This window comes from Streptomyces sp. R818 (genome assembly GCF_056172735.1).
In genome coordinates, this window is sequence record NZ_JAOCNE010000004.1 from 107,378 (window position 1) to 158,131 (window position 50,754).

The following is a 50,754-nucleotide window of genomic DNA, read 5'->3' on the forward strand; positions in this document are numbered from 1 at the left end:
GCGCACCGCGGGCACGATCGTGAACGACGAGGGTGACGGCGGCAAGCAGCTCGCCGAGTTCCTCGCGGGCCAGAAGTTCATCTGAGACCAGAAGTTCACTCAGTTTCACTCAAGGAGCACGGATTCATGGCTGAAGTTCTGGTCTACGTCGACCACGTGGACGGTGCCGTCCGCAAGCCCACCCTGGAGCTGCTGACGCTGGCCCGCCGCATCGGTGACCCGGTCGCCGTCGCGCTGGGCAATGGCGCCGGTGACACGGCTTCCGTACTGGCCGAGCACGGCGCCGTGAAGGTTCTGACCCACGAGGCCGCCGAGTACGCCGACTACCTGGTGGTGCCGAAGGTCGAGGCGCTGCAGGCCGCCGTCGCCGCGGTCTCCCCGGCCGCCGTCCTGGTGCCGTCCTCGGCGGAGGGCAAGGAGATCGCCGCGCGTCTGGCGCTGCGGATCAAGTCCGGCATCATCACCGACGCCGTCGACCTGGAGGCCGGTGACGAGGGCCCGGTGGCGACCCAGTCGGTGTTCGCCGCGTCCTACACCACCAAGTCCCGCATCTCCACCGGCACCCCGGTCATCACCGTCAAGCCCAACAGCGCCGCCGTCGAGCCGGCCGCCGCCGCCGGTGCCATCGAGGCCCTGCAGGTGTCCTTCTCCGACGCCGCGACCGGCACCAAGGTCACCGCGCGCACGCCGCGTGAGTCGACCGGGCGTCCGGACCTGACCGAGGCCGCGATCGTCGTCTCCGGCGGCCGTGGCGTCAACGGCGCGGAGAACTTCGCGCTCATCGAGGCGCTCGCCGACTCCCTCGGCGCGGCCGTCGGTGCCTCGCGCGCCGCGGTGGACGCGGGCTGGTACCCGCACTCCAACCAGGTCGGCCAGACCGGCAAGTCCGTCTCGCCGCAGCTCTACATCGCCAACGGCATCTCCGGCGCCATCCAGCACCGGGCTGGCATGCAGACCTCCAAGACCATCGTCGCGGTCAACAAGGACGCCGAGGCACCCATCTTCGACCTGGTCGACTACGGCGTCGTCGGCGACCTCTTCGACGTCGTCCCCCAGCTCACCGACGAGGTCAAGACCCGCAAGGGTTGACCTTCGCGCTCACCGCTCCTGGGCGCGTCGGCGCAGGTAGTAGCCGGCCGCGCCCAGCGAGCCCGCGACCAGCATGGTGCCGAGGACGAGCTGGGCCGTCTCGAAGCGGCCCGGCGCACCGCCGTCGCCCGCGCGCACGCCGCGCAGTTCGGCGGAGCCGTGGGCCCGGACGGTGAGAAGCTCGCGCACGACGGTGCCGTTCTCGCAGCTCACCGTGGTCGGGTACGTTCCCGGACGCGCCCCGGACGGCACCTGGAAACGGCCGGCCACAGCGCCCTCCTCGGCGCCGGTCCGCAAAGCGAAGTCACCCGCGCCGATGCTGTTGGCGTCGCCGGTCGCGCGCTCGTCCGGGCCGCACGCGGTGGTGTTCGCGGTGACGGTGGTGCCGGGCCCGACGTCGGTGGGGGCGAGTTCCAGGGCTCCCTGGTCCTCCTCCCCGGCCCAGGCGGGTCCGCAGGCCGGGAGGGCGAACGTGAGCGCCGCCGCGACGGCGACGGCGGCGGCGGGCCAGGACGTGGTGCGGCGCATGCGGGGTCCCTCGGGCGGTGTGGCCACGGACGGTGTTCCCGGCCGAGCCAACCCCCTCGGGGCACGCGCCGCCCGTCGGGGCGTCGAGGCGGGTGACGGACCGCGCACACCCGGGTGACACGGCCGGCCGGAAGTGGCGCCGGGGCATACGCGGCACGCCGCCCACAGGGTGGCGCCCACAGGGTGGGATCAGAGCCGGCCGTGCGTCCGGTGTGCCTCGACCAGTGCCGTACGGGCCGATTCGAGGCGGTGCGCCATCACCTCGGCCACGCCGTGCAGCAGGGTCATGCCCAGGGCGGGTTCCAGGTCGCACAGGCCGCGCACCGCTCCGCCGTCGAACTCGTAGGCGCGCACCGGGCTGAACGCCTCGGCGCCGAAGTCCCACTCGTAGGGCGGGAAGAGCCAGGACCAGCCGAGCAGGTCGCCCGGGCCGAGCGGGTCGACGGGCAGGGTCGTGCGGTCGGAGACCCGTACGTCGAGGGTGACCATGCCGGTCCTGATGATCCAGAACCGGTCGGCGCGGTCCCCTCGTCGAAGATGCGGGTGTCCTGGGGGAAGGAGACTTCCGTGGCCAGGGCCATCAGCCGGTCGCGATACGCACGCGGAAGCCGGTTCAGCAGTCGTGTCCGAGCCGTCATGGCGCCACACCTCCACCGTCGTGTCTCTCCAGCGTACGTACGCCGCGCTCGTTGCCGAGGGGGTCGAACTGTCGCCCGAAAAGGCTAGTTCTCTCCCCCGTCTGGCGCACCTGGACCATGTGGCGTAAGCGGAGAGCGACGCGGCGGTCACGCTTCTACGTTTCCGGCATGGCGAAAATCCTCGGCTTTGCGACGTCCGCGCTGCTCGCGGCGGTCACCGTCGGCGCGGTCGCCGGGCCCGCACCGGCCCACGCCCCCGCTCCGGCGCCGCCCGCCGTGCCGTCGCTGTCCGCGCTGTCCTGGGAGGTCATGGACGCCGACTCGGGCGAGGTGCTCGCCGCGAAGGCGCCGCACCGCCGGCTGCCGCCCGCGAGCACGCTCAAGACGCTGTTCGCGGTGGCGCTCCTGCCGAAGCTGCGCCAGGACGCCGTGCACCGGGCCACGTACACGGATCTGGCCGATGTCGCGGCGGGCAGCAGCCTGGTCGGGGTCGACGAGGGCAGGCGGTACACCGTCGCCGACCTGTGGCGCGGGGTGTTCCTCAGCTCGGGCAACGACGCCGTGCACACCCTCGCGCACATGAACGGCGGGGTGGCGCGCACGCTGGCCGAGATGCAGGACGCCGCGCGCAGGATCGGGGCCCGCGACACGCAGGTGCGTTCGCCGGACGGCTTCGACACGCCGGGGCAGTACTCGTCCGCGCACGACCTGGCGCTGATCGCCAAGGAGGGGTTCAAGAACCCCGACTTCCGGCGCTACATGGGTACCAAGTGGGCGGACTTCCCGGCGTCCGGCGGCCCGAAGGCGTTCGGCATCCAGAACACCAACCGGCTTCTCGTCGGTTCGCACGGGGTGACGCCCTACGCGGGGCTCATCGGTGTCAAGAACGGTTACACGTCGCGGGCCGGGTGCACGCTGGTGAGCGCCGCCAGCCGCGAGGGCCGCACGATCCTGGTGACGGTGATGAATCCGCAGCAGGGTCCGTTCAACGCGGTCTACGAGGAGAGCCGGACCCTGCTCGACTGGGGTTTCGCCGCCGCGCCGCTGCGTCACGCGCACGGGGCGGGGCCGCAACACACGGACGGCAAGAGCGAGTTGACGGCATCGGCGGTAGCCGCCGCCGCGCCCTCCGCGACGCCGCGGCCGTCCGACGCGGGGCCGGGGCTCACCCGGCACCTCGGCGCGGCGGGCGCGCTGCTCGTACTGTGCTGCGCGCCCTTGCTCGTCCGCATGCGTCTGCGGAGGCGGCGGAGCCTCAGCGGTGGACGTTGACCTTCACGACCGGGGAGGTGGCGCCGCCGCCGACGATGCGGAGCGAGTTCTGCCCGATCAGGCCGAGCTTGACGCGCAGGTTGTAGGCGCCGTTGCGGTTGGTGGTCATGGTGATGGGCAGCGACACCCAGCGCTTGCCCTGCATCTGCTGCAACGTCACGCGGGTGCCCGCGCGCAGGTGCTGGGTGGCGCCGTAGACCCGGAACTGCTGCCAGGCCCGTACGCTGGCGACGGTCGCCTTCGCGCTGATCGACGGGCGCGCGGTCTGGACCGCCGAGGCCGGCGGGGCGGAGACCGCCGCGGCGGCGGGGGCGGACAGCACCGCCAGGGCGGAGAGGCCGGCCGCGGACGCGTATTTCATGCGGTTCATGCGGTTCATGCGGTTCATGTGAATCAACTCGCTGTTCTCGTGCGGTGATTGCCGGAATTGCCGAAGTCGAGGGTGCCTGTTGGCGCGCACAAAACATATGCAAATCGGGAAGTCCGCCCGCGACAGCAACACGCGCACCCCGGCGAATGCCCGTCGCATTCCTCTTGAACTGTCCCTCGTTCGGCCCCACGGAATGGTCGGGACGGAACTCCGCGCCTAGCGTCGGAGGGGACCCCCATTCCCCCGGAGGACCGCATGCGCCCCCTGTTGTCCGCAGTCGTGTCGCTCGCCGTGATCGGCCTGTTCACACCCGTCGCCGTGGCGGACGAGGGAGGAGACGGCGTAGGCACGGAGCCGAACGTCACGTCCTTCGGTTTCACCGTTTCGCCGAGCACGGTCGCGCCGGGCGGCACGGTCACCCTGAGCTCCACGGAATGCGAAGTCCCCACGGTGCGCGTGACGGCGCCGATTTTCGACGACACCGAACTCAACGAGGGGCACTCCGCCACCGCGCAGGTCTATCCGGACGCGAAGCCCGGTGCCCAATACGACGTCACTTTCGACTGCGACGGCGAAAAGGGCACGACGACCCTCACCATCGCCACCGGTGACGGCCATTCCTCCACCGGCGTGGACCACGGTGTGAAGGCGGGCGTCGGCGGCGGCGCGGGCGGCACCGATCCGGCGCTCGTCGTGGGAGGCGGTGCGCTGATCGCGGGCGCGGTCGGCGTGGCCTGGTTCCACCTGCGCAGGCGCGGCAACGAACACTGACATCGAGCGTCGGCATCGGGCGCTGACACGGAACGCCGGCATCGACCGCCGAGGGTGTCGTCAGTCGTGCGGGGCCGCTCCGCTCACCCGGTGGTCCGCGTGGCTGAGGGACTCCGTCACCAGGCGGCGCAGGTGTCCGTCGGTGAGGCGGTAGTGCATGTGCCGGCCGTCCCTGCGCGCCTCGACCAGGCCCGCGAGGCGCAGTTTCGCCAGGTGCTGGCTGACCGCCGTGCGGGACGCCGTGACCCGCTCGGCCAGCGAGCCGACGTCCGACTCCTCGATCGCGAGCAGCCACAACAGGTGGAGCCGGGTGGCGTCCGACAGCAGGGCGAACACCCGCGTCGCCTCGGCGAGCCGGGCGCCGTCCGGCTCCCGCAGGTGGGCGCCCGGCGCGGCGGGGAGAGGGTCGCGGGGAGGCATGGGGCCAGCGTAGGCGACGGACTGCGGCACGGGTACGCGAGACATGTGCATGGGTGCGCACATGTGCGCGTAGTCTGAGGGGCGCCCGCTTCCCCTTCGTCCGGATGAGGCCGCCGCATGTTCGCTGTTCTGCGTCATCGCGTCTACCGCCGACTCTTCGCCGCGCAGGTCGTCTCCCTCGTCGGGACGGGGCTGGCCACAGTCGCGCTCGGGCTGCTCGCGTACGACCTGGCGGGGGCCGACGCGGGGGCCGTCCTCGGGACCGCGCTGGCGATCAAGATGACGGCGTACGTCGCGGTGGCCCCGGTCGTCGGGGCGTTCGCCGACCGGCTGCCCCGGCGGGCGCTGCTCGTGGGCGCGGATCTGGTGCGGGCCGGGGTCGCGGCGGCGCTGCCGTTCGTGGACCAGGTGGGGCAGGTGTACGCGTTGGTGTTCGTGCTGCAGTCGGCGTCGGCCGTGTTCACCCCCGCGTTCCAGGCCGTCGTCCCCGAGGTGCTGCCGGACGCCCGTGCCCATACGCGGGCGCTGTCGATGGCGCGGCTCGCGTACGACCTGGAAAGCCTGCTCAGCCCCGTGCTCGCCGCCGCGCTGCTCACCGTGGTCACGTACAACCGGCTCTTCCTCGGCACCATGGCGGGGTTCGTCGGCTCCGCCGCGCTGGTCCTCTCCGTCGCTCTGCCGCGCGCCGCGCCCGCCCCGGCCCCGTTCTCGTCCTCCTCCGGGAGGCGGCGCGTGACTGCTGGTGTCCGGCTGTTCCTGACGGTCCCCGCGCTGCGGTCGCTGCTCGCGCTGAACCTCGCCGTGGCCGCCGCGAGCGCCATGGTGACGGTCAACTCCATCGTCTACGTACGGGAGTTCCTCGGCCGGTCAGAGGCTACGGTTCCCGTGGCGCTCGGCGCCTACGGGGCCGGGTCGATGCTTGTCGCTCTCGCGCTGCCCCGGGTCCTGGACCGGGTCGACGACCGTACGGTGATGCTGCGCGGGGCGCTGCTGCTGGCCGCCCTGTTCGCGGCGCTCGGCGCGCTCACGGTGTCGGGCGGCGGGGGCTCGCGGCTGCCCGCGCTGCTGGTGCTCTGGTGCGCGTTCGGCGCCGCCGGGTCGATGGTGTCGACGCCGACCGGGCGTCTGGTGCGGCGGGCGGCGCCCGAGCGGGAGCGCACGGCGGCGTTCGCCGCGCAGTTCTCCCTGTCGCACGCGTGCTGGCTGCTCACGTATCCGCTGGCCGGGGTCGTCGGCGCGACGGCCGGGCCGGCGTGGGCGGTACTCGTCCTGGGGGCGGTGACGCTGGGCGCGGCGCTGCTGGCGGTGCGGTTGTGGCCTGCGGGCGGCGCGGGCCCGGAGCGCGGGCACGCCCGCATCAGGCTGGCCCCGGGCCGGCCGCACCTCTCGACCGGCCGCCGCTGACCACCGGCGGACCGGCATCGGGGCGCCCGACGCGAACCCCGCGGTGGGCGGGGTGAGGGATCTGGCGACCGGCGCGCGTGACGTGCTCGTCATGACGCGGCCGTTCGCCCGCGACGGCGCCCCGAAGCTCGTGCCGCGCCGCACCTGCCCGCTGACCGGGCGGGGCGGCGTCACCCGCGTCCGTACGGACCACGGGGTGTGCGTCCCAGGTGGAGGCCATCGGAGGGGCCGCCGTCAGACACGGCCTCCGGTGAGCCGGGTCAGCGGGCCCTGGTTGCTGCGCTCCGCGCGGCGGCCCGCCGCGTAGGAGGCCACGGTCAGGGCGGTCGCCCCGGCGGTGGCGCCCGCCGCGATCAGCTTGCGGTTCTTCAGGACCGTCCACGCCGTGGTGGCGACGGAGGCGACCTGTGTGGCCGCCGTCGTCACGCCCTCGCGCGCCGTGTTCAGGGCGGCGCCAGTGGTCAGGGCGGCGCGGCCGGCGGCCTGGCCCGCGCCGGTCGCGGCGCGCGCGGTGCCGGAGCCCGCCGATTCGGCGGCGCGGCCGGCCTTGGCGCCCGCGGACTCCGCCTTCGAGGCGGTGCCGGTCGCGGCCTTCGTGGCCGTCTTGGCAGCCGTCTTCGCCTTGCTCTGCGCGCCGCTCTGGGTGCTGTTGTCGTTGGCGCTGTCGTTGTCTCGTTGAGTAGCCATGGTCTGCGGTTTGCCGCAATCCGCTCGCACAAACAGACGACAGCACAAGGACTCCACGACAACTCCACGTCCCGTCAACCCTTAGTCACGGGCCAGGAGTTCGAGCGTGTCGATGACCCGGTTCGAGAAGCCCCACTCGTTGTCGTACCAGGCGACGACCTTGATGTGGCGGCCGTCGACACGGGTCAGCTCGGAGTCGAAGACGGCCGACGCGGGGTTGCCCGTGATGTCGGAGGAGACGAGCGCGTCCTCCGAGTACTCGAGAATTCCGGCCAACTGCCCCTGCGCGGCGGTCCGGTAGGCGGCGAGCACGTCCTCGCGCGTCACGTCCCGCGCGACCGTCGTGTTCAGTTCGACGATCGAGCCGACGGGGACCGGGACGCGGATCGAGTCGCCGGACAGCTTTCCGTCGAGGTTCGGCAGGACGCGGCCGATCGCCTTGGCGGCGCCCGTGGTCGTCGGCGCGATGTTGACGGCGGCGGCGCGGGCCCGGCGGGCGTCGCGGTGCGGGCCGTCCTGGAGGTTCTGCTCCTGGGTATAGGCGTGCACCGTCGTCATGAACCCGTGCTCGATGCCCGCGAGTTCGTCGAGGACGGCGGCGAGCGGGGCGAGCGCGTTGGTCGTGCAGGAGGCGTTCGAGACGACGGTGTGCAGCTCCGGGTCGTACGCGTCGGTGTTGACGCCGTAGGCGAGCGTGACGTCGGCGCCGTCGGAGGGCGCGGAGACCAGCACCTTGCGCGCGCCCGCGTCGAGGTGGGCGCGGGCGGCCTTGGCCGAGGTGAAGCGGCCGGTCGACTCCAGGACGAGGTCCACGTCCAGGTCGGCCCACGGCAGCTGGGCGGGCTCCCGCTCGGCGAGCACCTTGATGCGGTGGCCGTCGACCACGAGGGTGTCGCCGTCGACGCTCACAGGACGGCCGAGACGCCCGGCCGTCGAGTCGAAGGCGAGCAGCCGCGCGAGGGCGGCGGGCTCGGTGAGGTCGTTGACGGCGACGACCTCGAGGGTGCTGTCCCGTTCGAGCAGTGCGCGCAGCACGTTGCGTCCGATGCGGCCGAATCCGTTGACGGCGATACGCGTCATGAGGTGAGGTCCCTTCTCTCCCTGCCGTTCCTTGACCTCAAGGCTCGCGCGCGGCGGGCGCCGCTGACAGCGGCACGATCGCCATGGTCCGCAAGGATCTCGCCAGCGCCTCACTCACCCCGGGCGAAGGTACGGCGGTACTCGCTCGGGGTGGTCCCGAGGATGCGCTGGAAGTGCAGGCGCAGGTTGGCGCCGGTGCCGAGACCGACGTCGGCGGCGATCTGCTCGACGCCGCGCTGCGAGCGTTCGAGCAGTTCCCGGGCGACGTCGACGCGGGCCCGCATCACCCACTGCATGGGCGTGTAGCCGGTGTCGTCGACGAAGCGGCGCGAGAAGGTGCGCGGCGACACGGCCGCGTGGTCGGCGAGCGCCTCCAGGGTGAGCGGTTCGCCGAGCCTGCGCAGCGCCCATTCACGGGTGGCGGCGAACCGTTCGCCGAGCGGCTCGGGCACGCTGCGCGGCACGTACTGGGCCTGGCCGCCGCTGCGGTAGGGGGCCGCGACGAGGCGCCGGGCGGCATGGTTGGCGGCGGCCACACCGAGGTCGCCGCGCAGGATGTGCAGGCACAGGTCGATGCCGGAGGCCGCGCCGGCGGAGGTCAGTACGGAGCCCTCGTCGACGAAGAGCACGTTCTCGTCGACCCGCACCCGCGGGTGTTTCGCCGCGAGCGCTTTCGTGTAGTGCCAGTGCGTGGTGGCCCGGCGTCCGTCGAGCAGCCCGGTCGCGGCGAGCGTGAAGGCCCCGGTGGAGATGGCGGCGAGCCGCGCGCCCCGCTCGTGCGCGCCGCCCAGCGCGTCGACGACGGCCGCGGGAGGATCGTCCCGGTCCGGGAACCGGTACCCCGGCACGAAGACGACGTCGGCCCAGGCGAGCGCCTCCAGCCCGTGCTCCACGACGTACGAGAGTCCGTCCCCGCCGGTCACGGGGCCCCGCGCGGCCCCGCACACCCGGACCTCGTAGGGCATGCTGGCCCGCTTGGTGAACACCTGCGCCGGAATGCCGACGTCGAGCGGTTTGGCCCCTTCGCTGACGAGGACGGCGACGCGGTGGAGGCGGGGGGAGCGAGGTGCGGGCACGGGTCGAGGGTACGTGGGGGTGATCACCGGTGCGGGCGCGGCACACCCGCCAAGGACCGTGCGGCCGAGGCAGGTTGTTCGCGACGAGTGGATGTGCGCGGCCGGGTTCGCCGGTTAAGGTCAAGAGGTCACCGTCCGGCTGTGGGGGCAGCCCGGGTCCGTCGACGGTGGTGTGCGCGGGGGAGGTTCTTTCTTTCATGAGTCGTCGCTCCACCGGTGTCGTCGGCGTCTGGGCCGAGATGCAACGGCAGCAGCAGCGCCAGTCCGAGGCCGAGGCCAGGGCGCGCAGGCTGGAGGCGCAGCAGGCGCGCGCCCATCAGCGCCGGATCGCGCAGAGCCACCGCGAGTACCGGCAGGCGGAGGCCCACCGGCGTACGGAGGAGCTCGAGGCGCGGGTGTCCTCGTTGCGGGGGCTGCTCGCGGCCGGGTGCCTGGCGCCCGCGTTCCGCGCCGAGTCGCTGCTGCGCGCCGAGGACGTCGAGCCGTTCGCGCCGGGCTCTCTCGCCCATCCCGTGCCGATGCCGGACCCGCCCGCTACCAGGCGCAGAGCGGGTGGACGGCGAACCGCCGGGCGCAGGCGCAGGCCGAGGCGCAGGCACGCTACGAACAGGACCTGCGCGTCGCCCAGGCGGCCGAGGCCCGGCGCAGGCAGGATCTCGCGGCGTACCGCGGCCAGTACGACGCGTGGGCGGGGGCCCGGCGGGCCGAGGTGCGGCAGCACAACGCGGGCGTCGCGGCGGTCGTCGAGGGCGTCCGCCGCCGTGCGCCCGAGGCCGTCGTCGAGTACTTCTCGGCCGCGCTCTACTCCTCCACCGCCTGGCCGGACGGGTTCCCGCGCCGGGTCGCGGCGGCCTACGACGCGGCGGCGGGGCAGCTGGTCCTGGACTGGGAGCTGCCCGGGTACGCGGTCGTCCCGGAGGCGAAAGCGGTGCGGTACGTCGCCTCCCTCGACCAGGACAAGGAGAGCCCGCGCCCGGTGGGCCAGCGGCGGGCGCTGTACCGGGAGGTCGTCGCGCAGTGCGTGCTCCTCGCGCTGCACGACCTGTTCGCCGCCGACGGCCTCGGCGCCCTGGACTCGGTCGCGCTGAACGGGTTCGTCGACGATCACGACCCGGTGACCGGCCGTCCCGGGCAGATCGTGCTCGCGACGGTGATGGCCACGCGGGCGGCGTTCGAAGGCCTGCATCTCGCGCAGGTGGACCCGGTGAGCTGTCTGGCGGACGGACTGCGCGGTCAACTCTCGGCCCGGCCCGACCAGTTGACCGCTGTCCGGCCCGCGCGCCGGCCGGACGAGGTCGGCGCTCGGGTGGTCAGCCACGGCGGGGACGCCGAGCCCGACCTGTACACGATGGACCCGGTCGCCTTCGAGTCACTTGTCGCGGAGCTGTTCCGGGCCATGGGCATGCAGGCGGTCACCACGCAGCGGTCGAACGACGGGGGTGTGGACGTCGACGCGCTCGACCCCGCCCCGATCCGCGGCGGCAAGATCGTCGTCCAGGTGAAGCGGTACCGCAATACGGTGCCGCCCACCGCCGTGCGCGATCTGTTCGGGACCGTGCAGGACGCCGGGGCCAACAAGGGCGTCCTCGTGACGACGTCGAGGTTCGGGCCCGGCTCGCACACCTTCGCCAACGGCAAGCCGCTGGAGCTGATCTCCGGCGAGGAGCTCGTCGACCTGCTGCACCGGCACGGCCTGCGCGGCCGCCTCGGCCCGCGGGACGCCGCTCCCCCGGCCCCGCCCACGGCCGCGGCGCCGGACCCGGCACAGCTGCCCGCGGACTACAACGTCCTGGGGATGTCCTGGTCGGGGCCGGTGGCCCTGGACATCTGCGCCCTCGTCTGCAGCGGCAGCCGCGTCCTCAGCGACGACCACTTCGTCTTCTACAACAACCCCCGCACCCCGGACGGCTCGGTCCAGGAGGTGGAGCCGGCCGGGCGCGACAAGGCCGCCGTCCGGGTCTCCTTCGACAGCCTCCCGGCCGCCGCCGACCGCTTCGTCCTCGTCGCGGCCGTCGACCCGGCGGTCGACCCGCACGCCGACCTCGCCGGGTTCTCCGACGCCCGCATCCGCCTCCTCGACCCGCACCTGACCGAGCTCGGCGAACTCGATGTCTCCGACGGCCGCCCGGGCGAGACGGCCCTCGTCCTCGGCTCGTTCCGCCGTCGGCAGAGCGGCGACTGGGACTTCGTCCTGGGCGGCAAGGGCTACCCCGGCGGCCTGGAGGAGCTGTTGCGGGACTACGGGGTCGAGGTGGACTGACCAAGCGCCACCAGGGGGCCCGCCGGCGTGGGTCAGACCTCGTCCATCCGGCGCTTGTCCTGCTCGTCCCACGCGCGTGTGTCCCTCGGCTCGACGTACGGCTCCGCCTCCGGCGGATGGCCGCCCGCGACGGCCCGCTGCCGTGCGGTCTCCGCGTCGAACTCCAGGCCGAGCAGGATGGCCAGGTTGGTGACCCACAGCCAGATCAGGAAGACGATGACGCCCGCCATCGTCCCGTAGGTCTTGTTGTACGAGGCGAAGTTCGCGACGTAGAAGGCGAACGCGGCGGAGGCGACCAGCCAGACCACCAGGGCGAGCACACTGCCCGGCGTGATCCACCGGAACCCCTTGACCTTGGCGTTCGGGGTGGCCCAGTAGAGGATCGCGATCATGATCGTGACGAGGATCACCAGGACCGGCCACTTGGCGATCGACCACACCGTGAGCGCGGTGTCGCCGATGCCCAGCATGTCGCCCGCCTGCCGTGCCACACCGCCGGTGAAGACCACGATCAGGGCGCTGGCCACGGCCAGGATCATGAGGACCACGGTCACGCCCACGCGTACGGGCAGGACCTTCCAAATGGGGCGGCCCTCGGGCATGTCGTAGACGGCGTTGGCGGAGCGGATGAACGCGGCCACGTAGCCGGACGCCGACCACACCGCCAGGAGCAGGCTGATGATGGCGACGAGCGAACCCGTGCCCGCGTTGCCCTGCAACTGCTGCACCGCGTCCGTGATGATGTCCCGCACCGAGCCGGGCGCCAGCTGCCGCAGGTTGTCGAGCACCTTGTCGGTGGTGGACTTGCCCGCGATGCCCAGGAGGGAGACGAGGACGAGGAGCGCGGGGAACAGCGCGAGGACCCCGTAGTAGGTCAGCGCGGCGGCCCTGTCGGTCAGCTCGTCGTCCTTGAACTCGCGCAGGCTGCCCTTGAGCACCGCCATCCAGGACCGTTTGGGCAGGTCGGTGGGGGTGTCTGGGGCTTGCCGCTCGACCTGCTCGGACGGGCCGAAGCCCTCCGCGCCCGTGTTCGCGCCGCTGTGCTCGTCATGCTCGTCACCGAGATCAGTTCGCTTGCCCATGCACTGCGGGTAACCACTTCGCCCGCGAACACGCACGCCGTTCGGGTGACATGAAGACAGTCCGGCCGGGGCTGATCCCCGCTGGTCAGGACGATGCCGCGACGCCTCCGCCGATGGCGATGAACAGCCAGCCCGTCAGCAGCTCCCAGCGGCGGCGGACCGCGGGGCGGGCGAGCAGCGCGCGCAGTCGCGCGGCGAGCGCCACCAGGACGCACCAGTAGACGAGGCCGACGGCGATGTCCACGGTGCCGAGGAACAGGATCTGCCGGGTCGTCGAACCCCCGCCGTGCACGAACTGCGGCAGGACGCTGAGGAAGAAGAGCGCCGCCTTCGGGTTGAGCACATTGGTCAGGAAGCCCTCGGCGAAGCCGGAGCGCAGCCGACCGGAACGCCGCGGGCGGACGGTGTGGTCGGTACGGTCCGCGTCATTTGCGCGGTCTGCGCTGTCCGCGGGCCCGGCGCGCCGGGCGCCCCGTCGTGCCGTCCGTACCGCGCGCACCCCCAGATAGATCAGATAGGCCGCGCCGAGCAGCTTGATGGTCTGGAAGACGACGGCCGAGCGCGCCGCGATCACCGAGAGTCCGACGATCGCGGCGCCCATGTGCACGCACAGCCCGCTCTGCGCGCCGAGCGCCGCCGCCCGCCCCTTGGCGGAGTTCTCGGCGGCGCACCGCACGACCACGAGGAAGTCCGGCCCCGGTACGAGGTACGCCACCATGACCACGCCGAGGAAACCCAGCAGATCCACCGACATCCGGCCTCCTCAGCGTGTCAGCGTGTCAGCGGGGCAGCAGGGGCCCCAGCGGTCCGAGGTCGATGTTGAGGTCCTCGGGCTTCAGGTCGTAGCGCTCGCGCAGCTCCTCCATCCGGTCCTCGAGCAGCATCAACGTAAGGCCGATGCGGTCCTCCTGCTCCTCGGAGAGGTCCCCGGTGTCGAAGCGGCGCAGCGCCTGCCGCTCCATGAGCTGCCGCAGCAGCTCCACGATGGTCAGGACCAGTTTCATCAGGTCCCGTTCCACCGTGTCGGGCTCGATCTGGATGCGCCCGCGCGCCTTCTCCACCGGCTTGTCGGCCGGCTCGGCGGGCGCGGGGCTGTCGTCGTACGTGCTCACAGCATGTCCTCGAACGGGGAAGGTACGTTCTCGTTCACCGAGCTGATCAGTGCGTTCAGGTCGATGCGCACCAGATCGACGTCGGCGATGCGCAGCGTGACGTCGCCCGCGAGGACCACTCCCCCGGCGAGCAGCCGGTCGAGCAGGTCCACGAGGGCGACCTCGCGGCGTTCGATGACGGTCATGACGCACCCCCGATCGTGGGCTCCGCCGGGTCCTCGCGCTCCTCGGGCGGTGTGGAGAAGGAGTACGCGGCCCAGGGCCCGGTCAGTTCGACGCGCAGGCCCGGCTGCCCGTCCTTGGTCGCGTCGACGAGCTCCACGAACGCCTCCGAGTCCGAACGGGCCACGAGATAGGCGCCGTTGAGGACATTGCGCCCCGAGCTCTTGGCGAGCTCCGGGTTCTGGGGCGGGTGCACACGTGTCTCCGCGCTGCGCTCCGTGAGCCGGTCGTGCAGCTCCTGGGCGAAGGTCTCCGCCTTCCGCCAGATCTGGTCGCGGCCCTCGCGCTCGGCGCGGCGGCGGCGCAGGTAGTCGCGGCCGGAACCGGCGCCGAGCGCCTGCGCGGACATCCGCTCACGGCGGGCGGACGCGGTGTCGGCGGCGGGCGCGGCGGTCTCCTTCGGCTGGTCCTCGACGAAGACCTTCACGCCCCACTCGACCCGGTCCCGGATGCGCGCGAGCGACGTACGGAACCGCTCCTGCTCCGCCTCCAGCATGGCGCGGACGCCGCTGTCGTCGCGGAACACCGTCGCGAGGCGCAGCGGCAGCGGACTGGTCACCGAGGCGAGCGCCGCGATGACCGACTGGTGGGCGCGGGCGGTGTCCGCGAGCCAGTCGAGGTTCTCCAGGTTGCGCCGCAGCGCTGCCTCGGAGAACTCCTCGGCCGGCACATGGCTCACCACGGCGGTGAGACCGGCGTGCCCGATCAGGCGCGGCGCGGCCCCGCCGACGCCGGACAGGTCCGCCGCCAACGGGGCTCCGAGAGCGCCGCACACCGCGTAGACGTACCGCAGTTCACTCATCGCGCGGCTCCTCCTGCTCATTCATCACGCGGCTCCTTCTGACGGGAGGAGCGCGCCTCGTCCAGCGCCTCGGACGTGGAGCCGCCCTCCAGGGCGGCGATCCGCTCGCGCAGCTCGGCGTTCTCCCGCGCCAGTTCCTTGCGGCGGGCGCCGGACGACAGCGCGGGGTCGTCCTCCCACCAGTCGATGCCCATCTCTTTCGCCTTGTCGATGGAGGCGACGATCAGCCGCAGCTTGATCGTGAGCAGCTCGATGTCGAGCAGGTTGATGCGGATGTCACCCGCGATCACGATGCCCTTGTCGAGCACCCGCTCCAGGATGTCGGCCAGATTGGCCCCCGAACTCCCCCCTTGCAGGGGGGAGTCGGGGAACCTGCTTGCGGTGGTCATCAGCGGCTCCGGGCTGCTGCGGGCTCACGCCGGCCGGACTCCTCGTCGGAGTCGGGCTCCTCGTCGGTCTCCTCGTCGGCCGGCTCGTCCTCGTCGAGGTACTCGTCGTCCTCGGCGGCGTCTTCCTCGGGGACCTCGTCGGCGTACTCGGCGTCCTCCTCCGGCTCCTCCTCGGCGTACTCGGCGTCCTCGTCCGCCTCGTCGGTGTACTCGCCGTCGTCCTCGGGCTCGGGCTCCACCTCGGCGTCCTCGTCCGCGGGCTCGTCCTCGTCGAGGTACTCGTCGGCCTCGTCGGCCTCGTCGGCGTACTCGCCCTCGTCCTCCGGCTCGGCGTCCTCGTCCTCGGCCTCGTCGTCGTACGCGTCCTCGGCCTGCTCGTCCTCGCCCTGGTCGTTCTGGTCCTGCTCGTTCTGGTCCTGGTCGTCCTGGTCCTGCGAGCGTTCCTCCTCCTCCGCCGCCACCGCGTCGTCGTGGCTGCGGACGACCTCGCCGTCGCGGATCTCGCCGCGCCAGCCGTCCGTCGCCTCGCCCTTGATGGTGATGAAGCGCGCGAAGTTCTTCAGGTCGAGGCGGGCGCGGCGGCCCTGGGCCCGCCAGATGTTGCCCGTCTTCTCGAAGAGGCCCTTGGGGTAGTACTCGATGACGAGCAGCACCCGGGTGAGGTTCTCGCCCAGCTCGTGGAAGGTGATGACACCCTTCGTGGTGCCCTTGGCGCCTTCCGAGCTCCAGCTGATGCGCTGGTCGGGGACCTGTTCGGTGGTGTGCGCCTTCCAGCTGCGGCTGGACCAGAAGATCTTCATCTGCCAGTCGGAGGTCACGTCGTCCGCGCGGTTGGCGTTCTTGACGCCGCGCGCGAAGGTGGAGAACTCCTGGTACTGGGTCCACTGGTCGTAGGCGGTGCGCAGATCGACGCCGACGTCGATGCTCTCCAGGATGACGGTCGGCTTCTGCCCGCCGCCGGACTTGGACTTGCCCTTGCCGCCCTTGCCGAAGATGCCCTTCACGCCCTCGACCACGTTGTCCTTCAAGTGGCCGGCGCCGGTCTCGACGGCCGCGCGCACGGGGCCCTTGCCCTCGGCGAGCTTGCGGCCGCCGTTGAGGGCCATCTTGGCGAAGCCGGGGCTGTTGCCCTCGGCTATGTCGTTGAGCTTGCCCGTGGTCTGGCCGAGCTTGCGGCCGACCCCGGTCAGCAGGTGCGTCGCCTTGGCGGCGAGGTAGTCCTGCGCCTCGGACTTCAGGCGGTCGGCGGCCTCGCTGTGGGCGAGGTCCTTGAGCGGGTTCGTCCTGGACTGCTCAGCCATTGCTGCGGCCCCCCTTCGCGGTGGTGCGCGAGGACCGGCGGGCGGACCCGGCGGTCTTCTTCGCCGCGCCCGACGCCCCGGACGTCCCGGAACCCTTGGACGCGGCCGTCTTCTTCGCGGTCTTCTTGGCGGCGGTGGAGCGGGTCCGGGTGGACTGGTCCGCCTTGCGGCGGCCGGAGGCGCCCGACGAGCCCGAGCCCGAGGACCTGGAGGAGGCGGACTTCTTGGCCGGGGCGCGCTTGCGCGGCGCCGGACGGTGCTCGTTCTGGTCCTCGTCGCTCTGCTCGGGCGCGTCCTGCTCGTCCCGGTCGTCGCGCCGGTCCCGCTCGTCGCGGTCCTCGTCGTCCCTGTCGTCGGCGTCGTCGGCGTCCCGCGCCTCGTCACGGCCGCTGTCGTCGCCACCGCCCTGGAGGCGGTCGCGGACACCGGCCGTACTGCTGTGCAGCCGGTTGGCCAGGCCCTCCATCTGCCGCTCCAGGATGGCTCCGGTGGCGGCCTTGCCGACGCCCCGGAAGTCGTCGCGCAGCTGTCCGCCGAGCTCCTGGAACTGGGGGTTCTTGTCCAACTGGGTGCGGACCAGGTCCATGACCGCCTTGGGACTGAGCTGCAGCTTCTTGCCGGCGACCATGGTGCCGACGGCGAAGGCCAGCTTCATCTTCTTGGTACGCCCGAGGACGTACCCGGCGCCTACCGCGAGGCCGACTGCTGTTCGGTTCATGGTGTGTGTCCGTTCCTGCACGTAAGGCACGTAAGGCTCAACGCGCTGAGAGGTGACGTCGGCGGTGTTCCGGCGTCACGCGCCTGTCTGTCTGTTCCGGCTGGCCTCGAGCCGGTCGAGGAGTTCGTCCTCCATCCGGTCGAAGGTCTCCTCATCGATCTCGCCCGCCTCCAACTGCTTTTCGAGGGCGGCCAGTTGGGCCTGGATGGCCGAAGGGTCGTAGTACTCGCTCTCCGCCTGCGCCACCACCTGGTCGAGGACCCACATGGAGCCCCGTACGGGTGCGAGCGGCAGCAGGAGCACCTCGCTCAGCAGCCCCATGGGGGTCTCACCCCGAGGTGACGGAGGTGGCGGGCGTCTCCTCCACGAAGCTGTAGGGGGGCAGCGGCCCGTTGACCCGGAAGACCAGGTGCGGGGAGGACTGCCGGATCTCCTCGATGGCGCCGAGGAGGCGCTCGGAGGAGCCGCGGTCCACGAGGAAGGAGAGGTTGGTGATCCAGCCGGTGGACTCGGGGCCCTCGCTGACGGCGTCCGCCTGCGGTTCGAGGGTCGCGCGGACCAGCGCGCCGTCGTGCGCCTCACGCGCCTGCACGGCCTTCGCGACGGCCTCGCCGAGCTGGAGCTTGTCCTCGTGGCTGCCGCCGCCGGCGTCGCGGTTGCGCAGGGCCAGGGCGCGCACGTCGTCGTTCTCCGCCATGACGGTGCGCAGCACGGCCTCTTCCTCGTGCTGGACCTTGACGTTGTACTCGACGCGGTCGCGCAGCGCGGAGAGCCGCTCCTGGTAGTGCGAGACCCGCTCCTCCAGGGCCGTGGCGACCGCCGCGTCGTCCTCGGCGACGCTGCCGAAGCGCATGGGCAGGACGGTGCCGCCGCCGCCCGCCTCGGACAGGACGTTCTGGTGGGCGAGCAGGTCGCGCCGCTTGGGCCGGAGGTTGTCGGGCGCGTCGCTGACGATCGCGGCCAGGCCGCCGCCCTTGACGATGCGGACGGTCAGCGCCGGGGATCCGATGCCCTCCATGCCCTCGGGCAGGCTCGGGTGGTCGGCGTCGGCGATGCCGTAGACGTACGTGCTCACTCCTGCTCCTCCTTACGACGGCTCGTCGAGCTGCGGCGGCGCGGGGTCTTGCTCTCCTCGCGGGCCTGCGAGAACGCGTCGGATATGGTCTCGGCGGCGCCCGAGAGCGCGCCCTTGGACTTGCCGCGGGCGCCGGACTCCATCGTGTCGCCGATGATGTCGGTGAGGCCCGACGGCTTCTTGCTGCCGGTCTCCAGGTCGAGGCGGTTGCAGGCCTCGGCGAAGCGCAGATACGTGTCCACGCTGGCGACCACGACCCGGATGTCGATCTTCAGGATCTCGATGCCGACCAGCGAGACGCGGACGAACGCGTCGATCACCAGGCCGCGGTCGAGAACCAGCTCGAGGACGTCGTAGAGACCACTGGTCCCGCCGCCCCCGCCGCCCTGTTGCGTCGTTGCGACTGTCATGTGCTTTCCTCCCTGTCGTTCGCTTTGCGCGCGCTTCCCGGGCTGCCCGCGCCGGTCAGCGGCGGTCGTCGGAGCGGCCGCGCTCGTAGCGCCTGATGCGCCGGTAGCCGGTGAGGATCCCCTCGTGGTCCAGGGCGACCTCGTAACTGGCCAGCAGGCTCATCGTGTCCGGCACCCTGGACAGCTCCAGGACCTCGACCTCGAGCACCCACCCGTCGTCGGTGGCGCGGAACGAGGAGACCGAGTCGACCTCTTTGCCGGTCAGCTCCGTCAGCTGTTCACGCGCCTCGCGCAGCGCCTCGGTGGGCCGCAGTCGCTTGGGGCGCTGCGGGCGCTCGGGGGCGGCGCGCTTGCGCGTCCGCGTCCCGGTACCGGAGCCGCTCGTCTTCTTGGCGGGTGCCCTGGAAGTGTCGTCGGACGCGTCGTCCGCGGCCTTCGATGTGTCCGAAGCTTTTGATGTGTTCGATGTATTCGATGTGTTGGTCATAGCGATCTCCACCCCGCGTGCCCGCGAATCCCTGGCCAAACCTTCACAGTTCGCTCGATTTTTCTGGACCGTTCACCGGGTGCGTTCCGCGTCCCCGGCCTCGGCGACCGAATGCCCCACAACCACGGTGTTACGACTCACAGTTGCGTGACGGGCTTTCAACTCGGGCCCCGCGCTGCCCACTTGGTGCGCGGATTGCGCACAACGATCATGGAATGCACCGGTCGGGGCACACGTCGCTCAAGAATTCGGCGACGACACGCAGGAGGCCCCCGTGCCGATACGGACCACCAGGAGCACCGCGGCCCACACCCAGGCCGCCCCGGCCCGGCTCTCCGGACCCCTCGTCGCGCTCGCGCTCGTCGGCGCCTTCGTCTGCGCCGTCGTCCTGCTCTTCCTGCGGTTCGCCGCCTGGGCCGGCGCGCACCCGCTCGCCGCCACGCTCCTGGCCCTGCTCGCCGTCCCCGTCCTCTACATCCTGTTCCGCGCCATGCCGCGCACCCGCGAGCTGCGCCGCGCCGCACGCGCGGGCGCGGCCCAGGCCGACCGCGAGCTGGCGGAGACGGCACTGACCGCGGACCTCGCGGCGGCCCCCGCACCGGACCGGGACACCGTCCGGCTGCGCACCGACCAGGCCGCCGCGCCCGTGCAGGACGGCCTCACCGCCGTACTGCCGGAGCCCGCGCCGGACTTCACGGCGCTCGACCCCTACGAGTTCGAGGCGGCCGTGGCGGCGCTGTGCGAGCGGGACGGCTGCACGGAGGTGCAGGTCGTCGGTGGCGCGGGCGATCTCGGCGCCGATGTCCTCGCCACCGCGCCCGACGGCCGCCGCGTCGTCGTGCAGTGCAAGCAGTACGGGCCGACGAACAAGGTCGGCTCCCAGGACCTCCAGCGCTTCGGCGGCACCTGCTGGTCCGTGCACGGGGCGCAGCTCGCGGTGGTGGTGACGACCAGTGAGTTCACCGGGCCCGCCCTGGAGTACGCCGACGGGTGCGGCATCCGCTGCGTCGACGGCGCGGAGCTGACCGCCTGGGCGGACGGTTCGGGACCCACGCCCTGGGGTCCGACGCCGGTGTGGACGGGCCCCGAGCAGGCCGGACAGGCGGAGCAGGTCTGAATCGCGCCGCGGCGGACATCCGGACCCCATGCCAGAACAGCGGAGTTCCCTGCCGGAACAGCGGAGCGAGAACGACCAGCCGGAAACCTTCGGCCCCTCCCCCGAGGTGGAGGAGGCCGCCCCCGACAAGCCCACCGACCTGTCCGGGCACGCCTGGGGCCAGGTGCTGCGGCACAGCCTGCGCGAGTTCCAGAAGGAGGAGCTGACGGACCGGGCCGCGGGCCTGACGTACTACGCCGTTCTCTCCCTCTTCCCCGCTCTGCTCGTCCTGGTGGCGCTGCTCGGCGTGGTCGGCGAGTCGGCCACGCAGAAGGTGCTCGACAACGTGGAGAAGCTGGCGCCCGGAGCCGCGCGCGAGATCCTCACCAACGCCGTCGAGCAGTTGCAGGGGCGCGCGGGCACCGGCTCGGTCATGGCCGTCGTCGGCATCCTGCTCGCCGTCTGGTCCGCCTCCGGTTACGTGGGGGCGTTCATGCGGACAGCCAACCAGATCTACCACGTGCCCGAGGGGCGCCCGCTGTGGAAGCTGCTGCCGCTGCGCCTCGGCATCACCCTGGCGCTGATGCTGCTCGCCACGCTCAGCGCGCTCGTCGTCGTCTTCACCGGTGGCATCGCGCGCCGCGTCGGCTCCGTGTTCGGGGTCGGGGACACCGCGCTCACGGTGTGGTCCATCGCCAAGTGGCCGCTGCTCGCGCTCCTGCTGGTCCTGATGATCGCCCTGCTGTACTGGGCGGCGCCCAACGTGAAGGGGCGCGGCTGGCTCTGGGTCACCCCGGGCGGCTTCCTCGCCCTGTTCGTGTGGCTGGTGGCCTCGGCGGGCTTCACGCTGTACGCGGCCGGGTTCGCCTCTTACAACAAGACCTACGGCACCATGGCCGGCGTCATCGTCTTCCTCGTCTGGCTGTGGCTGTCCAGTCTGGCGATCCTGCTCGGGCTCGAGTTCGACGCGGAGATCGCACGTCAGCGGGCCATCAGCGGCGGACACTCCAGCGACGAGGAGCTGTTCGTCGAGCCCCGGGACACCAGCGCCTGGGACGAGGACGACGTGCAGCAGGTGCAACCGCCCGTGTCCCGCCCCGATCAGGGGGTAACCGCTCCGTAGTCATCGTCAGAACCCGACTCTCATCGTCAGAACGACCGTCATCGTAGGAACCCGACCGTCTTCGGAGGCGTCATGGCCGGCATCCTGAACCGGATCAAGGAGTACAGCCGCACCCCGCAGGGGCAGCGGACCATCGCGTCGGCGCGGCGCGCGGCGGCCGACCCGCGCAAGCGGGAGCAGGCCCGGCGGCTGCTCGGCAAGCTGCGTCGCCGCTGACCCGGCGAACGTGATCAAAAAGTTGCGCTGCTCACAGGAGTGAGCGGCGTCGGCGGGCGGATCGGGGGCACTCGGGTGCCGCCGCACAGGGCGGCAGACCCCGAGCCGATTTGCGAGGAACGCAGATGACGACCCGTAGCCCGCACCGATCCCTCGTCGGCCGGACCGCCCTCGTACCCGCGCCGCCCGAGTTCGACGCGGACGCCGGGGCCGAGCTCGAAGCCGCCTGCTGCTCCGTCTGGTTCGTGTCGCGCAGCACGGAACACGAGGTCACCTGTGTGACGCAGGCCGCGCGAGTCGGCGCGGCCTGAACAGGCATGTCCGGGCGGATCGCGGGCAGTTGAAGTCCGTCGACCCCACCGGACAACAGAACAGGGAGCGTTTCGTGCTGAATCCCGATCCGATGTTCATCCGGACCCTTCTGAGCCGCTACGCCGATGTGCAGTTGCGCTTCTCGGAGCGTCCGACGCAGGAACTGCAGTGGCAGCTCGACGACGTCACCTACACGCTCTGCGTCAGCACCGGGACTCGGACGGTCCACGAGGCGCTCATGGCGGCGGACGCCGTTCTGGAGCGTGCGGCCGCGGCGCGCACCGGCGACGAGTCACAGGCGGCCTGAGCCACCGGGTGCAGCGGGCAGCCGCAGCTCGGCGGTGATCGTCTTGCCGGTCTCCCCCACGTCCACCGTGACCCGCGAGCTGAGCCGCTGCACCACCAGCCAGCCGAACCCGCCCGGTGTCCTGGCGGCCGAGGGTGTGCGCCGGGGCACCTGCACGCTGTGGTCGCTCACGCTCATCCAGAGGGCGTCACCGCGCAGGCCGGCCTCGAACGCCGTCGTGCCGCCCGCGTGCCGGATCGCGTTGGAGGTCAGCTCGGTGGCGACCAGGAGCGCGTCGTCGTGCAGCCGTCGCGCCCGCTCCAGCGGGAGGCCGCAGCAGACCTCGAGCAGGACCCAGCTGACCTCCGCCCGTGCCTGCGCACACGTCGTGCGCTCGGGGGCGGGTGTCCCGGGAGCACTCATCAAGACGTGGTCCTCTCTCTGTACACGTGCAAACAACGCACTGCGTCACTGTCTCGGTTCCACTGGCTTCCGCTCCATTCCGCTTGCCCAGCGCCGCTATCCGCACACCCGCGCGGTCGGGCCACTCCCACGGGTCGCGTTCACACCCGTGAAAACCCGTCCGACCTGGCACTTTCCGCAGGACACGGGTATCGAAGAACACAGCCGTCCCGTTCCTGAGAGGCCCGGGCATATGACAAGGTCGGGTCATGGTCAGTAACAGCGAGAGCATCGAACTCACCCTGCGGGAGCGGGTGGCCGTCGTCACGTTGCGCCATGACATCGACCTCGAGGACGTGGACGACGTCACCGAGGTCTTCCGGCGCGCGGGTACCGATCCCCTGACCGCGGCGACCCTGCTCGACCTGAGCGAGCTCGACTTCGCCGACAGCACCCTGCTCAACCTGATCCTGCGCGCGAAGGCCGACCACGACGAGGCGCACCGGCCCTTCGTCCCGGTGGTCGCCGAGGGCAGCGCCGTGGAGCGGCTTTTCGACATCACGGGCGTCGCCGACGTCCTCGGGTCGGCCGGCTCGTACGAGGAGGCGCTGCGGCGCATCAAGACGCTCACCGCTTGATCGTCCTACGGACGGGTAACAGAGCGGCATGTCCACCGAAATCGCCACTCCCCCGAGCGGCTACGTGCAGCCCTCCGTCGACGTCCGCGCCCTCACCGCACTCCTCGACGGCGAGTACGCCGAGATCCGCGATCTGGTCCGCGCCAACCTGGTGACGTACGCCTCCGTGCTCGACGAGGCCGAGACGCTCGACATCGACGCCTACCGCGAACGCGTCCGCGAGGTCGTCGTCGAGATGGCGGCCACGGGCCAGACCGGCATGGGTTTCCCGGCGGAGTACGGGGGCGGTGGCTCGATCGGTGCCTCGATCGCCGCGTTCGAGACGCTGGCGTTCGGCGATCTCTCGGTCCTGGTCAAGGTGGGGGTGCAGTTCGGCCTGTTCGGCGGCGCCCTCCTGCAGCTGGGCACGGAGCGCCACCACGACGCCTACCTGCCCGACCTGATCACCGGGAAGCTGATGGGCTGCTTCGCGATGACGGAGACCGGCCACGGCTCCAACGTCCAGGCGCTCGCCACCACCGCGACGTACGACCCCGCGACCCAGGAGTTCGTCCTGACCACCCCGGACGACGGGGCGCGCAAGGACTACATCGGCAACGCCGCCCGCCACGCCGAACTCGCGGTCGTCTTCGCCCAGCTGGAGGTGGCCGGCGAGGCCCACGGCGTGCACGCCTTCGTCGTCCCCGTCCGGGCCGGCGGCGAGCCCGCGCCCGGCGTCCGCATCGAGGACGACGGCCGCAAGATGGGCCTGAACGGCGTCGACAACGGCCGCATCCGGTTCGACGGCGTACGGGTGCCGCGCGAGGCCCTGCTCAACCGGTTCGCCGACGTCACGCCCGACGGCGTCTACGAGAGCAGCATCGAGAACCCGGGCCGCCGCTTCTTCACCATGCTGGGCACGCTCGTCCAGGGGCGGGTCAGCGTGGGCGGCGGCGCCATCAACGCGGCGAAGGTCGCGCTGGCCATCGCCGTGAAGTACGCCGAGCGGCGCCGCCAGTTCAAGGCCGCCTCCGGCGAGGAGGAGCAGGTCCTGCTCGACTACGGGCTGCACCAGCGCCGCCTGCTGCCGCTCCTCGCCCGCACCTACGCGCTGCACTTCGCGCAGGACGTCGTCCGCACGCAGCTGCACGACGTGTTCTCCGGCCGCACCGACGACGAGCGGAGCAGGCGGGAGCTGGAGTCGCGGGCGGCCGGGACCAAGGCGCTCGGCACCTGGCACGCGACCCGGACCATCCAGGAGTGCCGCGAGGCCTGCGGCGGCGCGGGGTACCTCGCCGTCAACCGGTTCGCCGCGCTCAAGGCCGACAGCGACATCTTCACGACGTTCGAGGGCGACAACCACGTCCTGCTCCAGCTCGTCGCCAAGGGCCTGCTCACCGGGTACGCGCACGAGTTCGGGGACATGGACCAGCGGGAGATGGTCCGCTACGTCACCGGCCTCGCCGTCGAGACGGTCATCGAGAAGACCTCGGCGCACAAGCTCCTCGAACGCGTACGTGACCTGCTCCCGGGCGGCGACCAGTGGGACCAGGAGGCGGGGCTGCTCGACTCGGAGTACCACCTCGCCATGCTGCGCTTCCGCGAGGAGCACATGCTCGCGGGCGCGGCCCGCCGCCTCAAGCGCGGCATGGCCGGCGAGGCGAGCCCCGGCACGGTCTTCTCCCAGGTGCAGGACCACGTCATCGCGGTGGCCCACGCCCACGTGGAGCGGCTGGTCCTGGAGGCGTTCGTGGAGAAGGTCTCCTCTCTCCCCGACGGCGGCAACAAGGTGGCGCTCGGCCTCCTGTGCGACCTCTTCGCCCTGACGACGATCGAGTCGGACCGGGCCTGGTTCATGGAGCACGGCCGCCTGACCGGCCAGCGCTCCAAGGCCATCACCCGCGAGATCAACGACCTGTGCCGCAAGCTCCGCCCCCTCGCCGCCGACCTGGTCGACGCGTGGGGCATCCCGCCGGAGATGCTCCGCGCACCGGATCTGGTGGGGAGCCAGGACGGGGCGAGCTAGTCCAGAGCTAGTCCAGGTAGTGCGCCCGGCCCTCCGCGTCCATCCCGACCGCCCCCTCCCCTTCCGGGATCAGGCAGAACTCGTTGCCCTCGGGGTCGGCCATCACCAGGAAGCCGGCCTCGTCGTACTCATGGAGGCGGCGGCCGCCCAGGGCCTCGATGCGGGACTGCTCCGCGACTGGGTCGGCGCAGGTCAGGTCGATGTGGAGGCGGTTCTTGCCCGGCTCGGGGGCGGCGCCTCGCTGGATGCCGACGCCCAGGCCGTCCTCGCGGCCCAGCCACACGTAGGGGCCGGTGCGGCCCACCACGGGCCGGCCGAGCACCTCGGACCAGAAGGCGGCGAGCCGCTCGGGGTCGGCGGCGTCGATGATCAGGCAGTCGATCGTCGGGCGGGCCACGGTGGTCAGCCCGCCCCGGGCAGGGAGACCGCGAGGACGCCGTCCTCCTCGATCCGCGTCTCGAAGCTCGGCTGCGGCGCGGTCGCGGGACCGCGCTCCGCCGCACCGTCGGAGAGGCGGAAGACGCTGCCGTGCCAGGGGCAGGTCACGCAGCCCTCGGCGACCTCCCCGTCGGACAGCGGGCCCGACAGGTGGCTGCAGCGGTCGGCGAGGACGTCGACCGTGCCGTCCTCGGCGCGCACCACGAGCAGCGGCACCTCGCCGAGCATCCAGCGCGCCGGTTTGCCGGGGGTGAGTTCGGCGACGGGGCGCAGGCGGTGCCAGCCCGGCTCGATCAGATGCGGCACCGGCTCCGCCTTGTTGGCGCCCGCTCCCTGCCGGTAGGCGAGGTGGCCGCCGATGAAGCCGCCGACGCCCGCGCAGGTCAGCCCGGCCAGGCCGAGCGCCCGGCCGCGCAGGGGGTGGCGTCCGCGGGCGAGGAACGAGGCCCCGTACAGCGTGACGGCGGTGGCGTTGGCGGCGGCGTGGATCAGCCCGGTGCGCATCTGCTGCTCGTGCTGCTCGGCCCAGTCCGCCCAGCCGGCCAGCGCGGCGGGCAGCGCCGCCACGGTGCCGAGGCCGACGAGGAGCCGGGCCGGGCGGCGGGCGCCGGGCACGTAGTCGAGGACGGCGGACGACAGCCAGGCGCCCATCGGCACCTGCACCATCAGCGGGTGGAGCGGATGGCCCATCGGGCGGCCGTGCAGCACGTCCCGGAGCCCGCCGAGCGGCAGCGCCCGTACGGCCTTCTGCACGGGCGTGACGACGCGGTCGAGCGACTCGGCGTTCTCGACCTTGTCGAGGGCGTCGAGAGCGGAGCGGAGCAGGCGCGGCACGCGCACGCTCAGGGGCACGGTCGGCGTCCGGGCGCCGGGGGCAGTGGTCATGGCTGGCGATTCTCCCGTCGGGTGCGCGTCAAACGTCGCAGGGCGTCGGCGGTGGGCGGCGGGTGTACCGCAACGGCCCACACACGAGGGAGGGCGTGACCGGTGACCGGTCACGCCCTCCCTTCGAGCAGGGCCCGCCGTGCGGGCGCCGCGTGCGGCGTCACGCCGACTTCGCGGCCTCCTTCTCGCTGGTGGCCCCAGCCGTGGTGAGCGTGCCGCCCGCCGTCTCCAGGTGCGCGCGCACGAACCACTGGAACTGCTCCAGGTCGCGCAGCTGCTCGATCAGCAGGTCCTCGGTGGCGGGGTCGATCTCCCCCACCGTCTTGATCGCCTTGCGCAGGTCCTCGACGAGGCCCGTGTAGACGAGGTCGAGGGCGCCGAGGTGGGCGATGGCGTCGGCGCGGCCGACGCTGTAGTCCTCCCACTTGCGGGCGGCGACGAGGGCGCCGGGCGTGCCCTGGGCGACGCCGCCGAGGGCGGCGAGGCGCTCGGCCACGTCGTCGGCCATGTCACGGACGCGGTCGACCTGCGGGTCGAGCATCTCGTGCACGGCGATGAAGTGCGGGCCGACCACGTTCCAGTGGACGTGCTTCAGCGTCAGGTGCAGGTCGTTCAGGCTGTGCAGCCGCTCCTGGAGCACCTCGATGACCGAGGCTGCGTCCTGCACCGTGATGCCAGGGACGGTGTAGCGGGGGGTGGTGGTCTTGGAAGTCAACGTCCAGCCTCCTGTCTCATACCAATTTGTGGTGTTTCGGTACCCCGTTTTACCGGGTTAACCCCACGATCTCGGCGAACCGCCCCCGGTCCGCTCACAGACCGGGGGCGAATGGGCCTGAACAGCCGGGGCCGTCAGTCGTTCGTCAGCAGGCCTGCGCGCAGCTTGGCGAGCACGCGCGAGATCAGCCGGGAGACGTGCATCTGGGAGTAGCCCAGGGCGTCCGCGATCTGCTGCTGGGTCTGCTCCTCGACGAAGCGCAGGTGGATGATCGTGCGCTCACGGTCGTCGAGGTCCGCGATCAGCGGTGCCAGCGAGTGGAAGTTCTCGACGAGCTCGAAGCGGTCCTCGTCGAAGCCGATGAAGTCGGCCAGCATCGTGTCGGACTCGTCGTCCTTGCCGCTCACGGCGGCGTCCAGGGACACGCTGTTGTAGCCGTTGGACGCCATCTGGGCCTGCGCGACCTCGGACGGCTCCAGCTGCATCAGCTCGGCCAGCTCCGCCGTGGAGGGGGAACGGCCGAGGCGCGTACGCAGCTCCTCGGTGGCCCGGGACAGTTCGAGCCGGGCCTCCTGGAGGCGGCGCGGCACGTGCACGGCCCACGAGGTGTCACGGAAGAATCGTTTGATCTCGCCGGTGATGTACGGCACCGCGAACGAGGTGAACTCCACCTCGCGGGTCAGCTCGAACCGGTCGATCGCCTTGATCAGGCCGATGGTGCCGACCTGGACGATGTCCTCCATCTCCTGCTGCCCGCGGTGGCGGAAACGCGAGGCCGCGTACCGCACGAGGGACAGGTTCATCTCGATGAGGCAGTTGCGCACATAGCTGTACTCGTGCGTGCCCTCCTCCAGCTCGGCGAGCCGGTCGAAGAACTTTCTGCCGACCTCACGCGCGTCCTTGGGCGCGAGCGACGCCGGGTCCGCATAGGCGCGTGCGACCAGTGCCTCCTCGGCCGCCGAGGCCGGTGCCAGGCTCTGGTCCTGCGCCGTCACGGTGATCATGTGTCCGCCCCTTCTCGTGTGTGTCGCCGGCCGCAGGTGCGGAACCGGCACACCTCTCTTCGCTGCACACGCATATTTCTACTCATGTGCCGGCGAATCCTTGCGGACCCCCGGAGGTGTCTGGTGGGTGTGTCAGTGGTTTCCGTGCGCACTGGCCGAGGCGCCGCCGAACAGACGCGCGACGGCCCGGAAGGGAAGCGTGACGACGGTGGCGATGGCGCCCCCGATCGAGCGCAGTACATCAGCGATGGCCTTGAACATGACGGTCCTCTCTCTCCCAGTGCCGGGCCCGGACGCCGCACAGGGAACCCGTGCCGTCCGGACGGTCACTGCACTGGGTGTCCTGACCGCGGCTTCTCAAACACGTGGGCCTCAGCGCACACGCACATTGCTTCCCGCACATACGGGCCCCGCGCACGATGCGGCCACCCGCGGCCGGACTTAGGGTGGCCCCAGATTGGTGGCCCGGCCATCGGGTACTGGGCGGCAGCGGCCCCATCCCCCTTGAAACCTGGGAGTGACCTCCATGCCCGCATCCCTGCACGGCCTGTCCGCCGTGGTCACCGGCGGCTCACGCGGCCTCGGCCTACTCATCGCCGACGAGCTGCTGCGGCGCGGCTGCACCGTCACGCTCGCGGCCCGCGACGCGGCCGAGCTGAAGCGCGCCGCCGAGCTGCTCCAGAAGCGGCGGCCCGGCGCCGCCGTGCGGACCACCGTGACCGACGTACGCGACCGGGAGAGCGTCGCCGACCTGTTCCGGGACGCGGCGGAGGCCTGCAGAGGCGTGGACGTGGCCGTCGCCAACGCGGGCATCATCCAGGTCGCCCCGGCGGAGGCCGTCGGCAAGGCCGGCTTCGACAACGCGATGAGCACCATCTTCGAGGGCGCCCTGCACACCAGCCTCGAAGCACTCCCCCACCTCCGCGAGAGCCGGGCGGGCGGCCGGCTCGCCCTGATCGGCTCGGTGGGCGGCCTGCTCGCCGTGCCGCACCTGCTGCCCTACTCCTGCGCGAAGGCGGCCGTCGGGGCGCTGGCCGAGGGGCTGCACGTGGAGGCCGCGCGGGACGGTGTCTCGGTGACCGCCGTGCACCCCGGTCTCATGCGTACGGGCTCCCACCTGCACGCCGTCTTCGGCGGTGACCGGCGGCGCGAGTTCGCCTGGTTCTCCGCCCTGGCGGGCACCCCGGTCGTCTCGATGGACGCGCGGCGCGCCGCCGACCGCATCGTCACGGCCGTCGAGCGGCGCCGCGTCCGTCTCGTGCTCACCCCGGCGGCGATCGCCGCCGACAAGGTGCACGGGCTCGCCCCGGCGCTCACCGCGCGGGTCAGCCACGTGGTCAGCTCGTTCCTGCCGTCGGCGGACGGCGAGCCCGAACTGCGCCCCGGGATCGACGTCGAGCCGCCTGCCCCGCGCACGTTCGGCGAGCGGCTGCGCGCCCTGGGCAGCGCCCTGAACGACCGGGCGGCGCGCGCGAACAACGAGCGGCACCGGACCGCGCAGGAACGGTTGCAGTCGTAACGCGCGAGCCGCCGCCGACCCACCGGCCGCACCCCGCACCTCTCCACAACCGACACACCTACCGGCACACGTATCGCCACGTCCTCCGAAGGAGCCACCATGACGCGCGACCGCGAGCAGCACGACACCACCCGCCCCGCCCAGACCGCGACGGACGAGGTCCTGAAGGAGTTCGAGAACGCGGAGACCGACCCGCTGCGGGACGACAAGGAGGCCCCGCGCCGCGGCGAGGGCGCCGACGCCACGTCGCCCAACGTCGACGCGCAGGAGGACGTGGAGGGCGAGTGACGGGCGGGCCCGGGGCACCCGCGCCCTGTGGCCCCTGTGCGCTCCCGTGCCTGCGTGAAGCACACGTGCATGAATTGTGCGTGAGGGGACACTCGGGGAACGAGTTGCTTTAACAAAAAGGAGCCTCTCGGAAATGATCACTCCGCACCCGCAGATCCTGCGTTCGCTGCTGTCCCGTTACGCGACGGCACGCGTCCAGCTGGTCGAGAACGACACCCTCGCGAACCGGCGCCTCCTCGAGGACGTCGCCTACACGCTGTGCGTCACCACCGGTACCCGCGAGATCGAGGACGCTCTCGCCACGGCCGAACGCTTCCTGACCGTCGAGCCGGCCGACGCCGCGGTCGCCGGTACGGCGGCCGGCCAGGAGCAGGCCGATCAGACGCTGGTCGCCTGAGCCCGGGCGACCGACGACGGGCCCGCAGGGCCCGGCCCGGCCGACCCCGCCTCCCTGATCAGCTTTTTCTGAGTGGCAAGGAACAGCACATCCATGACGGACAGCACGTTGACGCCCGCGACGGGCCACGTCGGCGGACCGGACGACGAAGTCCGGGACGGTGTCGCGCCGGACGAGGCGAGGCGGCAGAGCGCCGCCGGGTTCGCCTCGGTGGTCGACCTCCTCGACCGGGGAAAGCTGGAGTTCCCGCTCCCCGGTTCGGGGCGCACGGCCGAACGGCTCGCCGCCCTGCAGTCCGTCGCCGAGGACGATCTCTGTCTGGCGCGACTGGTCGAGGGGCACGTGGACGCCCTCGCCATCCTCTCCGAACTCGACGGCCCCACCCCCCGGCCCGGCCAGCGCTGGGGTGTGTGGGCCGCCGAGCCCCCCGGCACCACCCTCGAAGCCGTGCCCTCCGCGGACGGCTGGGTCCTCGACGGGCTCAAGCCGTACTGCTCGGGCGCGCGCAGCTGTACCCACGCGCTGGTCACGGCGCGGACCCCGGAAGGCCGGCGGCTCTTCGCCGTCACCGTCGACCCCGCGAGCTGCGTCCCCGTACCGGGCACGTGGCAGGCCGTGGGCATGGCGGGCAGTGACACGCCCGACGTCCGCTTCCACCAGGTGCCGGCCGTCGCCGTCGGGGACGTCGAGTCCTACGTGCGGCGGCCCGGCTTCGAGCACGGCGGGATCGGCGTCGCCGCCTGCTGGTACGGCGGCGCGGTCGCCGTCGCCCGCGCCCTGCGCGACGCCGCCGCCCGGCGGCCCGAACCGCACACCGACGCCCATCTCGGCGCCGTCGACGTCCAGTTGCACGCGGCGGGCGCGGTGCTGCGCCAGGCCGCGGCGGAGATCGACGCCGACCCCCTCGACAGCGGCGGCGGAGCCCGTCTGCGGACCATGCGGGTGCGCGCCTTCGTGGAGTCCGTCTGCGCCGACGTCCTGACCCGGGTCGGCCGGGCCACCGGCGCGGGCCCCCTCTGCCACGACCTGCGCCACGCGCGCGCCGTGGCCGATCTGACCGTCTACGTGCGCCAGCACCACGGCGAGCGCGACCTCGCGGCACTCGGCGCCGCCCTCGCGCGCCCCGAGGAGTCCGCGTGACACGCCCCGCGATATCCGACAACCCTGTCCACACGTCCGGCGGTCGGGAGGACGGGCCCGCGAACGCGATCCAGGCACCCGGCACCGACGAGGCGCACTGGCGCGCGTGGGACGGATGGGACGCGATGGAGCCCGCGCGCCTGCCGGAGAGCGGGCGCGTCGTGGTGGTGGCCGCCCACCCGGACGACGAGGTGCTCGGCTTCGGCGGCGCGATGGCCCTGCTCGCCGGGCGCGGCGTGCGGCTGACCGTCGTCTCCGTCACCGACGGCGAGGGCTCGCACCCCGGCAGCCGCGTCGTCACCCCCGACTCCCTGGCCCGGCTCCGCGCCGACGAACTGCGCGCCGCGCTGACCGAACTCGGCGCGGGACAGGCCGAGATCGTCCGCCTGCGCGTACCGGACACCGGCGTCGCCGACCACGAGGAACAGCTCGCCGGACACCTCGCCCGACTCCTGCGCGGCGCCGACATGGTCGTCGCGCCCTGGACCGGCGACGTGCACGGCGACCACGAGGCGGCGGGCCGCGCCGCCCGCACGGCCGCCCGGCGCACGGGCACGCCCTGCTCCCTGTACCCGGTCTGGATGTGGCACTGGGCCCGGCCGGACGACCCCCGGGTGCCGTGGCACTCCGCCCGCCGCATCGAACTGCCCGCACACGTACGGGAGTTGAAGCGGGCGGCGATCGACCGGTTCACCACCCAGATCCATCCGCTCGGACCGGGACCCGAGGACGCGGCGGTGCTGCCGCCCGAGGAGCTGGCCCACCATCTGCGCCCCACGGAGGTCCTGTTCCAGTGAGCACCCCGCCCTCGTACTTCGAGGAGATGTACCGCGGCGCGGCCGACCCCTGGCACCTCGCCGAGCGCTGGTACGAGCGGCGCAAGTACGACCTCACGCTCGCCGCGCTGCCCCGCCCGCGCTACCGCCGCGCCTTCGAACCGGCCTGTTCGGTCGGCGAGTTGACGGTACGGCTGGCCGGGCGCTGCGACACGCTTCTGGCCTGCGACCGGGTGCGCTCCGCGGTCGACACGGCGGCCCGCCGCACCGCGGAGCTGCCGCACGTCGAGGTCCGCCACCTCACGCTCCCCGCCCAGTGGCCCACCGGCACCTTCGACCTCGTCGTCCTGTCCGAGCTGCTCTACTACTTCGACCGCGCCGAACTCGACGTCGTGCTCCAGCGCGCCGTCGAGGCCCTCGAACCCGGCGGCACCCTCGTCACCGTCCACTGGAACCACCCGGTCGCCGAGCACCTCTACGCGGGCGACGAACTCGCCGGCATCCTCGGCGCGATCCCGGAGCTGGCGCTCGCCTCCGACCACCGCGAACCCGACTTCGTCCTGCAGACCTTCGGGCGCCGCGCGGCCGACGGCACACCGCCGCCCACCCCCGCCGCCGCGGAAGGCCTGGTGTGAGGCCGCGTGCCCTCGCCGTCCTCGTCCCCGCCCACAACGAGGAGGCGCTGCTCCCCGGCGCCCTGGACGCGATCCGCGCCGCCGCGCGCCACCCCGCGCTGCGGCGGGTGCGGGTGCTCACGGTCGTCACCGCGGACACCTGCTCGGACGGCACGGTCGCGGCGGCGCTCCGCGCGGGCGCCCAGACGGTGCGGATCGCGAGCGGCAACGTAGGGGTGGCGCGTGCGGTGGCCGCCGAACGCGCCCTGGAGATCCTGAACGGCCCGGCAGGCGTGTGGTTCGCCTCGACCGACGCGGACAGCGCCGTGCCGCCCCGCTGGCTCGCGTTCCAGTACGCGCGCGCCGTCGAGGGCTGGGACGCGGTCGTCGGCACCGTCGACGTCAAGAGGTGGCCGCAGCCCGTGCCCGGACTCGCGGCCCGGCACCAGCTGGAGTACACGGCGACCCGGCCTGCGCGCGGCCCCTGGCACCACCCGCACGTGCACGGCGCGAACCTCGGGGTCTCCGCCGACGCGTACACCGCCGTCGGCGGCTTTCCGCCCCTGCCGGTGAGCGAGGACCACGCCCTCGTCGACGCGCTCGACGCCACCGGGCACCGGGTGCTGCGCACCGCCGACTGCCCGGTCGCCACGTCGGGCCGCCTGACCCCGCGCGCCCGCGGCGGCTTCGGCGACCACCTCGCCGGGCTGGCCCTGGAGGACAGCGCGCCGCGCTGACGGCTACGGTCGCATGCGCGACTACGCACGCGACGACGGCTACGGCTACGGCTACGGCTACGGGCACCACTCGAACATGAGGATCGTCGCGTCGTCGCGCAGCCGCTCCTGGGCCTCCAGGAGCGAGTGGATGAGGCGGCGCAGCGTCTCCGCGGGCGGCTCGCCCGAGGCCGCCGCCCGGATGACGTAGTCGGCGAACTTGTCGAGACCGAGCTGGGTGCCGTCGCCCGCGCGCGCCTCGGTCACCCCGTCGGTGTACATGAGCACCCGGTCGCCCGGTTCGAGCGAGGTCTCGTGCACGTGGCGCGGTACGGACGCGAGGACTGCGGGGAGCCCCATCGGCGGCTCGGGGTCGCGGTCGAGGGCGTGCGCGACGAGGCGCCGGTCGCGGATGAGCAGCGGCGGCGGATGCCCGCAGTTGACCCAGGACAGCCGTCCGGTGGTGAGGTCGAGCCGGGCGAAGATCGAGGTGCAGAACTTGTCGGGGAGCCACCGGGACAGCGCGGCGTCGACCGAGGCGACGAGGTCGTGCAGATCGGCCCCGACGCGCCGGGCGTTGCGGGCGGCGGCGAGCGCGACCACCGCGACAAGGCCCGACGCCAGATCGTGGCCCACGGCGTCGAGGACGCCGACGTGCAGCGCGGTGTCGGTCAGATCGTGCTCGAAGGCGTCGCCGCCCAGTTCGTAGGCCGGTTCGAGGACCGCGGTGGACAGGGCGCGGGTGCAGCCGATCGTGCGCGGCGGCAGGTAGGCGCGGAGCATCTCCGCGGGCAGCGTCATGGCGTCGATGCGCGCCGTGCGGACGAAGGAGTCCTCGTAGGCCCGCTTCGACGTGATCATCAGCGCGCACAGCGCCGCGAGCGTCCTGCCGCGGCGCAGCGCCTCCGGGTCGAGCGCGGGCGCGGCCACCTCGAGGACGCCGAGCCGTTCCGCCCCGTCCACGAGGGGCAGCCACGCCACCATGCCGCCGTGGTGGTGCTCGTCCACGCGCAGCGACTGGGTGCGGTAGCTCCAGCCCGCGAGGGAGCCGTCGATCGGCAGGGCGGGCACCGTCGCGTTGAGCGGGGTGAGCCGGCGCTGCTGCAGGTCGGCCAGGTAGACCACCGCGTTGGCGAGCCCCAGCGCCCTGGCGCTGCCGGCCACGGAAGTCGCCAGATCCAGCGGCAGGTTGGCGGGGTCGGCGAGGAACTCGCCGAGGGCGCCGTCCGCCGACTCAGGGATCACGCCCCGCTCCTCTCCACCGCACCGCCGCGCGGGCGTCGCCGCCGCTCCTGGGGCATGTCAGTCTCACACTCTTCGGCACGGCCCGCCTGCGCGCACACACGTGTGACCCGAATGGCTGTACGCGCACACGTCTTGACACCTGTCTCCGTGTGGCTCTCCCGAGATGCGGCGCGCGTCACGGTGACAACACTGGTGGTCATGGCAGAGCAACGTTCAGCACGGGCCGCGGCCTCCTCGACGGCGACCCGCAAGAGAGCCGCGCCCGCGAAGGGCCCGCGCACGCCGCCCGCACGGCCTGCCGGACCCTCCAGGAGCTGATCGGCCACCGCACCGAGGGCGTCTCGGCGGTGCAGCGCTCCGACGACGGCGGCTGGTACGTGGTCGTGGACGTCCTCGAAGTGGCCCGCATCCCGGACACCACGAGCCTGCTCGCCTCCTACGAGGTGCTGCTCGACGCGGACGGCGAACTCCAGGAGTACCGCCGGGTCAGGCGGTACCGGCGGGGCGCCGCCGACGAGTGACACCCCTGCGCACGCCACCCCGTTGACGGAAGGACCCCGATGACGAGCACGACCTATGCCGACGAGACCGTCCCCTGCCCGCCGCGCGCCGGCACGCTCTACGACGTCCTGGAACTCATCCTCGACCGGGGCATGGTGATCGACGTCTTCGTGCGGGTCTCCCTGGTCGGGATCGAGATCCTCAAGGTCGACGCCCGCATAGTCGTGGCGAGTGTGGACACGTATCTCCGCTTCGCGGAGGCGTGCAACCGCCTCGACCTCGAACGCGACTCGGGCTCCACCACCGTCCCCGAACTCATCGGAGGCGGCGCCGCGAAGAAGATCGGCAAGCGCAAGGTACGCAACGCGGCCGAGTCCGTCGGCGACACGGTCCGCAAGGTGGTCGGCGGCGGCGACCACGACGACGACTCAGACGACACCGATGACACCGGTGACGACCACGAGGACCGTCCGAGAAAGCGCCGCTCCCCCACGCGTAGCGGTAGCGGTAGCGGTAGCGGCACCAGGTCCCGCACCGGCACGGCCCGACGACGCAGGGCGGAAGCATGACGAAGCGTGGCGGGATGAACGGCCGGGCCGAAACCACCGGGCAGGCCGACGCAGCCGCCCGTGTGGGTACGGATGACGCCGGTGGGTCCCTGTACGTCTATGCGGTCGTCCCCGCTGGGACTCCGCTGCCCGACGGGGCCGTCGGAGTGGGTGATCCGCCCGCCGCGCCCCGTACCCTTCGCTCGGGCGCGCTCGACGCCGTCGTCAGTGTCGCCCCCGCCCGGCTCCGCGCCCGGCGCCGTGACCTGATGGCCCACCAGAACCTGCTGACGGCGCTCGCCGAGACCGGCCCGGTCCTGCCCATGCGCTTCGGCGCCGTCGCCCCGGACGCGGACGCCCTCCGCGAACAGCTCGGCGCCGCCGAGGCCGAGCACCTGGCCACCCTCGAACGCCTCGCCGGCCACGTGGAGATCAACGTCAAGGCGCTGCCCGCCGACGACGCCCTCGCCGCGCTCGTCGCCGGTGAGCCGGCCGTACGACGGCTGCGCGACGCGGCCCGCCGACGCCCCGGCTACGAGGCCAACGTGCGCCTGGGCGAAGCCGTCGCCGCCGCCCTGGCCCGCCGCGCGGCCGACGCCGGACGGCAGGCGCTGCACGGCCTCGCCTCGATGGCCCGCGCGGTAACCACCGGCCCCGACGTACCCGGCTGCGCGCTCAACGTGTCGTTCCTCGTGGCCCGTGCGGACACCGAGCGGTTCCGCGCCGCCGCCGAACGGTTCGCCGCCGCCCACCGCGAGCACGTCGAACTCCGCCTCGCCGGACCGCTCCCCTGCTACAGCTTCGTCGGCACCGGGACCTGACGATGGGGCTGATCTCCGGGGTGCTGCTCCTCCCCCTCGCCCCGGCGCGCGGCGTCGTCTGGGTCGCCGAACGGCTCAGGGACGCCGCCGAGCGCGAACTGTACGACCCCGGGGTGATCCGCGCCCAGCTCGCCCTGCTCAACCAGGAGCTGGACGACGGGTTCATCTCCCTCTCCGAGTTCGAGAGGCGCGAGGAGCGGCTGCTCGACCGGCTGTACGCCGCCCAGACCCGTCCCTCCACGCCGACAAACAGAAGGTGACAACGCATGGACGACCAGAGCAAAGTGGCGCTCGCGACCGCCGTCGTGGGCGGGTACGTACTGGGCCGGACCAAGAAGGGCCGGCTGGCTCTGACCGTCGCGACCTACCTCGCGGGACGCCGGTTCGCCCTCGACCCCCGCCAACTGGCCGCCCAGGGCCTGCGCAAGCTGAGCGAGACGCCCCAGTTCGCGGAGCTCCAGGACCAGCTCAGGGGCGAGGTCCTCGGCGCGGGCCGCCAGGCCCTGACCGCCGCCGCGAACCGCGGCATGAACTCCCTCGCGGACGCGATCGGCGACCGGACGGCCCGGCTGACCGGAGCGTCGGGGCCCGAGGACGCCGAAGACGACGAGAACGCCGAGGACGACGACTACGAGGACTCGGACGACTACGACGAGGACGGGGACGAGGGGTACGGCCGGCGGGCCGACTCCGACGAGGACGAAGACGAGTACGACGAGGACAGCGAGGACAGCGAGGACAGCGAGGACGAGGACCAGGACGAAGACGACTTCGACGAGGCCGAGGACGCGTACGACGACGAGGACGGCCCCCGAGGGGAGGACGACGAGGAGGAGCCGGAGGACGAAGGCGAAGACGAAGGCGAAGACGACGACCAGGACGAGGAGGAGGACGAGGAGGACGAGGACGAGCCCGAGGAGGCCGCCCCCGCTCCGCGCCCCCGCCACAAGAGGCCCCCCACCGGCCCCGCCAAGCGCACCGGAACGTCCCACCGCGACGCCCCCTCGAAGCGCACGCCCTCCGCGCCCAGGAAGTCCCCCGCGAAGAGGCCCGCCCGCGCCGAGAGGTCGGCGAAGAAGGCCGCCCCGGCGAAGAAGACAGGATCGGCGAGGAAGTCGGCGCCCGCCAAGAAGTCGGCGCCCGCGAAAAAGTCGGCCCCGGCTAAGAAATCACCGCCAGCCAAAAAGGCGCCACCAGCCAAGAAGGCACCACCGGCGAAGAAGTCGGCCCCAGCCGAGAAGTCCGCCCCGGCGAAGAAAGCCGCCACGAAGAAGTCCCCGCCGGCCAAGAAGTCGGCCCCCGCCAGGAAGACCGCCCCGGCGAAGAAGTCGGCCCCCGCGAAGAAGTCCCCGCCCGACAAATCCGCGGCCAAGAAGACCAGCCCCACGAAAAAGTCCGCACCGGCCAAAAAGTCCACACCGGCGAAGAAGTCGGCCCCGGCCAGCAAGACCGCCGCCAACAAAACCGCGGCCAAGAAGTCCGCCCCGGCGAAGAAATCGGCCCCGGCGAAGAAGTCGGCCACCAAGAAATCCGCCGCGAAGAAGTCGGCGTCAGCCACCCGCGCACCCTCCAAGCGCGCCGATCGGCGGAGGTAACCCGTCATGGCACAGAACGACAGGGACGAGTCCGGCGCGAACGAGGAGCCGGGGCTCGGACGGCTCAAGGACGAGCTGACGAAGTTCGCCGGTGCGCAGGTCCAGCACCTGACCGAGAAGGCGGGCGACAAACTCAGCGGTCTGACCGACAAGTTGAGCGACGCGGCCGACAACCCGGGCTCGCTGACCTCCATCGGCTCCCGTGTCCTCCAGGGCGAATCGCCGGTCAAGGCGTTCGTCTCGGACAAGGCGAAGGGCGCCAAGGACGCGGTCGTGGACAAGGCGAAACAGGCCTTCGGAGGCGGCGGGGGCGGGGGCGGGGGCGGCGGCCGCAAGTCCGGCGACTCCAAGTCCATGAACATCATCGAGGTCCTGGACGTGGGCGTGCCGCTGCGCACCGCCTACAACGCCTGGACGGAGTACGACCAGTTCAGCGACTTCACCAAGGGCGTCCGCTCCGTCTCGAAGAGCGACGAGACGGAGAGCGACTGGAAGGTCAAGATCGGCCCCTCCTCGCGCAGCTTCAAGGCCACGGTGCAGGAGCAGATCCCGGACGACCGGATCGTCTGGACCTCCGAGGGCGCGAAGGGCAGCACGCGCGGCGCGGTCAGCTTCCACGAACTGGCTCCGACGCTGACGCGGATCGTCCTGGTCGTCGAGTACTACCCGTCCGGCTTCTTCGAGAAGACGGGCAACCTGTGGCGTGCCCAGGGCCGTCGTATGCGCCTGGACTTCAAGCACTTCCAGCGCTACGTCACGCTCACCGAGGAGGAGCCGGAGGGCTGGCGCGGCGAGATCCGGGACGGCGAGGTCGTCCTCTCCCACGAGGACGCCGTCGAACAGGAAGAACAGGAAGAGCAGGACCAGGACCAGGAGAACGACGACAACCAGGACGACGACGAGGGCTACGAGGACGAGCCCGAAGAGGACGAAGAGAACGAGAACGAGGACGAGGACGACCAGGCCGAGAACGACGAAGACGACGAAGACGACGAGGTGGACGAAGACGACGAGGACGAGGACGGCGACCAGGACGACGACGAATGGGAGGACCCGCCCAAGCGCCCGAGCCGCAAGCGCCGGACAGGAGCCTCCAGGTGACCGACCTCGACCACCGGCACGACATGTCCCCGGTGCCCGGCCCCCCGAGCACCAACCTCGCCGACATCCTGGAGCGCGTGCTCGACAAGGGCATCGTCATCGCCGGGGACATCAAGATCGACCTCCTCGACATCGAGCTGCTCACCATCCGGCTCCGCCTCTTCGTCGCCTCCGTCGACACCGCGAAGAAGGCGGGCATCGACTGGTGGGAGACGGACCCGGCGCTGAGCTCACGCGCGGCCCGCGACGCGTTGCAGGACGAGAACCGTGAACTGCGCGCGCGGCTGGAGGCACTGGAGGACAGAGAAGAGGAGCACACCCGCACATGACCGGCCCCACACCCGCCGACGCCACCTACGTCTTCGCCGTGTGCCGCCCCACCAGAGCCGTCCGCACGGCCGACCACTCCGCCCTCGCGGGCATGCCCGGCGGCGGTCCGGTGCGGCTGCTGACGTCCGGCGCGCTGACGGCCGTGGTCCAGTCGGTGCCGGCCGCCGACTTCACCGACGAGGTGTGGCAGGTACGCCTCTCCGACCGCGCGGAGCTGGAACGGTACGCGCGGGCCCACCACGAGGTGGTCTCCGCGGTGGCCGCGCACGGCGCGACGGTGCCGTTGCCGCTCGCCACGCTCTACACCGACGACGAGCGGGCCCGCGCCGTCCTCGACGACGAGGGCGCGCGGTTCCATCGGGCGCTGAAGCGCGTGGCCCACCACACGGAGTGGGGTGTGAAGGTGTTCAGGCCCGCGCCGTCACCGGAGCAGCGGGCCCCGGCCGGTGTCGCGGCCGCCCCCTCCGGTCCCCCGGTGCCCGGCGCCGGTCTCGCCTACCTGCGGCGCAAGCGTGGTCTGCACGAGCGGCGGGAGCGCGGCAGGGAGGAGGCGCTGGAGGTCGCGGAGTCGGTCGACGCGGAGCTGCGTTCGCTCGCGGCCGCGTCCCGCAGGCTCCGTACGCACGGTGCGGAGCTGGTGGGCGAGCGGCGCGTGCACGTACTCAACGCCACGTACCTCGTCGCGGAGGACCGGGCGGACGAACTCCGGCGCAGGGTCGGGCAGTTGCGGGAGCGGACCGGCGCGCAGATCGAACTGTCGGGGCCCTGGGTCCCGTACTCCTTCGTCGGCGAGGTGTGAACAGCATGGACAGCGTGAACAGCGTCAGCGGCATGGAACGAGCCGTGGTTCCGTGGGACACCCCCGAGCCGTTGAGCGGTCCCATCGGAGTACCTCTTGTCGACCTGCTCGACCGGGTCCTCGCGACCGGCGTCGTCGTCAGCGGGGACCTCGTCATCGCCATCGCGGACGTGCCGCTCGTACGGCTCTCGCTGCACGCGCTGCTGTCGTCGGTGAGCGAGCGCGTCCCGGCGCCGTGGGCGGACGGGGGCCCGCTGTGACGGACGGCGCGCGGGTCGACCTCGACTCCGAGAAGGTGGGCCGGGACCTCGTGGCGCTGGTGCTCACCGTGGTCGAGCTGTTGCGGCAGTTGATGGAACGGCAGGCCATCCGCCGCGTCGAGCAGGGCGATCTCAGCGACGAGAAGGCCGACGAGATCGGTACGACGCTGATGCTGCTCGACCAGCGTATGGGGGAGCTGTGCGAGCAGCACGGGCTGCGCCCGGAGGACCTGAACCTGGACCTGGGGCCACTCGGCTCCCTCCTCCCCCGCGACTGACCGACCCGCGACCGACCGGCCCCCGCGACTGAGCGTCACTCGAATGGCAGCCTGCGCCACCTGGGCGCACAGTGAGGAAGGGGATCTCACGGGCGGGCTCCTCCGTCCGTGCCGGCGACTCACTGTGAGGCGGCCATGTCCGACATCGGAACCGGAACCCCCAGCGCGACGACAGCGGGCGCGCATCGTAAGAGCGGTCAGAGCAGCGGCACGCGCGGGACGACGACCATCGCCGACAGTGTGGTGGCCACCATCGCCGGGATAGCGATCCGGGAGACGGAGGGTGTCCGCTCCGTCGGCAAGGGCGCGTCCAAGGCACTGGGTGCGGTCTCGAACCGGATGCCCGGCTCCTCCTCGTCCCCCGGCCGTTCGGTCAAGGCGGAGGTGGACGAGGAGGAGGTGTCGATCTCGGTGGACGTCGAGGTCGAGTACGGCATGCCGATCCACGAACTGGCGAAGGACATCCGAAGCCGTGCCGTCGAGGCGGTCGAGACGATGACCGGGCTCGATGTGACCGAGATCGACATCAACGTCTTCGACGTGCATGTACCGGACGACGACGATGGCGACGACGACGCTGGCAGTGGGGGCGGCAGCGGCGCCGGTGCACGTCTGCGCTGATGCCGGGCGGTCAGGCGGCCGCCTGGCCGCTCGCGTGGGCGCGGACCTGGGCGCAGCTGCGGTTGATGAGCCGGGAGACGTGCATCTGGGAGATGCCGACCCTCTCGGCTATGCCCGCCTGGGTCATGTCCTCGAAGTAGCGCAGGTAGAGGATGGTGCGTTCGCGTTCGGGCAGGGCCCGCAGACCCTCCTTGGCGGCCTCGCGGTCGGTGATGACGTCGAAGCGGCTCTCCGTGTGGCCCAGGGTGTCGGCGAGGCTGAGTCCGTCGCCGTCGCCCGCGGCTCCGGTGGCCTCGGCGTCGAGCGAGAGGGAGCGGTAGCTCTCCAGGGCCTCCATGCCGTCGCGGACCTCGTCGAGGGTGAGGCCGGCCTGTGCGGCGATCTCCTCCATGCCCGCTTCACCGGCGTGGCCCGGTTGGTCCATGACCTCGCGGCGTGCGACGCGGACCTTGTTGCGCAGGTCCTGGACGCGGCGCGGGACGCGGACGTCCCAGGTGTGGTCGCGGAAGTGGCGGCGCAGTTCGCCGGTGATGGTGGGGACCGCGTAGGACTCGAAGGCGCCGCGGCCTGGCTCGTAGCGGTCGACGGCCTTGACCAGCCCCATGGCGGCGACCTGCTTGAGGTCGTCCATGTTCTCGCCCCGGTTGCGGAACTTCATGGCGAGCCGGTGCGCCATGGGCAGCCACGCCTCCACCAACTCCTGGAGGAGGAGGTCGCGTTCGGGTCCGTCGGGAGCGGTGGCGAGGCGGTGGAAGGCCTCGGCGGTCTCGGGCGCGTCATCGTGCGGGCGGCATACGGCCATGTGGATGTCCTCCTATCGCTGCTTCCGGCTCAAGTGACCGTGAGGAGCAGCGGGTGGGACCGGCATCCGGGCACAGCGCCCCTCACAGAGGCCTGTGGTCCCAAGCACTCACGCCCACTTGCCCGAGGCTCCTGGACGCAAACAAGGCCGGTGGCCATCGATTTCCGGAGGGCTGAGATCATGGCCGGCATGGACATCCTCCACAGGAACAATGTCACCGTGACCGGGAACCCGGAGGGGCCCGCCGTGGTCCTCGCGCACGGCTTCGGGTGCGACCAGAACATGTGGCGGCTGACCGTGCCCGCCCTGGAGCGCGACTGTCGTGTGGTCCTGTTCGACTACGTCGGCGCGGGCCGCTCGGACCTGTCGGCGTTCTCGGAGGAGCGCTACTCCTCCCTCGACGGGTACGCGCGTGACGCGGTGGAGGTGTGCGAGCGGCTCGGCCTGCGCGACGCGGTGTTCGTCGGCCACTCGGTCAGCTCGATGATCGGTGTGCTGGCGGCGAAGCGCGCCCCCGAGCGGATCGGCGCGCTCGTGATGGTCGCCCCGTCCCCGCGCTACATCGACGACGAGGGGTACCGGGGCGGGTTCAGCGAGGGCGACATCGAGGAGCTCCTGGAGTCCCTGGAGGCGAACTACCTGGGCTGGTCGGCGGCGATGGCGCCGCTCATCATGGCCAACCCGGACCGTCCCGAGCTGGGCGAGGAGCTGAGGAACAGCTTCTGCGCCACCGATCCGGAGATGGCGCGGGTCTTCGCGCGGACCACGTTCCTCTCGGACGCCCGGGACGACCTGAAGGACGTCCACGTGCCGACGCTGATCCTGGACTGCACCCAGGACGCCATCGCCCCGCGCGAGGTCGGCGCCTACGTGCACGAGGCGATCCCGGGTTCGCGGCTCGTCACGCTCGACGCGACCGGGCACTGTCCGCACCTCTCCGCGCCGGAGGCCACCAACGCGGCGCTCACCTCGTTCCTCGGGGAGCTGCGATGATGTGCCGCACCGGCTCGGGCGCCGAGGGACCGGACAACGGGACGGCCGCGGCGGTCAACTTCGCGGCGCTCCTGGAGGACAGCCCGGAAGAGCTGTACGACCACGCGCCGTGCGGCTACCTCTCCACGCTGATGGACGGCACCGTCGTCAAGCTCAACGACACCCTGCTGAACTGGCTCGGGCTGGACCGGGAGTCGGTGGTGGGGCGGCGGCGCTTCGCGGACCTGCTCACGGTGGGCGGCAGGATGTACCACGAGACGCACTTCGCGCCGCTGCTGAAGATGCAGGGCGAGATCAGCGGAGTCGCCCTCGAGCTGCGGCGGGCCGACGGTTCGCGGCTGTCGGTGCTGGTCTCCGCGGTGGTCAAGTACGGCTCGACGGGCACGCCGCTCCTGACCCGTCTCACCGTCTTCGACGCGACCGACCGCCGCGCCTACGAGACGGAGCTGCTGCGCGCCCGCAGGGCCGCCGAGGAGTCCACGCGGCAGGCCCGCGCCGACCGCGCCCGCCTGCAGCAGGCCCTCGCCGTCCTCCAGCAGTCGCTGCTGCCCGCTTCGCTGCCGGAGATCCCGGGGATGGAAGCGGCCGCGTACTACCACACGGCCTCCCCCGACCGGCTCGGCGGCGACTTCTACGACGTCTTCCCACTCGACGGTGAGCGCTTCGCGTTCTTCCTCGGCGACGTGTGCGGCAAGGGCCCCGAGGCGGCCGCGGTCACCTCGCTGACCCGGTACACGCTGCGCGCGGCCGCGATGCACGACGCCGAACCGGTGGCCGCGCTGAGCACGCTCAACCAGGTCCTCTACGACCGGTACTCGGGGGTCGACCCGCGGTTCTGCACCGCGATCCTCGGCATCCTCGAACCCGGCCCGGAGCCCGGCCACGTCACGGTGCGGCTCGCCTCGGGCGGTCATCCGCCGGCACTCGTCCTGCGCTCCACCGGCACCGCCGACCATCTGCCCACCCCGGGCGGCCTGCTCGTGGGCGCCCTGCCCTCCCCCCGGTTCGCGACCGCCACCACGACCCTCGCCCCGGGCGACACCCTGCTGCTCTACACCGACGGCGTGCTCGAGGCCCGGACCGGACCCGACCGCTCGTCCCTCTTCGGCGACGACGCCCTGCGCGCCTTCGCCGCCGAGCACGCGGGCCCCGCCGAGTCCGTCATCGCCGCGCTGAGCGGTCTGCTGAGCGGACTCGGCGAAGGGCTCGACGACGACACCGCCCTGCTCGCCCTGGGCGTGCCCCGCACCGCCGCGACCACGAAGGGCACGCCATGAGCCCACTGAAGATCAACGTCAGAGAAAGTCCCACGGGGTCCGTGGTCGAGGTCGTCGGCGACCTCGACCACGACAGCTCCCCGACGCTGCGGACCTACCTGCCCACCGTCGCCCTGCGACCGGGTTCGCTGCTCGTCCTGGACCTCTCCGGGATGCCGTTCTGCGACTCCAGCGGCATCAGCGCCCTGATCGCCGCGCGCAACCACGCCGAGGCGGCGGGCGCGGACATCGCGCTCGCCGCCGTCCCGGCCAACACGCTGCGCATTCTGCGCATCGTCGGCCTCGACCAGGTCTTCGCGCTGCACCCGGACAGCGCGAGCGCGACCCGCGCCGTCTCCTGAGGTCTCTTCCAGGCTTCTGAGGTCTCTTTCAGGAGTACGGGGAGAAGGGGCTCGGGTCGACCGCGAACATCCCGTCGAACGGGCTGTTCAGCTGGTGGATGAGGAGCACGGTGAAGGTGATGAGCGCGGACAGGCCCATCACCATCACGACATGGCTGAAGCTGCGCTTCACCCCGAACATGAACATGAACGCGATGGTGAGGACGCCGCCGACGATCAGGCCGAGCCAGATCACCGGTGACAGCTCGTCGCCCGCGTCGGACTCCCGGCCGCGGCGCGCCTCGCTGAGCGTGCTGAGCTGCGCCAGCGTCTCCTGCCCCGTGGCCTGCTGGGCCGGGGTGGCGTCCGCGGGGACCTGACCGGTCGCCCGCACCTCGTTCAGGATGCGCCAGCCGGTCGTGCCGAGCGGGGCCTGCTTCGCCATCGCGGGCCACTCGTCCTCGCTGACGTGCCGCATGTACGTGTCGATCTCGCCGCGCATCCGGTCGGCCTGCGCGGCGGGCAGCCCCGCGGCGAGCAGATGGATCTGGTGCGCCGCGCTCGCCTCGGTGGCGGTGTGGTCCTCGGCGCTGGAGTGCATGTCCCAGACGGAGACCAGGGCGAGCCCGAGGACGAGCGCGTACAGGACGCCGACCATCATCGAGATGTACTCGGCGACGTCCTCGCGGGGTTCGTCGTCGGGGCCGATCGGCTGGAAGCGGTGTTTGACCAGGACGACCACCCCGGCGAGCAGGGCGACGCCCAGGACGATGGCGAGGGTTTCGATCATCGGTGGGTCCCGGTTCGTGGGGGCGCGGTCAGAGTCTACGGGAGCCGAAGACGGCGGCCGCGATGGCTGCGGGCAGCAGGATGAGGAAGAGGGCGGTGAGGACGCCCAGGTCGGTGGGGGTGTGGTCCTCGCGCATGAAGCGGCCGAGCAGTGAGCGCTGCGACGGCGTCGCGCTCGGGACGTCCCTGGGGACCTGGTTCGGCTGGTCGGCCTGCGGCGGCTCCGCGGGCGGTTTCACGGGCGGTTCGGCGTGGGGCTTGGCAGGCGGTTTCGCGGGCGGCTCGGCGGCGGGCGGTTGCGCGGGCCGGTCTCCGGGCGGCGGCATCGCGCCCGGGGGCCGTCCCGCCGCGTCCGGCGCGACGGCTCCGGGGGGCATCCCGCCGGGCACCGTCCCCGGCGCCGTCCCGGGCACGCCCGGAGCGAGGCCCGGCGCGGCGAATCCCCGCCCGGCCGTGCCCGGTTGTGCCGCGCCCGGTTGCGCTACGCCCGGCGCCTCGCCGCCCGGTGGCACCTCCGGGGCGAGCGGCAGGGACGGCAGTCCGCCCCCGGGCTGCGTGCCGGGCGGCCCGAGGACCGGCCCCGTGCCCTGAGGCGCGGGCTTCCCCGGCGCGGGCTTGGGCGGCGCGGGTTTCGGGGGCCGGGGCTTCGCGGGAGCCGCCGGGGCGCGGAGCGTGAAGCGGGCCGCCGCGCGGGCCGTGAGGAGCGGGGCCGGGACCGGTTCGCCGCGCGGGCCGAGCGTGCGGATGCGGTCGCTGCCGTCGGCCCGGCCCCGGCTCTCGTACGTGCCGGGCGCGCGCCGCACCACGGCGGTGCAGGTCGCCCTGGACCCGGCGGCGAGGTGGGCGACGACGGGCGACCCGCCGGGGCAGACGATCCGGTCGGGCGCGAGCACGGGGTCGGTGAGCCGGACGCCGTGGACGGTGCGGTTGCCGGTGTTGGTGACGGTGTAGCGGACCTCGGCCTGCCGCGGCCCGGTGACGCGCGCCGTCTCGGTCAGGGTCAGGGCGGCGCCGACCCCGGCGTAGCCGGAACGTGCGCTCGCCTGCACGAGGGCGCGCAGATTGGCCTGGCCCGCCGCCCGTACGTCGCCGGTCCAGGTCCCGGGGCGCGCTCTCCCGGTGGCCGTGCAGCGCGCCGAGCGCAGGCCGACGAGCAGTGGCACCCGGCCCGTGGCGCCGGGGCAGTGGATGGCGACGCCCGGCAGCGCGGGGTCCCACAGGCGTACGTCGTGCAGGTCGGCGCCGCCCCGGTTGACCAGGCGGTACGACTTGACGACGGTGTCGCCGACGCGGATCCCGGGGCGCAGGGCGCCGACGCCGGGCCGGGTGTTCACGGTGACGGTGAGGGCGAGCCCGCGCGTCCCGGCGCCGTCGGCGGCGGACGGCCCGGCGGACCAGCAGCTCCCGGCAAGGAGGAGACCGGCGAGCAGCCACCGCGCCGCCCGCCGCCTCGCACACTCCGCTCCGATGATCACACCGGCCATGCTGTGCACGGATCGCGGTGACCACCCGGGCCCGGCGCGCGTACACGCTCGGTGATTCACCCGAGCAGCGGCAGCGGCCCTGCCGACCGCTCCCGCGCCGGTTCTACTTCTTGCAGGTGACGGACCAGGCGCCGCGCGCCCCGCGCGGTCCCGCCGGAAGACACCGGAACACACCGGAACGCCCCGGAACGCCCCGGAACGCACCTGAACTCATCGGAACGAGGTGGCGGGATGACGGCCGGAACCGTCGACACGGTGGGCGCACGGCAGCCCGTACGACAGCAGCAGCCGACGGAGACCGACGCGGAGCTGCTCCTCGCGGCCTCGGTGCTGCTCGCGGACGCCGCGCTCGCGGCCCGGCGGACCGGCGCGGAGCTGACCGCCGCCGCCGGGAGCTGGCGCGTCGGACTGCAGGCGGTGCGCCGCCCCGCGTGGGCGTTCGGCACCGCGCTCTCGGCGCTGCGCGCCCTGACGAACCCGGGTGGGCTCGGCATCGCCGCCAACGGCGGCATGGTCGGCGAGACGATCCGCTCACTCGGCGCCGTGGCGCGCCGCAGGCCCGCCGCCGTGGCGATGGCGGTGGACGCGTTCGCGCTGCGCATCGAAGCGGCCGCCCGTGAGCACCCGAACCTGGCGGCGCCGCTCGCCAAGCGGCTCACCGACGCCGTCGTCGCGGGCCGCAGGGTCGAAGTGGTGCGCGCCGCGCGGGACTTGGTGGAGCTGCTCGGCGTCACCCGCACGCTCACCACGATCAGCCCCGTGATCATGGAGCTGCTCGCGCTCGGGGGGCTGCTCGACGAGAACCCGACCAACGACAGCTTCGCGTGGGTGACCCTGGCGGGCGGCGTGCCCACCACCGACCCGCTGTTCGGGCTGCCCGCCGGGCTGATCAGGCACCTCAACCCGGGCGCGGGCCGCGCCGAGCGCACCGAGCCCGACGCGATGCTCGGCCGCGTCCTCGCGCGCTCCGCCAACGACATCGTGCGCTACATCGACGACATCTCCGCCCTCGGCAACCACGGGCTCGCGCTGCTGCGCCGTGTCGCCTGCGCGGACGGCACGGAGCGCCACGTCGTCCTACTCCCGGGCACCAGCTTCGGCCGCCTGAGCAACTCCACGCCGCAGGACCTCGTCGGCGCGTTCGACGCGCTGCTCCGCACCGACACCACGTACAGCAGGTCGGCGAAGCAGATGCTGCTGCGGGCGGGCGTGCCCGAGGGCGCGGAGCTGATGATCGTCGGGCACAGCCTCGGCGGCATCACCGCCATGAACCTCGCCTCGGACCTCGACTTCGTCTCCCGGTACCGGCTCACGCACGTGGTCACGGTCGGCTCCCCCATCGACACCAAGCGGCCCGCCGACCCCACGACCCGGGTGATCAGCCTCGTCAACCAGCACGACGTGATCCCGGGCCTCGACGGGCGCGGTCCCGCCTCCGCCAACGACATCCCCGAGAGCTGGGTCGAGCTGTCCTGGCTGGACGAGGCGTACGACTACCCGCTCTCGCACGCCCCGCAGGCGTACGCCGACACGCTGCGCAGCGGCGAGGTCCCGCACCGCGCCCGGGTCAACGAGCTGATCACCCGCTACGACGGCGAGATCGTCGCCAACCAGCCCTATCTGCTGCGCGACAAGTGACGCGGGACCGCACCGCCACGCGAGACCGCACCGCCACGCAGGCCCCCACCGCCACGCAGGACCGCACGTCCACGCAGGACCGCACCGCCACGCAAGACCGCACCTCTACGAAAGAGACCGGCGCATGACCGCCACGGAAACGACGACGACCGCCCCTCGCCCGCCCGCCTCGGCCTGGCCCCTGGAGAACGCGCTGATCAGCGCCGCGCTGGCGGCCCAGCGTGTCTCCTGGATCGACGCCCCGGCGCGCGCCCTCGGCCTCAAGCCGTTCACAAGGCAGCAGCTCACCCGGCAGGCCCTGGCGGCGCTGCGGCGCACCAAGTCGAGCCGTCCGACCCGGCTGCGCACCGCGTTCGGCACCTTCCTGATGCCGCTCACCGCCGACGACGCCACCAGTCTGGTGAGCCGGTCCGACGAGGCGGGGGCTCGCGGCACCGTCACCGCGCTGACCGCCGAGGGCCGCCGCCTGCGGCTCACCCCGCACACCACGCTGCCCGTCACCCTCAGCGCGCTGCACGCCCAGGTGCGTACGGCGGCCGAGGAGACGGCCGGCGCCCTCTACGCGGCGCGCCGCTCCGACGGCGGCCTCGACCGCGCCGACTGGCGCACCCTCACCGCACGCCTCGCCCGGCAGCTCGTCCTCGGTGCGGAAGGCGCGGAGGACGCACTGGTCAGCGGCATCCTCGACGCCGCCGCACAGGCCGGGGACAGCACCGAGTACGCCGCGCGTGTCGCCGCCCTGCGCCGCCGGCTCGAACCGTACGTGCACGGGGAGCACCCGGGGCCGCTCGCCACGGGCCTCGCCGACGACGCCCGGGACGCGGTGGTCGAGCACGCCCTGGAGGTCTGCACCCGGGCGCTGGCCGACACGGCGGCACAGGCCCTCGCGCTGCTGACGGTGGAGCCCGAACCGGCCGCGGGCGACCGCGCGGAGCGTGCGGTGGGCGAGGCGCTGCGCCGGTATCCGCCGCTGGCCGCCACGCTGCACGAGGTGACCGCGCCGTTCACCTGGCGCGGCCTTGCCGTGGACGCGGGCACCGATCTGCTGTGCGCGACCGCCTGGCTGCGGGACCTCGACGAGACGCACGGCCACGGCGGCGACCCGTCGACGTCGCTGTGCGCGGCGCCCGCCCCCTGCGCGGCGGCCGAACTCGGCGCGCTCGCCGCCACCGAACTCGTCCGTGCCCTGACCCGGCACGCCCAACCGGTCGTCCTCGCCCCGCGCCTCGACGGCGCCGCGCTCCCGGCCGACCTGCCCGCCGCGTCGCTGCGCCTCGCGCTCGCGGACGCCGAGCACACCCCGGGTGCCGCCGAGGACCGCCCGACGGCCGACGGGTACGCGCCGCCCGCCGCCGGGCAGAGCCCGGCCCGCTACGCCGCGCTCCTCACGGCCGGTGCGCGCGGCCTGGAGCAGCACGCGCGCAAGCTCGCCGAGTGCGCGGGCCTGGACGGCTGGAACCACGACGCGTTCGGCGAGCGCTGCCGGATGACGCTGCTCGCCCATGCCGAGCGGTGCGCGCGGGCGGCGGGCGACGCGCGCCGTGCCGCCGACTGGCTGGCCAACTGACCTTTCCGGACGTTCACCAGAA

General features: G+C 72.6%; 63 protein-coding genes and 2 pseudogenes (1 of these 65 running past the window's edge). 36 read left to right on the top strand and 29 right to left on the bottom strand.

Annotated elements, in window-relative coordinates; translation table 11 throughout:
- Together N5I75_RS13355 and N5I75_RS13360 are read left to right on the top strand one after the other, a co-directional pair.
- On the top strand, positions 1–85 hold the final stretch of the coding sequence (locus N5I75_RS13355; RefSeq protein WP_476677187.1) for an electron transfer flavoprotein subunit beta/FixA family protein. The gene continues 704 nt to the left of window position 1, outside the view; only the last 85 of its 789 coding nucleotides appear in the window; the start codon falls outside the window, past its left edge; it ends in the stop codon at positions 83–85.
- A gap of 41 nt (positions 86–126) precedes the next feature.
- Positions 127–1,089: an electron transfer flavoprotein subunit alpha/FixB family protein gene (locus N5I75_RS13360; RefSeq protein WP_476677189.1), complete on the top strand. Its 963-nt coding sequence runs from the start codon at positions 127–129 to the stop codon at positions 1,087–1,089.
- 9 nt (positions 1,090–1,098) lie between these two features.
- On the opposite strand, the gene N5I75_RS13365 is transcribed toward N5I75_RS13360, so the two are convergent.
- Together N5I75_RS13365 and N5I75_RS13370 are read right to left on the bottom strand one after the other, a co-directional pair.
- A complete protein-coding gene (locus N5I75_RS13365; RefSeq protein WP_476677191.1) occupies positions 1,099–1,617 on the bottom strand; it encodes a hypothetical protein in 519 nt (172 codons plus the stop codon).
- Positions 1,618–1,806: 189 nt separating this feature from the next.
- Positions 1,807–2,255 (bottom strand): annotated as a pseudogene (locus tag N5I75_RS13370) (cyclic nucleotide-binding domain-containing protein).
- A gap of 168 nt (positions 2,256–2,423) precedes the next feature.
- Here N5I75_RS13370 and N5I75_RS13375 point away from each other — a divergent pair.
- On the top strand, positions 2,424–3,527 hold the full coding sequence (locus tag N5I75_RS13375; RefSeq protein WP_476677193.1) for a D-alanyl-D-alanine carboxypeptidase family protein: 1,104 nt from the start codon (positions 2,424–2,426) through the stop codon (positions 3,525–3,527).
- Here N5I75_RS13375 and N5I75_RS13380 read toward each other — a convergent pair.
- Complete coding sequence (locus N5I75_RS13380; protein WP_476677195.1) at positions 3,511–3,906, bottom strand: hypothetical protein; 396 nt, start codon at positions 3,904–3,906, stop codon at positions 3,511–3,513. The two genes, N5I75_RS13375 and N5I75_RS13380, sit on opposite strands and share 17 nt — an antisense overlap.
- Positions 3,907–4,176: 270 nt before the next feature.
- Here N5I75_RS13380 and N5I75_RS13385 point away from each other — a divergent pair, with 270 nt between their 5' ends.
- Positions 4,177–4,668, top strand: coding sequence for a hypothetical protein (locus tag N5I75_RS13385; RefSeq protein WP_476677196.1), 492 nt, complete (start codon positions 4,177–4,179; stop codon positions 4,666–4,668).
- 60 nt (positions 4,669–4,728) lie between these two features.
- On the opposite strand, the gene N5I75_RS13390 is transcribed toward N5I75_RS13385, so the two are convergent.
- The gene (locus tag N5I75_RS13390; RefSeq protein WP_476677198.1) at positions 4,729–5,088 is read right to left on the bottom strand and encodes an ArsR/SmtB family transcription factor; all 360 of its coding nucleotides are present in this window, start codon (positions 5,086–5,088) and stop codon (positions 4,729–4,731) included.
- 117 nt (positions 5,089–5,205) lie between these two features.
- On the opposite strand from N5I75_RS13390, the gene N5I75_RS13395 reads away from it, so the two are divergent.
- Positions 5,206–6,492 (top strand): MFS transporter, encoded by a 1,287-nt coding sequence (locus N5I75_RS13395; RefSeq protein WP_476677200.1) that lies wholly within the window; start codon positions 5,206–5,208, stop codon positions 6,490–6,492.
- A gap of 234 nt (positions 6,493–6,726) precedes the next feature.
- Here N5I75_RS13395 and N5I75_RS13400 read toward each other — a convergent pair whose 3' ends face one another.
- The 3 genes from N5I75_RS13400 to N5I75_RS13410 all read right to left on the bottom strand — a co-directional run bounded on the left by N5I75_RS13400 (position 6,727) and on the right by N5I75_RS13410 (position 9,335).
- Positions 6,727–7,179, bottom strand: a complete 453-nt coding sequence (locus N5I75_RS13400) for a hypothetical protein (RefSeq protein WP_476677201.1) — start codon at positions 7,177–7,179, stop codon at positions 6,727–6,729.
- An 81-nt stretch (positions 7,180–7,260) separates the two neighbouring features.
- Positions 7,261–8,259 carry a type I glyceraldehyde-3-phosphate dehydrogenase gene (gene gap, locus N5I75_RS13405; protein WP_476677203.1) on the bottom strand — a complete coding sequence of 333 codons (999 nt, stop codon included), beginning with the start codon at positions 8,257–8,259 and terminating at the stop codon, positions 7,261–7,263.
- 110 nt (positions 8,260–8,369) lie between these two features.
- Complete coding sequence (locus N5I75_RS13410; RefSeq protein ID WP_476677204.1) at positions 8,370–9,335, bottom strand: GlxA family transcriptional regulator; 966 nt, start codon at positions 9,333–9,335, stop codon at positions 8,370–8,372.
- Between the two features lie 197 nt (positions 9,336–9,532).
- On the opposite strand from N5I75_RS13410, the pseudogene N5I75_RS13415 reads away from it, so the two are divergent.
- Positions 9,533–11,595, top strand: a pseudogene (locus tag N5I75_RS13415) (restriction endonuclease).
- Between the two features lie 32 nt (positions 11,596–11,627).
- On the opposite strand, the gene N5I75_RS13420 reads toward N5I75_RS13415, so the two are convergent.
- The 12 genes from N5I75_RS13420 to N5I75_RS13475 all read right to left on the bottom strand — a co-directional run bounded on the left by N5I75_RS13420 (position 11,628) and on the right by N5I75_RS13475 (position 19,193).
- The gene (locus N5I75_RS13420) at positions 11,628–12,677 is read right to left on the bottom strand and encodes a YihY/virulence factor BrkB family protein (protein WP_476677206.1); all 1,050 of its coding nucleotides are present in this window, start codon (positions 12,675–12,677) and stop codon (positions 11,628–11,630) included.
- An 85-nt stretch (positions 12,678–12,762) separates the two neighbouring features.
- A complete protein-coding gene (locus tag N5I75_RS13425; protein ID WP_476677208.1) occupies positions 12,763–13,431 on the bottom strand; it encodes a LysE family translocator in 669 nt (222 codons plus the stop codon).
- 25 nt (positions 13,432–13,456) lie between these two features.
- Entirely contained in the window at positions 13,457–13,738 is a 282-nt protein-coding gene (locus N5I75_RS13430; RefSeq protein ID WP_476677878.1) for a gas vesicle protein K, read from the bottom strand.
- A 47-nt stretch (positions 13,739–13,785) separates the two neighbouring features.
- Positions 13,786–13,974, bottom strand: a complete 189-nt coding sequence (locus tag N5I75_RS13435; protein ID WP_324768917.1) for a gas vesicle protein — start codon at positions 13,972–13,974, stop codon at positions 13,786–13,788.
- On the bottom strand, positions 13,971–14,813 hold the full coding sequence (locus N5I75_RS13440; protein WP_476677211.1) for a GvpL/GvpF family gas vesicle protein: 843 nt from the start codon (positions 14,811–14,813) through the stop codon (positions 13,971–13,973). Before N5I75_RS13440 ends, N5I75_RS13435 begins: the two co-directional genes overlap by 4 nt.
- 17 nt (positions 14,814–14,830) lie before the next feature.
- Positions 14,831–15,202 (bottom strand): gas vesicle protein, encoded by a 372-nt coding sequence (locus tag N5I75_RS13445; protein WP_476677213.1) that lies wholly within the window; start codon positions 15,200–15,202, stop codon positions 14,831–14,833.
- Positions 15,202–16,503, bottom strand: a complete 1,302-nt coding sequence (locus tag N5I75_RS13450) for an SRPBCC family protein (RefSeq protein ID WP_476677214.1) — start codon at positions 16,501–16,503, stop codon at positions 15,202–15,204. The genes N5I75_RS13445 and N5I75_RS13450 overlap by 1 nt, the downstream gene beginning before the upstream one ends.
- Positions 16,496–17,221: a DNA primase gene (locus N5I75_RS13455; protein WP_476677216.1), complete on the bottom strand. Its 726-nt coding sequence runs from the start codon at positions 17,219–17,221 to the stop codon at positions 16,496–16,498. The genes N5I75_RS13450 and N5I75_RS13455 overlap by 8 nt, the downstream gene beginning before the upstream one ends.
- 75 nt (positions 17,222–17,296) lie before the next feature.
- A complete protein-coding gene (locus N5I75_RS13460) occupies positions 17,297–17,542 on the bottom strand; it encodes a gas vesicle protein GvpG (protein WP_476677218.1) in 246 nt (81 codons plus the stop codon).
- A gap of 7 nt (positions 17,543–17,549) precedes the next feature.
- Positions 17,550–18,296, bottom strand: coding sequence for a GvpL/GvpF family gas vesicle protein (locus N5I75_RS13465; RefSeq protein WP_476677220.1), 747 nt, complete (start codon positions 18,294–18,296; stop codon positions 17,550–17,552).
- A complete protein-coding gene (locus tag N5I75_RS13470) occupies positions 18,293–18,706 on the bottom strand; it encodes a gas vesicle structural protein GvpA (protein WP_476677222.1) in 414 nt (137 codons plus the stop codon). Before N5I75_RS13470 ends, N5I75_RS13465 begins: the two co-directional genes overlap by 4 nt.
- 55 nt (positions 18,707–18,761) lie before the next feature.
- The gene (locus tag N5I75_RS13475) at positions 18,762–19,193 is read right to left on the bottom strand and encodes a gas vesicle protein GvpO (protein WP_476677224.1); all 432 of its coding nucleotides are present in this window, start codon (positions 19,191–19,193) and stop codon (positions 18,762–18,764) included.
- Between the two features lie 274 nt (positions 19,194–19,467).
- On the opposite strand from N5I75_RS13475, the gene N5I75_RS13480 reads away from it, so the two are divergent.
- From N5I75_RS13480 to N5I75_RS13500, 5 genes are all read left to right on the top strand, one after another.
- Positions 19,468–20,310 carry a restriction endonuclease gene (locus N5I75_RS13480; protein ID WP_476677226.1) on the top strand — a complete coding sequence of 281 codons (843 nt, stop codon included), beginning with the start codon at positions 19,468–19,470 and terminating at the stop codon, positions 20,308–20,310.
- Positions 20,311–20,338: 28 nt separating this feature from the next.
- Positions 20,339–21,412 carry a YihY/virulence factor BrkB family protein gene (locus N5I75_RS13485; RefSeq protein WP_476677228.1) on the top strand — a complete coding sequence of 358 codons (1,074 nt, stop codon included), beginning with the start codon at positions 20,339–20,341 and terminating at the stop codon, positions 21,410–21,412.
- Between the two features lie 72 nt (positions 21,413–21,484).
- A complete protein-coding gene (locus N5I75_RS13490; RefSeq protein ID WP_476677230.1) occupies positions 21,485–21,628 on the top strand; it encodes a hypothetical protein in 144 nt (47 codons plus the stop codon).
- 125 nt (positions 21,629–21,753) lie between these two features.
- Positions 21,754–21,939, top strand: a complete 186-nt coding sequence (locus N5I75_RS13495; protein WP_476677231.1) for a hypothetical protein — start codon at positions 21,754–21,756, stop codon at positions 21,937–21,939.
- A 74-nt stretch (positions 21,940–22,013) separates the two neighbouring features.
- The gene (locus N5I75_RS13500; protein ID WP_476677233.1) at positions 22,014–22,247 is read left to right on the top strand and encodes a DUF5133 domain-containing protein; all 234 of its coding nucleotides are present in this window, start codon (positions 22,014–22,016) and stop codon (positions 22,245–22,247) included.
- Here the strand turns inward: N5I75_RS13500 and N5I75_RS13505 are convergent.
- Complete coding sequence (locus N5I75_RS13505) at positions 22,233–22,649, bottom strand: ATP-binding protein (RefSeq protein ID WP_476677235.1); 417 nt, start codon at positions 22,647–22,649, stop codon at positions 22,233–22,235. The two genes, N5I75_RS13500 and N5I75_RS13505, sit on opposite strands and share 15 nt — an antisense overlap.
- A gap of 248 nt (positions 22,650–22,897) precedes the next feature.
- Here N5I75_RS13505 and N5I75_RS13510 point away from each other — a divergent pair, with 248 nt between their 5' ends.
- Positions 22,898–23,266, top strand: coding sequence for an STAS domain-containing protein (locus tag N5I75_RS13510; protein WP_476677236.1), 369 nt, complete (start codon positions 22,898–22,900; stop codon positions 23,264–23,266).
- A 28-nt stretch (positions 23,267–23,294) separates the two neighbouring features.
- Positions 23,295–25,271, top strand: coding sequence for an acyl-CoA dehydrogenase family protein (locus N5I75_RS13515; protein WP_476677238.1), 1,977 nt, complete (start codon positions 23,295–23,297; stop codon positions 25,269–25,271).
- Between the two features lie 7 nt (positions 25,272–25,278).
- On the opposite strand, the gene N5I75_RS13520 is transcribed toward N5I75_RS13515, so the two are convergent.
- The 5 genes from N5I75_RS13520 to N5I75_RS13540 form a co-directional block, all read right to left on the bottom strand.
- Positions 25,279–25,668 carry a VOC family protein gene (locus tag N5I75_RS13520; RefSeq protein WP_476677240.1) on the bottom strand — a complete coding sequence of 130 codons (390 nt, stop codon included), beginning with the start codon at positions 25,666–25,668 and terminating at the stop codon, positions 25,279–25,281.
- A 5-nt stretch (positions 25,669–25,673) separates the two neighbouring features.
- On the bottom strand, positions 25,674–26,594 hold the full coding sequence (locus N5I75_RS13525; protein WP_476677242.1) for a Rieske (2Fe-2S) protein: 921 nt from the start codon (positions 26,592–26,594) through the stop codon (positions 25,674–25,676).
- A 160-nt stretch (positions 26,595–26,754) separates the two neighbouring features.
- Complete coding sequence (gene dps, locus N5I75_RS13530) at positions 26,755–27,309, bottom strand: DNA starvation/stationary phase protection protein Dps (protein ID WP_476677244.1); 555 nt, start codon at positions 27,307–27,309, stop codon at positions 26,755–26,757.
- Positions 27,310–27,443: 134 nt separating this feature from the next.
- The gene (locus N5I75_RS13535; protein ID WP_476677246.1) at positions 27,444–28,313 is read right to left on the bottom strand and encodes a SigB/SigF/SigG family RNA polymerase sigma factor; all 870 of its coding nucleotides are present in this window, start codon (positions 28,311–28,313) and stop codon (positions 27,444–27,446) included.
- 132 nt (positions 28,314–28,445) lie between these two features.
- The gene (locus tag N5I75_RS13540; RefSeq protein ID WP_356490774.1) at positions 28,446–28,574 is read right to left on the bottom strand and encodes an LPFR motif small protein; all 129 of its coding nucleotides are present in this window, start codon (positions 28,572–28,574) and stop codon (positions 28,446–28,448) included.
- Between the two features lie 265 nt (positions 28,575–28,839).
- Between N5I75_RS13540 and N5I75_RS13545 the strand changes: the two genes are divergently transcribed.
- From N5I75_RS13545 to N5I75_RS13575, 7 genes are all read left to right on the top strand, one after another.
- Entirely contained in the window at positions 28,840–29,832 is a 993-nt protein-coding gene (locus N5I75_RS13545; protein WP_476677250.1) for an SDR family NAD(P)-dependent oxidoreductase, read from the top strand.
- Between the two features lie 99 nt (positions 29,833–29,931).
- Positions 29,932–30,120 (top strand): hypothetical protein, encoded by a 189-nt coding sequence (locus tag N5I75_RS13550; RefSeq protein WP_476677252.1) that lies wholly within the window; start codon positions 29,932–29,934, stop codon positions 30,118–30,120.
- A 133-nt stretch (positions 30,121–30,253) separates the two neighbouring features.
- Positions 30,254–30,517 carry a DUF5133 domain-containing protein gene (locus N5I75_RS13555; RefSeq protein WP_361078795.1) on the top strand — a complete coding sequence of 88 codons (264 nt, stop codon included), beginning with the start codon at positions 30,254–30,256 and terminating at the stop codon, positions 30,515–30,517.
- Positions 30,518–30,610: 93 nt separating this feature from the next.
- On the top strand, positions 30,611–31,657 hold the full coding sequence (locus N5I75_RS13560) for an acyl-CoA dehydrogenase family protein (protein WP_476677254.1): 1,047 nt from the start codon (positions 30,611–30,613) through the stop codon (positions 31,655–31,657).
- Positions 31,654–32,454, top strand: coding sequence for a PIG-L deacetylase family protein (locus N5I75_RS13565; RefSeq protein ID WP_476677256.1), 801 nt, complete (start codon positions 31,654–31,656; stop codon positions 32,452–32,454). The genes N5I75_RS13560 and N5I75_RS13565 overlap by 4 nt, the downstream gene beginning before the upstream one ends.
- A complete protein-coding gene (locus N5I75_RS13570; protein ID WP_476677258.1) occupies positions 32,451–33,068 on the top strand; it encodes a class I SAM-dependent methyltransferase in 618 nt (205 codons plus the stop codon). Before N5I75_RS13565 ends, N5I75_RS13570 begins: the two co-directional genes overlap by 4 nt.
- Positions 33,065–33,784: a glycosyltransferase family 2 protein gene (locus tag N5I75_RS13575; RefSeq protein ID WP_476677259.1), complete on the top strand. Its 720-nt coding sequence runs from the start codon at positions 33,065–33,067 to the stop codon at positions 33,782–33,784. Before N5I75_RS13570 ends, N5I75_RS13575 begins: the two co-directional genes overlap by 4 nt.
- 57 nt (positions 33,785–33,841) lie before the next feature.
- Here N5I75_RS13575 and N5I75_RS13580 read toward each other — a convergent pair whose 3' ends face one another.
- Positions 33,842–35,008: a PP2C family protein-serine/threonine phosphatase gene (locus N5I75_RS13580; protein ID WP_476677261.1), complete on the bottom strand. Its 1,167-nt coding sequence runs from the start codon at positions 35,006–35,008 to the stop codon at positions 33,842–33,844.
- Between the two features lie 149 nt (positions 35,009–35,157).
- On the opposite strand from N5I75_RS13580, the gene N5I75_RS13585 reads away from it, so the two are divergent.
- From N5I75_RS13585 to N5I75_RS13635, 11 genes are all read left to right on the top strand, one after another.
- Positions 35,158–35,529 (top strand): gas vesicle protein GvpO, encoded by a 372-nt coding sequence (locus N5I75_RS13585; protein WP_476677263.1) that lies wholly within the window; start codon positions 35,158–35,160, stop codon positions 35,527–35,529.
- Between the two features lie 39 nt (positions 35,530–35,568).
- A complete protein-coding gene (gvpJ, locus tag N5I75_RS13590) occupies positions 35,569–36,078 on the top strand; it encodes a gas vesicle protein GvpJ (protein ID WP_476677265.1) in 510 nt (169 codons plus the stop codon).
- Positions 36,075–36,878 (top strand): GvpL/GvpF family gas vesicle protein, encoded by an 804-nt coding sequence (locus N5I75_RS13595; RefSeq protein WP_476677267.1) that lies wholly within the window; start codon positions 36,075–36,077, stop codon positions 36,876–36,878. Before gvpJ ends, N5I75_RS13595 begins: the two co-directional genes overlap by 4 nt.
- Positions 36,879–36,880: 2 nt before the next feature.
- Positions 36,881–37,138, top strand: coding sequence for a gas vesicle protein GvpG (locus N5I75_RS13600; protein ID WP_476677269.1), 258 nt, complete (start codon positions 36,881–36,883; stop codon positions 37,136–37,138).
- A 6-nt stretch (positions 37,139–37,144) separates the two neighbouring features.
- Entirely contained in the window at positions 37,145–38,473 is a 1,329-nt protein-coding gene (locus N5I75_RS13605; protein ID WP_476677271.1) for a histone protein, read from the top strand.
- A 6-nt stretch (positions 38,474–38,479) separates the two neighbouring features.
- Positions 38,480–39,574, top strand: a complete 1,095-nt coding sequence (locus N5I75_RS13610) for an SRPBCC family protein (protein ID WP_476677273.1) — start codon at positions 38,480–38,482, stop codon at positions 39,572–39,574.
- Positions 39,571–39,903 carry a gas vesicle protein gene (locus tag N5I75_RS13615; protein WP_476677275.1) on the top strand — a complete coding sequence of 111 codons (333 nt, stop codon included), beginning with the start codon at positions 39,571–39,573 and terminating at the stop codon, positions 39,901–39,903. Before N5I75_RS13610 ends, N5I75_RS13615 begins: the two co-directional genes overlap by 4 nt.
- On the top strand, positions 39,900–40,703 hold the full coding sequence (locus N5I75_RS13620; protein ID WP_476677276.1) for a GvpL/GvpF family gas vesicle protein: 804 nt from the start codon (positions 39,900–39,902) through the stop codon (positions 40,701–40,703). Before N5I75_RS13615 ends, N5I75_RS13620 begins: the two co-directional genes overlap by 4 nt.
- 32 nt (positions 40,704–40,735) lie before the next feature.
- A complete protein-coding gene (locus N5I75_RS13625; protein WP_476677880.1) occupies positions 40,736–40,963 on the top strand; it encodes a gas vesicle protein in 228 nt (75 codons plus the stop codon).
- Entirely contained in the window at positions 40,960–41,241 is a 282-nt protein-coding gene (locus tag N5I75_RS13630; RefSeq protein ID WP_476677278.1) for a gas vesicle protein K, read from the top strand. Before N5I75_RS13625 ends, N5I75_RS13630 begins: the two co-directional genes overlap by 4 nt.
- Positions 41,242–41,376: 135 nt before the next feature.
- On the top strand, positions 41,377–41,862 hold the full coding sequence (locus N5I75_RS13635; RefSeq protein ID WP_476677280.1) for an Asp23/Gls24 family envelope stress response protein: 486 nt from the start codon (positions 41,377–41,379) through the stop codon (positions 41,860–41,862).
- A gap of 10 nt (positions 41,863–41,872) precedes the next feature.
- Here the strand turns inward: N5I75_RS13635 and N5I75_RS13640 are convergent, their stop codons facing one another.
- A complete protein-coding gene (locus N5I75_RS13640; protein ID WP_476677282.1) occupies positions 41,873–42,664 on the bottom strand; it encodes a SigB/SigF/SigG family RNA polymerase sigma factor in 792 nt (263 codons plus the stop codon).
- Positions 42,665–42,853: 189 nt separating this feature from the next.
- Here N5I75_RS13640 and N5I75_RS13645 point away from each other — a divergent pair, with 189 nt between their 5' ends.
- The 3 genes from N5I75_RS13645 to N5I75_RS13655 are packed head-to-tail and all read left to right on the top strand — an operon-like array spanning position 42,854 to position 45,275.
- Positions 42,854–43,657 carry an alpha/beta fold hydrolase gene (locus tag N5I75_RS13645; RefSeq protein ID WP_476677284.1) on the top strand — a complete coding sequence of 268 codons (804 nt, stop codon included), beginning with the start codon at positions 42,854–42,856 and terminating at the stop codon, positions 43,655–43,657.
- The gene (locus N5I75_RS13650) at positions 43,657–44,934 is read left to right on the top strand and encodes a PP2C family protein-serine/threonine phosphatase (RefSeq protein ID WP_476677882.1); all 1,278 of its coding nucleotides are present in this window, start codon (positions 43,657–43,659) and stop codon (positions 44,932–44,934) included. The genes N5I75_RS13645 and N5I75_RS13650 overlap by 1 nt, the downstream gene beginning before the upstream one ends.
- Entirely contained in the window at positions 44,931–45,275 is a 345-nt protein-coding gene (locus N5I75_RS13655; protein ID WP_476677286.1) for an STAS domain-containing protein, read from the top strand. The genes N5I75_RS13650 and N5I75_RS13655 overlap by 4 nt, the downstream gene beginning before the upstream one ends.
- 28 nt (positions 45,276–45,303) lie before the next feature.
- Here the strand turns inward: N5I75_RS13655 and N5I75_RS13660 are convergent, their stop codons facing one another.
- Both N5I75_RS13660 and N5I75_RS13665 read right to left on the bottom strand, forming a co-directional pair.
- Positions 45,304–46,044 carry a bestrophin-like domain gene (locus N5I75_RS13660; protein ID WP_476677288.1) on the bottom strand — a complete coding sequence of 247 codons (741 nt, stop codon included), beginning with the start codon at positions 46,042–46,044 and terminating at the stop codon, positions 45,304–45,306.
- Between the two features lie 28 nt (positions 46,045–46,072).
- Positions 46,073–47,518, bottom strand: a complete 1,446-nt coding sequence (locus N5I75_RS13665) for a hypothetical protein (RefSeq protein WP_476677289.1) — start codon at positions 47,516–47,518, stop codon at positions 46,073–46,075.
- A gap of 240 nt (positions 47,519–47,758) precedes the next feature.
- On the opposite strand from N5I75_RS13665, the gene N5I75_RS13670 reads away from it, so the two are divergent.
- On the top strand, positions 47,759–49,165 hold the full coding sequence (locus N5I75_RS13670; protein ID WP_476677291.1) for a lipase family protein: 1,407 nt from the start codon (positions 47,759–47,761) through the stop codon (positions 49,163–49,165).
- A gap of 124 nt (positions 49,166–49,289) precedes the next feature.
- Positions 49,290–50,732, top strand: a complete 1,443-nt coding sequence (locus tag N5I75_RS13675) for a hypothetical protein (protein WP_476677293.1) — start codon at positions 49,290–49,292, stop codon at positions 50,730–50,732.
- Positions 50,733–50,754 lie beyond the last annotated feature (22 nt).

What these genes read in the sequence shown, in the direction of transcription:
- N5I75_RS13660 (WP_476677288.1), bottom strand. Translation starts at nt 46,044, where the DNA reads ATGATCGAAACCCTCGCCATCGTCCTGGGCGTCGCCCTGCTCGCCGGG.
- N5I75_RS13670 (WP_476677291.1), top strand. Translation starts at nt 47,759, where the DNA reads ATGACGGCCGGAACCGTCGACACGGTGGGCGCACGGCAGCCCGTACGA.
- N5I75_RS13450 (WP_476677214.1), bottom strand. Translation starts at nt 16,503, where the DNA reads ATGGCTGAGCAGTCCAGGACGAACCCGCTCAAGGACCTCGCCCACAGC.
- N5I75_RS13395 (WP_476677200.1), top strand. Translation starts at nt 5,206, where the DNA reads ATGTTCGCTGTTCTGCGTCATCGCGTCTACCGCCGACTCTTCGCCGCG.
- N5I75_RS13460 (WP_476677218.1), bottom strand. Translation starts at nt 17,542, where the DNA reads ATGGGGCTGCTGAGCGAGGTGCTCCTGCTGCCGCTCGCACCCGTACGG.
- N5I75_RS13495 (WP_476677231.1), top strand. Translation starts at nt 21,754, where the DNA reads ATGACGACCCGTAGCCCGCACCGATCCCTCGTCGGCCGGACCGCCCTC.
- N5I75_RS13560 (WP_476677254.1), top strand. Translation starts at nt 30,611, where the DNA reads ATGACGGACAGCACGTTGACGCCCGCGACGGGCCACGTCGGCGGACCG.
- N5I75_RS13545 (WP_476677250.1), top strand. Translation starts at nt 28,840, where the DNA reads ATGCCCGCATCCCTGCACGGCCTGTCCGCCGTGGTCACCGGCGGCTCA.
- N5I75_RS13365 (WP_476677191.1), bottom strand. Translation starts at nt 1,617, where the DNA reads ATGCGCCGCACCACGTCCTGGCCCGCCGCCGCCGTCGCCGTCGCGGCG.
- N5I75_RS13455 (WP_476677216.1), bottom strand. Translation starts at nt 17,221, where the DNA reads ATGAACCGAACAGCAGTCGGCCTCGCGGTAGGCGCCGGGTACGTCCTC.
- N5I75_RS13595 (WP_476677267.1), top strand. Translation starts at nt 36,075, where the DNA reads ATGACGAAGCGTGGCGGGATGAACGGCCGGGCCGAAACCACCGGGCAG.
- N5I75_RS13535 (WP_476677246.1), bottom strand. Translation starts at nt 28,313, where the DNA reads ATGATCACCGTGACGGCGCAGGACCAGAGCCTGGCACCGGCCTCGGCG.
- N5I75_RS13510 (WP_476677236.1), top strand. Translation starts at nt 22,898, where the DNA reads ATGGTCAGTAACAGCGAGAGCATCGAACTCACCCTGCGGGAGCGGGTG.
- N5I75_RS13635 (WP_476677280.1), top strand. Translation starts at nt 41,377, where the DNA reads ATGTCCGACATCGGAACCGGAACCCCCAGCGCGACGACAGCGGGCGCG.
- N5I75_RS13390 (WP_476677198.1), bottom strand. Translation starts at nt 5,088, where the DNA reads ATGCCTCCCCGCGACCCTCTCCCCGCCGCGCCGGGCGCCCACCTGCGG.
- N5I75_RS13555 (WP_361078795.1), top strand. Translation starts at nt 30,254, where the DNA reads ATGATCACTCCGCACCCGCAGATCCTGCGTTCGCTGCTGTCCCGTTAC.
- N5I75_RS13625 (WP_476677880.1), top strand. Translation starts at nt 40,736, where the DNA reads ATGGAACGAGCCGTGGTTCCGTGGGACACCCCCGAGCCGTTGAGCGGT.
- N5I75_RS13420 (WP_476677206.1), bottom strand. Translation starts at nt 12,677, where the DNA reads ATGGGCAAGCGAACTGATCTCGGTGACGAGCATGACGAGCACAGCGGC.
- N5I75_RS13675 (WP_476677293.1), top strand. Translation starts at nt 49,290, where the DNA reads ATGACCGCCACGGAAACGACGACGACCGCCCCTCGCCCGCCCGCCTCG.
- N5I75_RS13600 (WP_476677269.1), top strand. Translation starts at nt 36,881, where the DNA reads ATGGGGCTGATCTCCGGGGTGCTGCTCCTCCCCCTCGCCCCGGCGCGC.
- N5I75_RS13475 (WP_476677224.1), bottom strand. Translation starts at nt 19,193, where the DNA reads ATGACCAACACATCGAATACATCGAACACATCAAAAGCTTCGGACACA.
- N5I75_RS13380 (WP_476677195.1), bottom strand. Translation starts at nt 3,906, where the DNA reads ATGAACCGCATGAACCGCATGAAATACGCGTCCGCGGCCGGCCTCTCC.
- N5I75_RS13490 (WP_476677230.1), top strand. Translation starts at nt 21,485, where the DNA reads ATGGCCGGCATCCTGAACCGGATCAAGGAGTACAGCCGCACCCCGCAG.
- N5I75_RS13620 (WP_476677276.1), top strand. Translation starts at nt 39,900, where the DNA reads ATGACCGGCCCCACACCCGCCGACGCCACCTACGTCTTCGCCGTGTGC.
- N5I75_RS13650 (WP_476677882.1), top strand. Translation starts at nt 43,657, where the DNA reads ATGTGCCGCACCGGCTCGGGCGCCGAGGGACCGGACAACGGGACGGCC.
- N5I75_RS13425 (WP_476677208.1), bottom strand. Translation starts at nt 13,431, where the DNA reads ATGTCGGTGGATCTGCTGGGTTTCCTCGGCGTGGTCATGGTGGCGTAC.
- N5I75_RS13440 (WP_476677211.1), bottom strand. Translation starts at nt 14,813, where the DNA reads ATGAGTGAACTGCGGTACGTCTACGCGGTGTGCGGCGCTCTCGGAGCC.
- N5I75_RS13540 (WP_356490774.1), bottom strand. Translation starts at nt 28,574, where the DNA reads ATGTTCAAGGCCATCGCTGATGTACTGCGCTCGATCGGGGGCGCCATC.
- N5I75_RS13470 (WP_476677222.1), bottom strand. Translation starts at nt 18,706, where the DNA reads ATGACAGTCGCAACGACGCAACAGGGCGGCGGGGGCGGCGGGACCAGT.
- N5I75_RS13400 (WP_476677201.1), bottom strand. Translation starts at nt 7,179, where the DNA reads ATGGCTACTCAACGAGACAACGACAGCGCCAACGACAACAGCACCCAG.
- N5I75_RS13645 (WP_476677284.1), top strand. Translation starts at nt 42,854, where the DNA reads ATGGACATCCTCCACAGGAACAATGTCACCGTGACCGGGAACCCGGAG.
- N5I75_RS13515 (WP_476677238.1), top strand. Translation starts at nt 23,295, where the DNA reads ATGTCCACCGAAATCGCCACTCCCCCGAGCGGCTACGTGCAGCCCTCC.
- N5I75_RS13485 (WP_476677228.1), top strand. Translation starts at nt 20,339, where the DNA reads ATGCCAGAACAGCGGAGTTCCCTGCCGGAACAGCGGAGCGAGAACGAC.
- N5I75_RS13435 (WP_324768917.1), bottom strand. Translation starts at nt 13,974, where the DNA reads ATGACCGTCATCGAACGCCGCGAGGTCGCCCTCGTGGACCTGCTCGAC.
- gap (WP_476677203.1), bottom strand. Translation starts at nt 8,259, where the DNA reads ATGACGCGTATCGCCGTCAACGGATTCGGCCGCATCGGACGCAACGTG.
- N5I75_RS13655 (WP_476677286.1), top strand. Translation starts at nt 44,931, where the DNA reads ATGAGCCCACTGAAGATCAACGTCAGAGAAAGTCCCACGGGGTCCGTG.
- N5I75_RS13375 (WP_476677193.1), top strand. Translation starts at nt 2,424, where the DNA reads ATGGCGAAAATCCTCGGCTTTGCGACGTCCGCGCTGCTCGCGGCGGTC.
- N5I75_RS13360 (WP_476677189.1), top strand. Translation starts at nt 127, where the DNA reads ATGGCTGAAGTTCTGGTCTACGTCGACCACGTGGACGGTGCCGTCCGC.
- gvpJ (WP_476677265.1), top strand. Translation starts at nt 35,569, where the DNA reads ATGACGAGCACGACCTATGCCGACGAGACCGTCCCCTGCCCGCCGCGC.
- N5I75_RS13610 (WP_476677273.1), top strand. Translation starts at nt 38,480, where the DNA reads ATGGCACAGAACGACAGGGACGAGTCCGGCGCGAACGAGGAGCCGGGG.
- N5I75_RS13550 (WP_476677252.1), top strand. Translation starts at nt 29,932, where the DNA reads ATGACGCGCGACCGCGAGCAGCACGACACCACCCGCCCCGCCCAGACC.
- N5I75_RS13605 (WP_476677271.1), top strand. Translation starts at nt 37,145, where the DNA reads ATGGACGACCAGAGCAAAGTGGCGCTCGCGACCGCCGTCGTGGGCGGG.
- N5I75_RS13640 (WP_476677282.1), bottom strand. Translation starts at nt 42,664, where the DNA reads ATGGCCGTATGCCGCCCGCACGATGACGCGCCCGAGACCGCCGAGGCC.
- N5I75_RS13445 (WP_476677213.1), bottom strand. Translation starts at nt 15,202, where the DNA reads ATGACCACCGCAAGCAGGTTCCCCGACTCCCCCCTGCAAGGGGGGAGT.
- N5I75_RS13505 (WP_476677235.1), bottom strand. Translation starts at nt 22,649, where the DNA reads ATGAGTGCTCCCGGGACACCCGCCCCCGAGCGCACGACGTGTGCGCAG.
- N5I75_RS13525 (WP_476677242.1), bottom strand. Translation starts at nt 26,594, where the DNA reads ATGACCACTGCCCCCGGCGCCCGGACGCCGACCGTGCCCCTGAGCGTG.